We start from the raw sequence: 49,429 nt of genomic DNA on the forward strand, positions 1-49,429 counted from the left end.
GCGGGCCGCGGGGCGTCGCCCCCACGGCCGCGACCGGCGTCCGGCGGCCGGGACCCCGTGGTGAGCGGGCCGCGACCACGGAACCCGCCCCGGACGGGGAACCGGGAAGCTCCGGACACCCCCTACCCACGGGTAGACCCATCTGGCAGGCTGCCGCCCATGAACTCCCCAGCCGCCGACCGGGCCCGATACGACCGGGCCACCGCGCACCTCGACGCCCCGCTCGCCCTCGTGGATCTCGACGCGTTCGACGCCAACGCCGACGATCTCGTGCGGCGCGCCGGCGGGAAGCCGGTCCGGGTGGCCAGCAAGTCCGTCCGGTGTCGCGTGCTGCTCGAACGGGTCCTCGCCCGGCCCGGGTTCGCCGGGATCATGTCGTACACCCTCGGCGAGTCGATCTGGCTGGCCCGCTCCGGTTTCGAGGACGTGCTGCTCGCCTACCCGTCGGCCGACCGGGCCGGCTTCGCCGAGCTGGCCGGCGACCCGAAGCTGGCCGGCGCGGTGACCGTGATGGTCGACGACGTCGCGCAGCTGGAGCTGATCGACCGGGCCCGTGACGGGGGCGCCCAGGAGATCCGGATCTGCCTGGAACTGGACACCGCCCTGCACCTCTTCGGCGGGAAGGTCCGCGTCGGCGCCCGCCGCTCCCCGCTGCGCGAGCCGGCCGAGCTGGCCGAGCTGGCCCGTGCGGTGGCCTCCCGGCCGGGCTTCCGCGTCGTCGGACTGATGGGCTACGAGGGTCATGTGGCCGGGGTCGGCGACTCGCTCGCCGGGCGTCCGCTGAGGTCGCGGGTGATCCGGCTGATGCAGGGCGCGGCCCGCAAGGAGCTGGCCGCCCGCCGGGCCGAGGCCGTACGGGCCGTGCGCGCGGTGGTGCCGGATCTGGAGTTCGTCAACGGCGGTGGCACCGGCAGCGTCCAGCAGACGGCCGCCGAGGACGCGGTCACGGAGATCGCCGCCGGTTCGGGGCTGTACGTGCCGCGGCTCTTCGACAACTACACCTCGTTCAGCGGCCGTCCCGCTGCGCTGTTCGCCCAGCCGGTGGTGCGCCGGCCCGGTGTCGGGGTGGTCACGGTGCTCGGCGGCGGGTATCCGGCCTCCGGCGCGCCCGGCCCGGACCGGCTGCCGGTTCCGTACCTCCCCCAGGGCCTGCGCTACGACCCGCAGGAGGGGGCCGGCGAGGTGCAGACCCCGCTGCTCGGCAGCCCGGCCGACGATCTGCTGATCGGCGACCGGGTCTGGTTCCGGCACGCGAAGGCCGGCGAACTGTGCGAGCGCTTCGACGAGTTGCACCTCGTCGAGGGCGACCGGGTGACGGCCACCGCCCCGACCTACCGGGGCGAGGGCCGCACCTTCCTCTGAGGGGTGGCGGGGGTTACTGGACCAGCGGGGGTTACTGGAACACGGAGTCCGTCTGGTCGGGGATGACGCTGGTGTCACCCCGCAGGACGGGCCCCGGGGTGCCGTCGCGGCCGGTGAAGCCGGTGGTCGCGCACGGGTACGGAGCGGCCTTCTGCTTCTTCGGCTGGATGAACATCGGGTTCACCATCCACTTGCCGTCGCTGTCGTCGTAGGCGCGGCACATCAGCTCGTTCTTGTTGCGGTTGACGACGAGCCGCAGGGCGGTCGCGTCCCGCAGGAAGGTGACGTCGGTGTCGGAGTCGCCCGCGGCGAACACCTGGCGGCGGGCGGCCGGCTGGATCTTCTCGGCCGCGGCGCCGCGGACCCCGAAGACCTCCTTGTTGATCCAGCAGCGCTTGCCGTCGATGTACGTGATCATCGTGTCGGCGCCGTCCTGGACGGATCCGCAGCCCTGGAGGTGGGGGGTGAGGACGCCGCCCCGCGTGGTGGTGTTGCGGATGCCGATGACGTGCGACGCGTCGATGCCCACGCCCTGGGCCCACACCTCGACGACCGGCTGCGGCGAGGCCGAGCTGATCCAGACGTCGAAGCCGGCCTTCTGCAGGTTTTTGACGAGGTCCTTCTGCTGGTCGTAGTAGCGCACCCAGCCGGTGGCGGTCGCGCTGCCGACCTGCTGCTCGGCGTCGACGGGCGCGGCCAGGTTCTCGGCCTTCGCGGCGGCCGCGAAGGCGCGGATCTCGCGGGCGGTCCAGCCCTGCATGAGCTGCGGCAGCCAGGCGTAGGCGGGCTCGATCGTCCGGTGGTCCCAGCCGGCGAAGGCGGGGGCGGCCGCGCGGGTCGCGCCGGTGCCGTAGACGGCGTTCAGCTCGTCGGCGCAGCCGATGCCCTCGGGGGTGCCGGTGGGCAGCGGGGCGCCCGGCTTCGCGAGGGCGCCGCAGGCGTCGGCCAGGGCCCTGGCCGCGGCCGGGGTCAGGTAGCGGCTGGTGGTGGTCCAGTCGCCGCCGGACGGCTGGCGGATCTTGCCGTTGCGCAGCAGCCAGAACATCTGTGCGTCGCCCACGTCGTTCTTGACGACGGTGTTGTCCCAGTCGAAGACGGCGACGGGCTTGCTGCGGCTGGGCCGGTACGGGTTGCACGTGCCGTAGGTGTCGATGAGCTGCTGGAGGCGGGCCTGGTTGTCGCCGTACCAGCCGCCGGCGAGCTTCGCGGTGGTGCAGTGGGCGCCCGGGCGGGCCGCCTGGGCGGCGGGAGCGGCGGCCACGAGGGTTCCGGCGGCCATCGCCACGGCGGCGGCGACGGCCGGGAGCCGCCGAACGGAGGGGGATCGGGTCACTGGGGTGAACTCTCCTGATTCTTCTGCAAGATCGTCCGGGACGGTAGAGCACGACAGCCGGGCGTCGTGCGACGCCCGGCTGTCGTGGAGGTGCAGTACGGGTGAACCCTTGGCTTCGGGTCGTTGCGCGGCCTACAGGGGGGTGACGTACGCCCCGGAGATGCCGCCGTCGACCAGGAAGTCGGTGGCGTTGATGAAGGAGGAGTCGTCGCTGGCGAGGAAGGCGACGGCGGCGGCGATCTCGGTGGGCTCGGCGAACCGGCCCAGCGGGATGTGCACGAGCCGGCGGGCGGCGCGCTCCGGGTCCTTGGCGAAGAGCTCCTGCAGGAGCGGGGTGTTGACGGGGCCCGGGCACAGCGCGTTGACGCGGATGCCCTCCCGGGCGAACTGCACGCCGAGCTCGCGGGACATGGCGAGCACGCCGCCCTTGGAGGCGGTGTACGAGATCTGCGAGGTGGCGGCGCCCATGACGGCCACGAAGGAGGCGGTGTTGATGATGGAGCCGCGGCCCTGGCGCTGCATGTAGGGCAGGGCGGCCTTGCAGCACAGGTAGACGGAGGTGAGGTTGACGTCCTGGACCCGCTTCCAGGCTTCCAGGCCGGTGGTGAGGATCGAGTCGTCGTCCGGCGGCGAGATGCCGGCGTTGTTGAAGGCGATGTCCACGGAACCGTAGGTGTCGAAGGCCGTCCTGAAGAGGGCCTCGACCTCCTCCGGGCTGGTGACGTCGACCTTCACGAAGGTGCCGCCGACCTCTTCGGCCGCGGCCTTGCCGGCGGTCTCGTCGATGTCTCCGCAGACGATGTGGGCGCCTTCGGAGGCCAGGCGGCGGGCGGTGGCCAGGCCGATGCCGCTGCCGGCTCCGGTGATGACGGCGGTACGGCCGACCAGGCGGCGGCAGACGATCTCTGCGGCGGCCTCGGTGGACTCGGTGGACTCGGTGGACTCGGTGGACTCGGTGGACATGTTCTCAGGCCTCCGTGCTGATGAAGACGTTCTTGGTCTCGGTGAAAGCGGCGAGGGAGTCGGGTCCGAGCTCGCGGCCGAGCCCGGACTGCTTGTAGCCGCCGAAGGGGGTCCAGTAGCGGACGCTGCTGTGGGAGTTGACCGACAGGTTGCCCGCGGCGACGGCGCGCGAGACGCGCAGCGCGCGGCCCACGTCGCGGGTCCACAGGGAGCCGGCGAGGCCGTACTCGGTGGCGTTGGCCAGGCGCACGGCGTCCTCCTCGTCCTCGAAGGGCAGGACGACGGCGACGGGTCCGAACACCTCCTCGGCGGCCACGGGCGCGCCCGGGTCCACGCCGGTGACGAGGGTCGGCGGGTACCAGAAGCCGGGGCCCTCGGGGGCGGCGCCGCGGACGACCGTCAGGTCGTCGGTGACGTAGGACCGTACGCGGTCCAGTTGCACCCGGGAGATGAGCGGACCCATCTGCGTCTTCTCGTCGTCCGGGTCCCCGACGACCACGCTCTCGACCGCGGGGACGAGCAGTTCCATGAACCGGTCGTAGGCGGACCGCTGGACGAGGATCCGGGTGCGGGCGCAGCAGTCCTGCCCGGTGTTGTCGAGGAAGGACATCGGCGCGGCGGCCGCGGCGGCCTCCAGGTCGGCGTCGGCGAAGACGATGTTGGGGTTCTTGCCGCCGAGTTCGAGGGTGACCCGCTTCACCTGGCCGGCGCACGTGGCCATGATCTGCTTGCCGACCCGGGTGGAGCCCGTGAAGACGATCTTGGCCACGCCGGGGTGCCGGACGAGGGCGTCGCCCGCGACCTCCCCGCGGCCGGGCAGCACCTGGAGCAGGTGTGCGGGGAGCCCGGCCTCCAGGGCGAGTTCGGCCAGGCGCAGCGCCGTGAGCGGGGTGGTCTCGGCGGGCTTGAGGATGACCGCGTTGCCTGCGGCGAGCGCGGGGGCCAGGCCCCAGGCGGCGATCGGCATGGGGAAGTTCCACGGGGCGATCACGCCGATGACGCCGAGGGGTTCGAGGAAGGTGACGTCGATGCCCCCGGCGACGGGGATCTGGCGGCCGGAGAGCCGCTCGACTCCCCCGGCGGCGAAGTCGAGCACGTCGCGCACGTTGCCGGCTTCCCAGCGGGCGTTGCCGATGGTGTGGCCCGCCTCGCGGACCTCCAGCTGCGCCAGTTCCTCGATGTGCCCGTCGACCACGGCGGCGAACCGGCGCAGCAGTCGGGCGCGATCGGCGGGCGCGGCGGCCGCCCAGGTCCGCTGGGCCGCGGCGGCCCGTACGACGGCGGCGTCGACATCGTCCCGTGTGGCGGCCGGGACGATGGCGACGACTTCCTCGGTGGCCGGATTCAAGACTTCCAGCGCATCGGACACGTGGTGGCCTTTCAGACGTTCGGGTGCGGTGGGTGCGGTGGGTGCGGTATGCGGTGGGTGCGGTGACGCGGAGAGTGCGGCGCTGCCGGTCATCCGGTGCGCGGTGCGGTGCGGTGCGGTGATGCGGTCGCGGTTCTACAGGCGTTCGAAGGAGCGGCGCAGTTCCCAGTCGGTGACCGCGGAGTCGTACGCGTCCAGTTCCACGCGGGCCATGTTCCGGTAGTGGGCGACGACCTCGGGGCCGAAGGCGGCCTTCGCGATCTCGCTGTTCTCCCAGAGCTCGGCGGCCTCGCGCAAGGTCGTGGGGACGTGCGCGAAGTCGGCCGTGTAGGCGTTGCCGGCGCAGGGCTCGGGCAGTTCCAGCTGGTGCTCGATGCCGTAGAGGCCGGCCGCGACCAGGCCTGCCACGGCGAGGTGCGGGTTGACGTCGCCGCCGGGGAGCCGGTTCTCGAAGCGCATGGAGCGGCCGTGGCCGACGACGCGCAGGGCGCAGGTCCGGTTGTCCACGCCCCAGGCGACGGCGGTCGGCGCGAAGGATCCGGGCCGGAAACGCTTGTACGAGTTGATGTTGGGGGCGTAGAGAAGGGAGAAGTCGCGCAGCGCGGCGAGCTGGCCGGCCAGGAAGTGGCGCATCACGGGTGACATACCGCCGTGCGCGTGCGCGTCCGGGCCGTCCCCGGCCATCGCGCTGCGTCCGTCGGCGTCGGTGAGCGAGAGGTGGATGTGACAGGAGTTGCCCTCGCGCTCGTCGTACTTGGCCATGAAGGTGAGCGAGACCCCTTCCTGGGCCGCGATCTCCTTCGCCCCCGTCTTGTACAGGGCATGCTGGTCGCAGGTCTTCAGCGCCTCGTCGTAGCGGAAGACGATCTCGTGCTGGCCGAGGTTGCACTCGCCCTTGGCCGACTCCACGACCAGGCCGGCGGCCTGCATCTCGTTGCGGATGCGGCGCAGCAGGGGTTCGACGCGGCCGGTCCCGAGGACGGAGTAGTCGATGTTGTACTGGTTGGCGGGGGTCAGGCCTCGGTAGCCGGAGTCCCAGGCCTGCTCGTAGGTGTCCCGGAAGACCATGAACTCCAGCTCGGTGCCCACCATCGCGGTGTAGCCGAGTTCGGCGAGGCGCTCCAGCTGGCGGCGCAGGATCTGCCGGGGCGCGGCGACGACGGGCGAGCCGTCGTTCCAGGCGAGGTCGGCGAGGACGAAGGCGCTGCCCGGGTTCCACGGGATCCGGCGCAGGGTGGCGAGGTCGGGGTGCATGGCGAAGTCGCCGTAGCCCCGGTCCCAGGAGGACATCTCGTACCCGTCGACGGTGTTCATGTCCGTGTCGACGGCGAGGAGGTAGTTGCAGCCCTCGGTGCCGTGAGCGAGGACCTCGTCGAGGAAGAACGGTGCGGCGAACCGCTTGCCCTGGAGGCGCCCCTGCATGTCGGGGAAGGCCAGGACCACTGTGTCGATCTCACCGCTGGCCACGAGAGCGCGGAGCTCCTCGGGCGAAAGCGGCGGCTTGCGGTCTACCACGGGAATCTCTCCTTCGGTGAGCCGAGGGGGCCTAAGGTATTGAACAGAACCATTGCTTGGGAAGGGGAGGAGCCGAGATGACCGGTACGGCGAGCGAAGGGGACGCGATCACGCGGCTCAATCCGGTGCTGCGGCAGGTGCGGGCGGGCAACGGTTTCGAGGAGGCGCTGGAGCAGATCCTCCAGGTGGTCCGGCTCGGCCTGGTCCCGGGCGGGGAGCGGCTGCCGGCCGAGCGCGAGCTGGCCGAGCGGATGGGGATCAGCCGGGTGACGCTGCGCGAGGTGCTGAAGGTACTCCAGGACCAGGGCCTCGTGGAGGCCCGGCGCGGGCGGTACGGCGGAACGTTTGTACTGGCCCGCCCCGACACCCCGGCCGGGGGCGCCGAGGAGGAGCTGCGCCGGCGGGTCGCGGGCGTGGACATCGAGGACGCCCTGCGCTTCCGCGAGGTCCTGGAGGTGGGTGCGGCCGGCCTGTGCGCCTCCCAGGGGCTGTCGGAGCAGGACGGGGACCGGCTGCTCGGCGCGCTGGCCGCCACCCACGACGCCCCGCTGTCCGCATACCGCCGCCAGGACACGCTCTTCCACCTCACCCTGTGCGAGCTCGCCGGATCCGCCACGCTGACGGCCCAGTACGCGGCCGTCCGGGCCACCGTGAACGACCTGCTGGACTGCATCCCGCTCCTGGTGCGCAACCTCGAGCACTCGCAGCAGCAGCACAGCGCGATGGTGGAGGCGGTGCTGGAGCGGGACGCCGACGCGGCGCGCGAGGTGATGCGCGAGCACTGCTGCGGCACGGCGGCGCTGCTGCGGGGGTTCCTGGCCTGAGCGAGGCCGGCGGGGGGCCGGTGCGGCCGGAGGGGAGCAGGAGGGGGGCCGGGGTGGCCGGCGGGGCGCCGCGGCGGAGGGGCTGGAGGAGGGCCGCCCGGGCGTCCGGGAGCTTTTCGTAACCTCCGTTTAACGCACGGGTCTTGCGCCCGCCGCTCCGGAAGGGCAAAGGTACGCCCCACAACCATTGCCCTAGGCAGGAGCGCACATGGCCGACGACACCGGCGCACGGCTGGCAGCCGTGCCCGAACCCACCACGTCCCCCGAGAGCGGCGGCGACGGCTACCTGGAACGCCGTACCCTGCGCCGCGGCAGCGCCGGCTGGCTGCTGCTGACCGGTCTGGGCGTCGCGTACGTCGTGTCCGGCGACTTCTCCGGCTGGAACGTCGGCCTCGCCCAGGGCGGTTTCGGCGGCCTGGCCGTCGCCACCGTCCTGATGGGCGCGATGTACGCGTGCCTCGTCTTCTCCCTCGCCGAGCTGTCGGCGATCCTGCCCACCGCGGGCGGCGGCTACGGCTTCGCGCGCCGGGCCCTGGGGACCTGGGGCGGCTTCCTCACCGGCACCGCGATCCTGATCGAGTACATCCTCGCCCCCGCCGCCATCGCCATCTTCATCGGCGACTACGTCCAGTCCCTGAAGCTCTTCGGCCTCACCTCCGGCTGGCCGGTCTACCTCGCCTGCTTCGCGGTCTTCATCGGCATCCACCTGTGGGGCGTCGGCGAGGCCCTGAGCTTCTCCCTCGTCGTCACCGCCATCGCCGTGATCGCGCTGATCGTCTTCGCCGTCGGCGCGTTCACCCAGTTCGACGCCTCCCGCCTCGACGACATCGCCGTCGACACCACGGCCGCCGGCGCGAGTTCGTGGCTGCCGCTGGGCTTCCTCGGCATCTGGGCCGCCTTCCCCTTCGGCATGTGGTTCTTCCTGGGCGTCGAGGGCGTGCCGCTGGCCGCCGAGGAGGCCAAGGACCCGGTCCGCTCCGTGCCGCGCGCCCTGTCGATCTCCATGGGCATCCTGGTCCTGCTCGCGCTGGTCACCTTCCTCGCCTCGACCGGGGCGCGCGGAGCCGACGCCGTCAAGGACGCGGGCAACCCGCTGGTCGTCGCCCTCGAGGGCGACTCCGGGCTCTCCTGGCTCAAGACCTTCGTCAACTACGCGGGCCTCGCGGGCCTGGTGGCCTCCTTCTTCTCCCTCATCTACGCCGGCTCGCGCCAGTTGTTCGCCCTCTCGCGGGCCGGATACCTGCCGCGCTTCCTGTCCCTGACCTCGAAGCGCAAGGCCCCGTACCTCGGCCTGCTCATCCCCGGAGCCATCGGCTTCGCGCTGGCCGCCGCCACCGGGAACGGCCCGCGCATGCTGAACATGGCGGTGTTCGGAGCGACCATCTCGTACGCCCTGATGGCCCTTTCCCACATGGTGCTGCGGCGCCGCGAGCCGGGCCTGGAGCGCCCGTACCGCACCCCCGGCGGCGTCGCCACCTCCTCGGTGGCCTTCGTGCTCGCCCTCTCGGCCCTGGTCGCCACCTTCCTGGTGGACAAGGACGCGGCGTTCATCGCGCTGGCCGTGTACGCCGTCGCCCTCGCCTACTTCGCGTTCTACAGTCGGCACCACCTGGTGGCGTCCGCGCCGGAGGAGGAGTTCGCGGCGCTGGCCGCGGCCGAGGCCGAACTGTCCCGCGACTGACCACCCGAACCCCGTCCCCTGGAGGTAACCACCGTGCCCAGGCCGCTCATCGGCATCACCACCTACATCGAGGCCGTCACCCGCTACGGCGTGTGGAACGTCCCGACGGCCCTCGTCCCCACCGGGTACTACGAACTCGTCCAGGCCTCGGGCGGCACGGCCGTGCTGCTGCCGCCGGACGACCCGGAGGCGGCGGCGGAGGTGCTGAGCCGGCTGGACGGCCTGGTCGTCGCGGGCGGCCCCGACGTGGACCCGGTCCGCTACGGGGCCGCCCGGGACCCCCGTACGGGCGCGGCGGCGACACAGCGGGACGCCTGGGAGCTCGCGCTCATCGCCGCGGCGCTCGCCTCCCGGACGCCCGTGCTCGGGATCTGCCGGGGCATGCAGGCGCTGAACGTGGCCCTCGGCGGGACGCTGGTCCAGCACATCGACGGGCACTTCGAGACGGAGGGCGTCGTCGCCTGGCACCCGGTCCGCCCGGTCCCCGGCACCCTGTACGCGGCCCTGGTCCCCGAGGAGGCGCAGGTCCCGACCTACCACCACCAGGCCGTCGACCGCCTGGGCCGCGGCCTGGTCGCCTCGTCACACGCGGTGGACGGCACGGTGGAGTCGGTCGAACTCGCCGACCCCTCCCACTGGGTCCTGGGCGTCCAGTGGCACCCGGAGCGCGACGAGGACACCCGCGTGATGTCCGCCCTCGTCGCGGCGGCGACCACCGCGGCGCTCTGCACCACTCCCGCCTGACCGGCCGCCACCGGGCCCCCGGGCCCCGTCCGGCCCCCAGGGCCGCGGGCACCACCCTCCCGGAGCGCCCCCGCACCACGTACGCGGCCCCGCACATCACCACGGCCGCGGTCCGGCCCCTGGTGGAGCAGCTGCGCCGTGCGTGCCCCCGGGCCGTCGTCGCCGAGACCGAGTACCGCATGCGCCATTACGTCGACATCGAGCGGGGCATGTCCCCGGGCTGAGCGCGGCCCCTCAGGGCAGCCTGAGGCGGCCCGGGGCCCGTCGCCGCGGACGGCGGCGCCGCCCGGGGGTGCTGCGAAGAAGGCTCAGTGCCGCGTGAGCGACAACAGGTCCCGCGCCGGGCCCGCCGGACGGGAGCCCACGGGCCAGACCGCGCGCAGCGCCCGGTCGAGCGGGGTGTCGAGGACCGGGACGGACACGAGGCGGCGGGCCGCCAGTTCGTCCCCGACCGCCAGCTCCGACAACACGCACGGCCCGGCTCCGCTCAGCGCCGCGGCCTTCACCGCCGTGGTGGAGGCCAGTTCGAGCAGCGGCTCCGCCAGGCCGCCCATGCCGGCCAGAGCCGCGTCCAGGACCTGCCGGGTGCCCGAGCCCCGCTCCCGCAGGATCAGCGGCGTCCCCGCCAGCTCCGCGGCTTCCACTCCCCGCGACCGCCGGGCCCACGGGTGTCCCGGGGCCACCGCCACCACGAGGCGGTCCTGCGCGATCACCACCGCGTCGAGCCCCTCGGGCACGCTGAGGCCCTCGACGAAGCCGAGGTCGGCCTCGTGCGCGAGGACCCGCTCGGCGACGGTGGCCGAGTTCCCCGCGTGCAGCGACACCGCCGTGCCGGGGCGCTGCCCGCGCAGCGCGATGAGCCAGCCGGGCAGCAGGTACTCGGCGATGGTCATGCTGGCCGCGACCCGCAGCCGGGAGTCGCGACGGCCCCGTAGCGCCTGCGCGCCCGCGTCGAACGCCTCGGCCGCCTCCACCACCCGGCGCGCCCAGTCCGTGACCAGGGCGCCCTCCCGGGTCAGCGTCGAGCCCCGCGGGGACCGGTCCACGAGGGCCACGCCGAGCCGGGTCTCCATCGCCCGGATCCGGCTGCTGGCGGCGGGCTGGGTGATCCCGAGCCGCCGGGCGGCCCCGCTCAGGCTCCCCACCCGGGCGACGGCGAGCAGCAGCTCCATGGCGCCCAGGTCCGGAACCCTGTGCGCCAGCGGTACCTGCGGTTCAGCCCAGTCCTCGATGCCCATAACTTCAGTTTATGCCCTCATAGGAACAAGGCCTCTGCCGTCCGGGACGGCCCGACGGGACGCTGGACCCATGGCCACCACCCTCGTACGCCCCCGTCCCACCACCCCCGGGACCCTGCGGATCCACAAGGTCCCCTCGCTGCGCCACCTCGGCCCCAACTGGTACGCCTCGGTCATGGGCACGGCGATCATCGCCAATGCCGGCGCCGCCCTCCCCTACCAGGTCCCGGGCCAGCGCGTGGCCTGCCAGATCTTCTGGGTCCTGTCCGCCGCCGCCCTCGCCGTGCTGCTGACCGCCCGCGCCGGCCACTGGATCCACCACCGTGACCAGGCCCGGGCCCACCTGCTCGACCCGGCCGTGGCCCCGTTCTACGGCTGTCTCGCGATGGCCCTGCTGGCCGTGGGCGGGGGCACCCTCATCGTCGGCAAGGACCTCATCGGCGTTCCCGCCGCCGTCGCCGTGGACACGGTCCTCTTCACCGCCGGCACCGCGATCGGCCTGCTCGCGGCCGTCGCCGTGCCCTACCTGATGGTGGTCCGCCACAAGGTCGAGGCCCACCAGGCCACCCCCGTGTGGCTGCTCCCCGTGGTGGCCCCGATGGTCTCCGCCGCGCTGGGCCCCCTGCTGATCCCCCACCTGCCCGCCGGCCAGGGCCGCGAGGCCATGCTGCTCGCGTGCTACGCCATGTTCGGGATCAGCCTGCTCGCCACCCTGCTGATGCTCCCCCTGGTGTTCGGCCGGCTGATCGTGAGCGGCCCCCTCCCCCTGGCGCTCACCCCGACCCTGTTCCTGGTCCTCGGCCCCCTCGGCCAGTCCACCACCGCGGTGAACTCCCTCGCCGACATGGCCCCCCAGTCGATATCCGCCGCGTACTCCGGCGCCTTCGCGGCCTTCGCCGTGGTCTACGGGGTGCCCGTGATGGGATTCGCCCTCCTCTGGCTGGCGCTGGCCTCGGCGATGCTGCTGCGGGCGGCCCGCGACGGCATGGGGTTCGCCATGACCTGGTGGGCGCTGACCTTCCCCATCGGCACCTGCGTCACCGGCGCCGCCGGACTCGCCCGCCACACCGGCCTCACCGCCTTCTCCTGGCTGGCCGCGGCCCTGTTCCTGGCCCTGCTGACCGCCTGGCTGCTGGCCGCCGCGAACACCCTGCGCGGCCTGCTGACCGGCCGCCTGCTCGCCGCGCCCCGCTAGCTGGTGCCGTGACCGGGCCGTCCCTTCCGGATCTCGCACGGGCCCGCGCCCGGAGGGGCCGTCGGGTCCGCCCTTCACGGCGGCCGGCCTTCCCGCACCGCGCGGACGCACGCCCTACCGCACCGCCGCGCGCAGGGCTCGCGCCAGCACCTCCGGCGCCTCGGCCAGGGAGGGCCCGTACCAGGTCAGGTGCCGTCCGCTGACGAGCGCGGCCGGGATCCGCGGGAAGGCCTCGGGTCCGTCGCCGGCGGTGAACCGGTACGGCTCGTCCGGGAGGACGACGAGGTCGCAGCCCGCCGCGGCCAGCTCGGCCGCCGGGATCCGGGGATAGCGCTCCGCGTGAGCGGCGTAGGCGTTGTGCACGCCGAGGCGGGCCAGCAGGTCCCCCGCGAAGGTGTCCCGGCCGAGCACCATCCACGGCCGCCGCCAGATCGGTACGAAGGCCAGGGCAGGCGGGAGCGGCTCCGTCCGGGCCCACGCGGCCTCGGCGTCCGCCAGCCACCCGGGCCGCTCCAGACCCAGCGCCCCCACCAGCACCCGCTCCAGCTCGCTCAGCGCCTGCGGGAGGTCCCGTACCTCGGTGACCAGCACCTCCAGCCCCGCCGCTCGCAACGCGTCCAGGTCCGGGGCCCGGTTCTCCTCCTCGTTGGCGAGGACCAGGTCCGGGCGCAGCTCCGCGATGGCGCGGACGTCGGGGTTCTTGGTGCCCCCGACGCGCACCGCGTCCCCGAGGCCGGCGGGATGCGTGCACCAGTCGGTCACCCCGACCAGCGCGCCGGGCGCGCTCACGGCCACCGCCTCGGTCAGGGACGGCACGAGCGAGACGACCCGCTTCGGTGTCGGCACCGGGCGGCTCAGTGGCCCGGCGAGGGCGGCTCGGACGTGGCGTGGATGTGGTCGCCGACCGCGACGATCAGGATCCGGGTGTCCTCGGTGACGGCCCGCCACCGGTGGCGCACCCCGCCGGACAGGAACAGGGCGTCGCCGTTCTCCAGCCGGTAGGCCCGCCCCTCGGCCTCCACCTGGCAGGCGCCCGAGATCACGTACATCAGTTCGTCGTTGCGGTGCTGGTACTCGCGGCCGGCGTCCTGGTCCCCGGTGAACTCCAGCGCGTGCAGCTGGTGGTGCCCGCGCACGAGGGGCCGTACGCCCGGGACGAGGGTGAGCCCCGCGCCGTCGCCGGCCCGTACGAGGTCCACGGTGCGCGCGGTGTCCGAGGCGGCCAGCAGCTCCACGGCGGTGGTCTCCAGCGCGTCGGCGACCCGCTCCAGGGACCGCATGCTGGGCCGCGCCCGTTCGTTCTCTATCTGGCTCAGGAACGGGACCGACAGGCCGCTGCGCGCCGATACCGCGGCGAGGGTGAGGTGCAGTGCCCGGCGTCTCTTGCGCACGGCCACGCCCACCCGGAGCGGTTCCTTGGCGTCCTTGTCCTTGTCCCGTTCCTTGTCGTCCGTGCCGCTCGATGCGCGCGCGGCGCTCCTGCCGTCCGTGCCGTCGGTGCCGTCCCTGTCGTCCATGGTGGGGCTGCCCTCCCCTTGTCCTGGTCCGTCGCACATCACACGTCGCACATCGGCGTGCTGCAAGCACCTTACGCAGCAACCGGCCCACGTTTCGCGCTCAAGAGCCGAGGAGGGCCGCCCTCAGGTACTTTCCACCGGGCCTCAAGGCATCATCGTGAACGTGACGACGACACGACGCCTGATGCTCCTGGACACCGCCTCCCTCTACTACCGCGCGTACTTCGGCGTGCCGGATTCGGTGAAGGCCCCCGACGGCACCCCGGTCAACGCCGTGCGCGGCCTGCTCGACTTCATCGGCCGCCTCGTGCAGGACCACCGGCCCGACGATCTGGTGGCCTGCATGGACGCCGACTGGCGGCCGCACTGGCGGGTGGAGCTGATCCCCTCCTACAAGGCCCACCGGGTCGCGGAGGAGTCCGCGAGCGGCCCGGACCTCGAGGAGACCCCGGACACCCTGGCCCCGCAGGTGCCGATCATCGAGGCCGCCCTGGACGCCTTCGGGATCGCCCGGGTGGGCGTCGCGGGGTACGAGGCGGACGACGTGATCGGCACGCTCACCACGCGCGCCACCGGCCCCGTGGACATCGTGACGGGCGACCGGGACCTGTACCAGCTGGTCGACGACGCGAAGCGACGGCGCGTGCTGTACCCGCTGAAGGGGGTCGGCAGCCTGCAGGTGACGGACGAGGCGTGGCTGCGCGAGAAGTACGGCGTGGACGGCCCGGGCTACGCGGAGCTGGCGCTGCTGCGCGGCGACCCGAGCGACGGTCTGCCGGGCGTACCGGGCGTGGGCGAGAAGACGGCGGCGAAGCTGCTGGACGCCTACGGGGACCTGGCCGGAATCATCGCCGCGATCGACGACCCGAAGTCGAAGCTGACCCCCGTGCAGCGCAAGCGGCTGGACGAGTCCCGGCCCTATCTGGCGGTGGCCCCGAAGGTCGTCCAGGTCGCCGCGGACGTCCCCCTTCCGGCCTTCGATCCCGCGCTCCCGGCCGTCCCCGCCCAGCCGGACCTGGTCGCCGCACTGGCCCACCGGTGGGGCCTGGGAGGAGCAGTGGAACGCCTGAGCAGCGCACTGCGCACCTGAGGTGATAACTTAGGTAATCCTAAGCTTCACGGATGTCAGGGTCGGAAGGTCAGGGGAACGTCGTGGCAGAAGGACGCGTCCGCACGGTCGGCACCGCAGTCGTCGTGCGCACCGAGCGGTTGAGCCCGCACATGGTGCGGGTGGTGCTGGGCGGTGACGGGCTGGCCGGATTCGGCGCGGGCGCGTACACCGACCACTACGTGAAGATCCTGTTCCCTGCGGAGGGCGTCACCTACGCCACCCCGTGGGACCTGGACCAGATCCGGGCGGCCCATCCGCGCGCGCAATGGCCGCGGCAGCGGGCGTACACGGTGCGCTCCTGGGACCCCGCCCGCCGGGAGCTGGCCCTCGACTTCGTGGTGCACGGCGACGAGGGCCTGGCCGGCCCCTGGGCGGCCCGCGTCCAGCCCGGTGAACTCGTACGGTTCCTCGGGCCGGGCGGGGCCTACGCCCCGGACCCGGCGGCGGGCTGGCACCTGCTCGTCGGCGACGAGAGCGCCCTGCCGGCGATCGGCGCCGCGATGGAGCGCATGCCGGCCGGGGCCGTGGTCCACGCGCTGGTGGAGGTCGAGGGCCCGGCCGACGAGCTGAAGATCACCACCCCGGACGGGGTCGCCCCCCTCTGGATCCACCGTGGCTCGCGCCCGATCGGTGAGGCCCTGACGGAGGCCGTCCGGGCCCTGCCCTTCCCCTCCCCGGACGTCCACGCCTTCGTGCACGGCGAGGCGGGCTTCGTCAAGACGCTGCGCCGTCACCTGCGCCTGGAGCGCGGCATTCCCCGCGAACGCCTGTCGATCTCGGGCTACTGGCGCCTGGGCGAGACGGACGAGGGCTGGCGCTCGATCAAGCGCGACTGGAACGCCGCGGTCGAGGCGGAGCAGGAACACCTCGCGGCCGCTCGCTGAGCCGGCGCGGAGGGGGCCCCGTAGGTGCGGGCCCCTCGCGGCCCGTAGGTGCGCCCCTCGCGGCCCGTAGGCGCGGGCCCCCTCGCGCGCGGCTCCGGGTCGCCCGCGGAGCGCGTTCCCCCGGCCGGCGGGTCGGCGGCCGGGTGCGCCCGCCGCGCGTGCCGGCGGCAGCCGGCGTCCGGATCCCCCTGGAGCCGGCGTCGCCATGGCCAATTCCGAGCCCCCTCGCGTAAGCTCCCCTTCGCAGGAATACCTATTACATCCAGGGGGGCGGACGGCCATGGGGGACACCGGGACCAGCGAGCTCGTGCGGATGTGGATCGACGGCTGGGTCGTCTCCCGCGGCAGCTCGGACCCGATCGACGAGCCGTGGGGGTGGACGATCGACGTCGGGCAGGCCCGGCACGTCGCCCGGCACGTGCTGCCGGAGCCCTCCGAGGCCGATGTCCGCAAGATCGTCGCCACGACGAGCGCGCCCGGGACGTGGCTGAAGCTGTTCGCCGAGGACCAGGAGGTCCTGCCCTGGGTCGGGCCGGGCTGGCGGCTGGACGTCCCCGGTTTCCTGATGACCTGCCCTCTCGCACCGGAGCACACCGCCGCGCCCGCCGGCTACACGCTCACCCGCTGGACCCGGGGCGGCGTCAGCCGGGTGCTGGTCCGTACGGGCGCCGGGCACTTCGCCGCCCGTGGACAGATCGCCCGGGCGGGCACCCATGCCGTGGTCGACCAGGTGGAGACCGCCCCCGAGCACCGGCGCAAGGGACTCGGCGGCCTGGTGATGCGCGCACTGCAGAGCACCGCCTACGAGGCCGGCGCACGGACCGGCCTCCTGGTCGGCACGCCCGAGGGCCACGCGCTCTACTCCTCACTGGGCTGGACCACCCACTCCCCGATGGCGAGCCTCTGGTACGAGCCGTCGGACCCCGCCCGGTGAGCTGAACTCGCGGGAGCCCCCGGCCGCATAGCCTGTACCCCGATGAAACGCAGATCCCACATCCCCGACCCGCCCCTGCCCCAGATCGACGGCATCGACCCGGTCCGCATGCGGCTGCCCCCGGACCCGCAGGGCACGTGGCCGGATCTCGGCTCCTACCTCGCGGCGCGCTACGAGGGCACCCGCGGCGAGGAGTCCATGGCCCGGCTGCTCCGGGACGGCCGGGTCCTGGGGGTCGGCGGACGGGTCCTGGGACCCGGGGACCCGTACGAGCCGGGGGCCTTCCTGTGGTTCCACCGGGACATGCCGCCCGAGCCGGTGGTGCCCTTCCCGATCGGGGTCGTGTACCGGGACGAGCACCTGCTGGTCGCCGACAAGCCGCACTTCCTGGCCACCACCCCGCGCGGAAGCCACGTCTTCCAGACGGCCCTGGCCCGCCTCCGGGTGGAGCTCGGCCTGCCCGCGCTCAGCCCGGCACACCGCCTGGACCGGATGACCGCCGGACTGGTGCTGTTCAGCATCCGCCCCGAGGACCGGGGCGCCTACCAACTGCTCTTCCAGGAGCGGCGGATCCGCAAGGAGTACGAGGCGCTCGCGCCCCACGACCCGGCGGTCGAGTTCCCCCGGACCCTGCGCAGCCACATCGAGAAGGTCCGCGGGGTGATGGCGGCCGTGGAGGTCGAGGGCGCGGAGCCGAACGCCGAGACCCTGGCCGAACTCATCGGCGTCAGGGGCGACCTGGGCCGCTACCGGCTGACTCCGCACACCGGGCGCACCCACCAGCTGCGGGTGCACATGAACAGCCTCGGCCTGCCGATCCTGGGCGATCCGGTCTATCCGGCGGTCCGCGATCCGGCGCCGGACGACTACCGTCGGCCGCTGCAACTCCTCGCCCGCACGCTGGAGTTCACCGATCCCGTCACCGGGACCGCGCACCGGATCGAGAGCGGCCTCACCCTGCGCGCCTGGGAGGACCGGGCCGGCTGGGAAGGCGAGGACGGGACGGACGCCGGTACCGGTACCGGAACCGGGACGGGGGCCGGGCGGGGCCCCCACTAGCCGGCGATGCCCGCGATCCGCAGCGCCGCGTCGGCGGTGGCCTCCGCGAAGGCGGACACGGGACGCGCCGGATCGGCGCGGTGGACGAGCATGACGCCTTCGATGAGGCCGAAGACGAGGTCGCCCCGGAGCACCAGCGCGGCCCGGTCCGCGGCCGGTTCGGACGCGGCGCAAGCCCGGTCGAGCAACTCCTGGTAGGCGTCCTTGAGTTCCAGGCGCATCCGCAGGAAGCGGGTGAACCGCGCCCCGCCCACCTCGGGCAGCAGGTAGAGCGCGCCGAGATTGTAGGGCCCGCCGCACAGCAGCAGCACGTCCGAACGACACAGCTCCCACAGCCGGCGGCCGGCCGGCCGGTCCGGTTCGCCGAGCAGCCGGCGGGCCAGGGCCAGCGAGGGCGAGACCGTGGACTCCAGGAGTTCGGCGAGGAGTTCCTCCTTGCCGCCGAAGTAGTGGTACATCGTGGCCTGGCGCATTCCGGCCCGCTCGGCCACCGCCCGCGTGGTGGTGGCCGCGTACCCCCTGACCGTGAACAGCTCGGCCGCCGCGTAGAGGAGTTCCTCGCGCGGCGGCCGGCCACTGTCCGGCCGCACCTGGTCGGCGCGCGGCCGACCGACCCGTCTCGGGCCCTCTCCCGTTCCCCCAGTCATGGCCCGATCGTCGCACAGGACACGCCGAATCGATCTTGGCAAGAGGTCAGATCCGGCCATGCCTACGTGTGGAGGAAGCGACAAGCCCTCTCAGCCCACCGAGCTGTAGGCCACCACACCCCGCAGCAGCGCGTCCACGGCCTTGCGCGCATTGCGCGCCACCGTGCTGCCGCCCTGCGAGGACGGCGGGGCCGTGGAGGACGGCGCGGCGGCCGCGACCTGCCCCAGCACGTCGATGACCTGCTTGCACCAGCGCACGAAGTCACCGGCCGGCATCTCGGCCTCGCGCAGCACCTCGTCCAGGCCCTTGTCCGAAGCCCACTGGTACACGGCCCACGCGAAACCGAGGTCGGGCTCGCGCTGGCCCACGCCCTCCGTCTGGTTGATGCCGTGCTCCTCCTCCAGCGCGTCGAGCCGGCCCCAGATGCGGACCATCTCGCCCAGCGCCGCCTTCGCCGCGCCGCCCGGCACCTTCGGCGCGACCGCGTCGTCGGACTGCCGCGCCTCGAAGACCAGCGCCGAGACGCAGGCGGCCAGTTCGGCCGGGCTCAGCCCTTCCCAGATGCCCGCCCGCAGGCATTCCGACGCCAGCAGGTCGAGCTCACCGTAGAGCCGGGCGAGCCGCCGGCCGTGCGGAGTGACCTCGTCCTCGCGCAGATAGTCCAGATCGGTCAACAGCGCGTGGATCCGGTCGAAGGTACGGGCGATGGTGTTCGTCCGGCCCTCGATGCGCCGCTCCAGTTGCCGCGTGTCCCGCTGCAGCCGGTGGTAGCGCTCCGCCCAGCGCGCGTGGTCCTCGCGCTCGTCACACCCGTGGCACGCGTGCGCGCGCAACTCGGTGCGCAGCCGCGCGATCTCCCGGTCGTCGGCCGCCGCCGCCCGGCCGCGGCTGTGCCGCTCCACCGGGATGTGCCCGGCCTTGACGCGCAGCTGCGACGCCAGGTCCCGGCGCGAGTGCGGGGACTTCGCGTTGAAGGTCTTGGGGATCCGCATCCGCTCGATGGGCTCCACCGGGACCGGGAAGTCGATCGCGGCGAGCCGCTTGACCTGCCGCTCCGCCGTCAGCACCAGCGGACGCGGGCCCTCGGTGTACTCGTGCCCGCGGTGCCCGTTGGACCGGCCGGGCGGCACGCCCGGCTCCAGCACCAGGGCCAGCCCGGCGAACTTGCCCGTCGGCACGTGGATGATGTCGCCCGGCTTCAGCTTCTCCAGCGAACCGGCCGCCTGCACCCGGCGCTGCGCCGCACCCTGCTTGGCCAGGTCCGTCTCGCGGTCCTTGAGGTCGCGACGCAGCCGCGCGTACTCCTCGAAGTCTCCGAGGTGACAGGTCATGCCCTCCCGGTAGCCCTCCAGGCCCTCCTCGTTGCGCTGCACCTGCCGGGAGATCCCGACGACCGAGCGGTCCGCCTGGAACTGCGCGAAGGAGGTCTCCAGCAGTTCGCGCGAGCGGTGCCGCCCGAACTGCTGGACCAGGTTGACGGCCATGTTGTACGAGGGCCTGAAGCTGGAACGCAGCGGATACGTACGGGTACCGGCGAGCCCCGCCAGGGCCGCCGGGTCCATGCCCCGCTGCCACAGCACCACCGCGTGACCCTCGACGTCGATCCCGCGCCGCCCGGCCCGGCCGGTGAGCTGCGTGTACTCGCCGGGGGTGATGTCGGCGTGCTGCTCGCCGTTCCACTTGACCAGCTTCTCCAGGATCACCGTGCGCGCGGGCATGTTGATGCCCAGCGCCAGGGTCTCGGTGGCGAAGACGGCCTTCACCAGGCCCCGTACGAACAGTTCCTCGACGACCTCCTTGAACGTGGGCAGCATGCCCGCGTGGTGCGCGGCGATGCCCCGCTCCAGGCCTTCGAGCCATTCGTAGTACCCGAGGACGTGGAGGTCCTCGGCGGGGATCGCCGCGGTGCGCTCCTCGACGATCTCGCGGACCTTGACCCGCGCGGCGTCGTCGTTGAGCCGCAGCCCCGCGTACAGGCACTGCTGCACGGCGGCCTCGCAACCGGCCCGGCTGAAGATGAAGTTGATGGCGGGCAGCAGCCCGTCGCCGTCCAGGCGGGCGATGACCTCGGGGCGCGAGGGGGTCCAGATCCGGCCGCGGGAGCGCCGCTCGCGCTCGCGGTCGGCCTCGCGGACCATCTTTCCGCGCCGCCGGTCCTTGGGGTTGTACCGGCTGGTGTTCTCCTCGCGCGCCATCCGCAGGAGATCGGGGTTGACCTCGCGGCGCGCGGAGCCGCGGCCACCGTGATCGGACTCCTCCTCGAAGAGGTCGTAGATCCGGCGGCCTGCCATGACGTGCTGCCACAGCGGTACCGGCCGCTCCTCGGAGACGATCACCTCGGTGTCGCCGCGCACGGTGTCGAGCCAGTCGCCGAACTCCTCGGCGTTGGAGACGGTCGCGGAGAGGGAGACCAGGGTCACCGACTCGGGGAGGTGGATGATCACTTCCTCCCAGACGGCCCCGCGGAACCGGTCGGAGAGGTAGTGGACCTCGTCCATCACGACGTAGCCCAGCCCGGTCAGCGACTGCGAGCCCGCGTACAGCATGTTGCGGAGCACCTCGGTGGTCATGACGACCACGGGAGCCTCGGAGTTGACGCTGTTGTCACCGGTGAGCAGGCCGACCTTGTCGGCGCCGTAGCGCCGGGCGAGGTCGGCGTACTTCTGGTTCGACAGGGCCTTGATGGGCGTCGTGTAGAAGCACTTGCGGCCCTGTCGGAGGGCGAGGTGCACGGCGAACTCGCCGACGATCGTCTTGCCCGAGCCGGTCGGGGCGGCGACGAGGACGCCCTTGCCGGCCTCCAGTGCCTTGCAGGCCTCGATCTGGTACGGATCCAGGTCGAATTCGTACATCTCGCGGAAGGGCGCCAGAGCGGTGGCCTCTTCGGCGGCACGGATCCGGGCAGCGGCGTACCGCTCGGCGGGTGAGAGTTCTTCGGTCATCTTGTCATCGAGCCTACCCGCCACCCCTGACAACAGTCGCGATCTTTATGAGGAGCCCGGAGCGTGCGCGGCCGGGCCCCGGCCCCTGCGCGGCTACCCCAGCAGACGCAGGGCGGAGGGGACGCACACGGCGGTCACGGGCAGGGCGCCGAGCGGCTCGCCGTCCGCGTAGGCGGTGCTGCCGGCCGCCTCCAGGGTCACCTTCGCCGCCCGGTGGACGGTGACCTTCGGGTGGGACAGGTGCGTTCCCCGGTACACGCGCGGGAACACCTTCAGCAGGGTCGTGCGGCTGCAGTCGCCGACCACGGTGACGTCGAAGAGCCCGTCGTCCGGCTGGGCGTCCGCGCAGATGCGCATGCCGCCGCCGTAGGAGGAACCGTTGCCCACGGCCACCAGCGTGGCCTCGGTCTCGAAGGCCGGTCCGTCGTCGAGGGCGATCCGGTAGCGGAAGGGGCGGAAGGCGGCCAGCTCCGCGATCATCGCCAGGTCGTACTTGAACCGGCCGGCCGGCAGCCGCATCCGGTTGCCCCGGTCGTTGACCCGCGAGTCGAAGCCGGAGCACAGCACGGTCCCGTACCAGGTGCCCCCGTCGACCCGGCCGAGGTCGAGGTCCCGGATCCGGCCCCCCTTGAGGGCCTCGGCGGCCAGCCGCCCCGCCCGCGCGGGATCCCTCACGGGCAGACCCGTAGCCCGCGCGAAGTCGTTCCCGGTGCCCACCGCGACCACCCCGAGCGGGACCGGGGTGCCCGCCACGGCCTGGAGCGCGAGGGAGACCATGCCGTCTCCGCCGACCGCGACGACGGCGCCGGTGCCCTCGCGGACGGCGTCGCGCAGGCGGGCCAGCGCGTCCGCGGCGTCGGCCCCCACGACGGTCCGCACGGAGAATCCTGCGTCCCGGAGCGCGGAAGCGGCCGGCTGCGCGGCGTGCGCGCCCCGGCCGCGTCCGGCGGTGGGATTGACGAAGAGGGTGATCTCAGCACTCACGTGCGGGAATGTACCTGCCGGGATCCGCGTGCGTCGATCAGGTGGCGTCGTCGTAGCCGTTGATCCGTCGGCGTCCGCCGTCGGTCTGCTCGGGCAGCGAGCCTGCGGCCGGCACGGACTCGATCTCGCCGAGCTCCGCGGGCGTCAGGTCCAGCTCGGAGGCCTCGTCGTCGTCCAGAGCCGCGTCGGGGTCGTTCCGCGCGCGCCTGCGGTCGTTGAGGAAGCAGACGAGGAGCGCGACGAAGTACAGGGCGACGATCGGCGCGGCCAGCGACAGCATGGTCAGCGGGTCGCCGGTGGGCGTCGCGAAGGCGGAGAAGATCGTGATGCCCAGCACCATGGCGCGCCACCAGCTCGCGAGCCGCTTCGCGGTCAGCACGCCGGTGACGTTGAGCAGGATCAGCAGCAGCGGCAGCTCGAAGGCCAGGCCGAAGACGACGACCATCCGCGTGATCAGGTCGAGGTAGTCGTCGACCGGCAGCAGGTTGCGCGCGTTCTCGGGGGTGAAGTCGAGCAGGATCACGGCGGTCTGCGGCAGGACCTTGTACGCGAGGACCGCGCCCGCGCCGAACAGCGGAGCGCCGACCGCCACGAAGCCCACGGCGTACTTCTTCTCGTGGTTGTGCAGCCCCGGGGCCACGAAGCCCCACAGCTGGTAGAGCCACACCGGGGCGGCGAGCACCACGCCCGCGGTCAGGGAGACCTTCAGGGCGATGGAGAACGGCGCGATGAGGCCGTTGACCGTCATGTCGGCGCAGGGACGCCCGTTGGGCAGCTTGACGACGCCGTTGGTGCAGCCGACCGAGTCCAGGATCGGCTTCATGACGAAGTCGATGAGGTCCTTGTAGAAGAACGCGGCCACGATGGTGATCACGAGGATCGCAAGGACCGACTTCAGCAGCCGGTTTCTCAGCTCACGCAGGTGCTCGACGAGAGGCATCCGCCCTGCGGCGTCCTTTGCCTTCTGGCCCTTGTTCTCCTGCTTGCGGGCAGACTTGAGCAACCCACGTCCCTTGTCTCGTTGCAGATGACTGGCGCGACCGCGACCGGCGGGAGTCAGCCCTGAGTGGTGTGGTTGGGCTCGTTCACGGGCCGGGCGCTGGTCACGTCACCGGGCGAGGCCTGGATCGTGCGCGGGGCCGCGGCCTGCTGCTGGCCGGCCTGGTCGGCGACGGAAGCGGCGGTGGAAGCGTCCTCCGCCTCTCCCTCCTTCTTCATCGCCTTCGCCTCGCTCTTGAGGATGCGGGCGGACTTGCCGAGCGAGCGGGCCATGTCGGGAAGCTTCTTGGCACCGAACAGCAGGAAGATCACGGCGACGATCAGGAGGATCTCGAGGGGCTTCAAATTGCCGATCATGTGTGTCTTCCTTCTCACCGAAACGGCTGGTTGTGGTGGCCAGACGGCCCGGACCGAAATCCGTCGACCGCTCTGACATGGATCGTAACCCCCGGGGGTAAACGCCGGGCAATCCCCCGGGGTACGACCGCTTGCGTGGTCAGACAGTACGACGGTTGTCCCACCATGGCTATGGCCGTACGACCCGTCCGGCCCGGGCCAGGTCGGACGCCGCCCGCTCCAGGTCGCCCGAGGCGTCCGCGATCCGGCGTCCGGCGTCCGCCACCTGACCCGAGAGCCTGCGCACCTCCACGAAGACGCGCACCGCGAGGACGGCGAGGACGGCGAGCCCGAGGAAGCCCAGAGCGATTGCGATCATCGGCCACAGCATGGGAAGAGCCTAGGCCACCGCACGCGTCAGACGCTGCGCAGGGTGCTCACGCCGCCACCGGTCAGCAGCTCCACGATGCGCTCACCGGCCGGCTTGCGGACCTGGATCCCGCACTCCGGGCAGGTGAAGGAGTAGAAGGTGGTGCGCCGGCTGCCCCCGATGGCCAGCCGCAGGTCCCCCGCGTCCAGCTCGAAGCGGGCACGGCACTCGGGACAGGCCGCCTTGAAGGCGACCGGAGCGTCGGAGACGTCCGGAGCACCGGAAACGACCGCAACATCCCGCACACCCGGCACGTCCGGCGAGCCCGGCGCACCCGGGCCGCCCCGTGCGTCCGGCGAGCCCGGCCCCCCTCGCTCCGGCACCTGCGGCGACCCCGGCCCTGACATCGGCGACATCGCTCGGAGCCCCCTCAGACCCGTTCCCCGGCGGCGCGGTCCTCGTACGCGGCGAGCGCCTCACGGGCGGCCCGCCGCGCACTGTCCGCGAGTTCCACGGGGGCCACGATCCGCCCCTCCCGGCCCAGCCGCAGCGCGAGCCGGCGCAGCGAGGCCGGATCAGGGCTGCGCAGGGTGATCCGCAAGCCCCCGTCGGCCAGCTCCTCGGCGCTGTCGTGCGGGTAGTACTCGGCGACCCAGCGCCCGCCCGGACCCACCTCGACCACCACTTCCGGGTCCTCGGCGGCCGGCTGGACCAGGCCCTCCGACAGGTCCCGGGGCTCGATGGCCGGCGGGTCCGCCCGCTCGTCGAGCAGACGGATCTCGGCCACCCGGTCCAGGCGGAAGGTGCGCCGCGCCTCCGAGAGGTGGCACCACCCCTCCATATAGGTGTGCCCCACGGCGAAGAGCCGGATCGGGTCCACCTCGCGCTCGGTGAGCTCGTCGCGCGCGGGCGAGTAGTAGCGCAGCCACAGCCGCCGCCGCTCGGCGATGGCCCGGTCCACGTCGGCGAAGACCCCGCCCTCGGACTCGAACGTCACCGAGAGCCGCGCACTGGCCCCGGCCGCCTCACCGGCGGCCGCCTCCAGCTTGGCGGTGGCCCGCAGCAGGGCGTCCCGGTCGCTCTCGCGCAGCCCGGGCAGCGTGGCCACCGCGCGCGCGGCGACCAGAAGCGCGGTCGCCTCGTCGGCCGCCAGCCGCAGCGGCTCCGCGGTGGACTCCCCCGAGGCGTCGGGATTGCGCCACCAGATCCGCTCCCCGTCGGTGTCGATGTCGAGCAGGTCCCCGCCGCGGAAACTGGTCCCGCACATGGGAAGCACGTCGAGGTCCGAGATCAGCTCGTCCTCGGTGATCCCGAACGCGCGGGCGACGTCCGCGATGTGAGCGCCGGGGCGCTCGCGCAAGTACGTCACCAGCGAAAGCATCCGGCGCGTCTGGTCGATGGCGTTGGCAGCCATGCTGGTACGTCTCCCCCTCAGGGCACGTTCTACGGGAATGGACCGTCTACGGGAACGGACGGGGCCGGTCAGCCCTGGGCGACGGCACGCAGCCGGTCGACCACGTCGGCCCGCAGATCGGCGGGCTCCATCACGACCACGTCGGGGCCGAACTCCACCAGCCAGGCGTCGAGCCCGTGCCCGTACGGGATCTCCAGCTCGTCCCAGCCCTCCCCGCCCGCGCTCTCGCGCAGGGCGGTGGCCTTGGCCCGCAGCGGATAGCCCGCCCCGGCCCGCAGCCGGATCAGCGCGGAGCGCTTCGCGCCCTCCCCGGCCCAGCTCGCCACGGTCTCCCGTACGGTCACCACGTCCGGGACCTCGGCGGTGTACGCGGCCGCGCGCGAACGGACCTTCCCCGTGATGCGCGAGAGCCGGAACACCCGCTCCGCCCCGCGGTCGCGGTCGAACCCGGCCAGGTACCAGTGGCCCCGCCAGCACTCCAGGGCCCAGGGCTCGACCTGACGGCTCTCGGGCCGGGCCGCATTGGACCTGCGGTAGTCGAAGACGACCGGGCGGCGGTCGCGGCAGGCCAGCATCAGCGGTTCGAAAGCCGCCTCGTGGACCGGGATCCGCGGTTCGATGGCACTGTGCTGGCCCTCGTAGGGATCCCCGGCCTCCGGCATGCCCCCGGCGCGCAGCTTCTGCAGGGCGCCGCTCGCGGCCCCGGCCAGGCGGGCCTGCTGCCATACCTTCGCGGCGAGCCCGAGGGCCGCGGCCTCCTCCGCGTCCAGGGCGACGGGCGGGAGCCTGTTGCTGTCACGGCGGGCCAGGTAGCCGGTGTCGCCCTCGAGGTTCTCGACGGTCTCGATGACGAGGCCGAGCTCCCGGAGGTCGTCCTTGTCCCGCTCGAACATCCGGTTGAAGGACTCGTCGTTCCCGGCTTCCATGTACGCCTCGATGGAACCCCGCAGTTCGCGCTTGCTCAGCGGCCGACGGGTCCCCAGCAGACACAGCGCCAGATTCATCAGCCGCTCGGCCTTGGCAATCGCCATCGACGCCCATCCGCCCTTCTCGCCCCCGCACGCACGTACCGCGACGCGCCCGCGTGCACCCGCGTGCACCCTCGTGACCGTGACCGTACCGCCCCACGGGTCCAGGGCAAAAGCGAGGGCCCCCGCCTTCCGGCGGGGGCCCAACGGCTTCACGGCGCGGCGATCAGGCGTTGACCAGGTCGCACACGAAGATCAGCGTCTCGCCCGGCTTGATGGCGCCGCCGGCGCCACGGTCGCCGTACGCGAGGTGGGCCGGGATCGTCAGCTTGCGACGGCCGCCGACCTTCATGCCCTGGACGCCCTGGTCCCAGCCGGAGATGACCTGGCCGACACCGAGCTTGAACTGCAGCGGGGCGCCGCGGTTCCAGGACGCGTCGAATTCCTCACCGGTGGAGAAGGCCACGCCCACGTAGTGGACGGAGACGAGGGAACCGGCCTTGGCCTCGGCGCCCTCACCCTCCCAGATGTCCTCGATGACGAGGTCGGCGGGGACCGGGCCGTCGGGGAAATCGATCTCGGGCTTCTCGAGCTTGTCGCTCACGGTACTGCTCCTCAAACGTACGAACAGGGGGACAACCGGGACAGTCTTACATCACCGCGAGGATGTCGAGGCTGAAGACCAGCGTCGAGTTCGCCGGGATGGTGCCCTGCTCCTTGTCGCCGAAGCCCATGTCCGGCGGGATGACCAGCAGGACGCGGCTGCCGGCCTTCTTGCCGACCAGGCCTTCCTTCAGGCCCTTGACCGAAAGCTGCTCCATCGGCCACGTCACCGACTGGTCGGTGGCGTACGTGCTCTCGAAGGTCTTGTCGTCCTTCCACGTCTTGCCGTTGAACTTGACCACGACGTTGTCGGTGTCCTTGACGACCGCGCCGTCACCCTCGAGCACGTAGTTCGAGACGAGCTTGGCCGGAGGCGTGACGTCCTTCGGGACGGTCACGGCCACTTCCTTGCCGTCCGTGTTCGTACCGACCTTGGGGAGGTCCTTGTTGTCCTGCGCGACCTCCTTGCCCGTGGCCGACGGCGGGATGGAGGTGCCCTTGACGATGTCCACGACGAAGACCAGCGTGGCGTTCGGCTTGATCTTCTCGCCCGAGCCCTGCTCGCCGTAGCCCAGGTCCGGCGGGATCACCAGCTCCAGACGACTGCCGACCTTCTTGCCCTCGAGGCCCTGGTCCCAGCCCTTGATGACCTGGCCCGCGCCGATGGTCACGTCGAACGGCTTGCCCTTGCCGAAGCTCTGGTCGAACGGCTCCTTGCCGTCCCAGACCTGACCGACGTAGTTGACCTGGGCGACGTCGCCCTTCTTCAGCACCGGGCCGTCGCCCTCGCTGATGGTCACCACCTTCAGTTCCTTCGGCGGGGTACCCGACCCCTTCGCCAGGGTGGGAGTCTCTCCGAACTTGGCACCCTTCGTGATCGCGGGCGCCCCGTTCTTCATCTCGGAGCCGCTGTCACCACAAGCCGCTGTCGAAAGCAGCAGAAGGGGTACGACAAGCAGGCCGGCAAGTCGGCGCACGTGTTCCTCAGATCTCAGACGGCACATAGGTCGCCGCCACTCTAAGGCGTGCACAGGGCCCCGTACGAGATTCGTACGGGGCCCTGTCTCAGATCAGTGCCACGTCACACACCGCGACGGCGGGCGAAGGCGGCTCCTACATCCCCGCGATCAGCTTCTCCACCCGGTCGTCCACCGACCGGAACGGGTCCTTGCACAGCACCGTCCGCTGCGCCTGGTCATTGAGCTTCAGATGCACCCAGTCGACCGTGAAGTCCCGGCGCTGCTCCTGCGCACGGCGGATGAAGTCACCGCGCAGCCGCGCCCTCGTCGTCTGCGGGGGCACCGACTTGCCCTCGAAGATCTTGAGGTCGTTGCAGATCCGCGCCGCCTGCCCCTTGCGCTCCAGCAGGTAGTACAGCCCGCGCCGGCGATGGATGTCGTGGTAGGCGAGGTCTATCTGAGCCACCCGCGGATTCGACATGGTCATGTTGTGCTTGGCCCGGTACCGCTCGATCAGCTGGTACTTCATGACCCAGTCGATCTCGGTGCCGATCCGGTCCAGGTCCTCCGCGTCGATCGCGTCGAGGGTGCGGCCCCACAGTTCCAGCACCTGGTCGACCACACCGGTACGGATGCCCCGGCGCTCGGCGAAGTCCACCGCCTTGTCGTAGTACTCCCGCTGGATCTCCAGCGCGGAGGCCTCCCGGCCGCTCGCCAGCCGCACCTTGCGCTGACCGGTGATGTCGTGACTGACCTCACGGATCGCCCGGATCGGGTTCTCCAGCGTCAGGTCCCGCATCACCGTGCCCGCCTCGATCATGCGCAGCACCAGATCGGTCGCCCCGACCTTGAGCAGCATGGTCGTCTCGGACATGTTCGAGTCGCCCACGATCACGTGCAGACGGCGGTAGCGCTCGGCGTCGGCGTGCGGTTCGTCACGCGTGTTGATGATCGGCCGCGAGCGGGTCGTGGCCGAGCTGACGCCCTCCCAGATGTGCTCGGCCCGCTGGCTCACGCAGTAGACCGCGCCCCGGGGCGTCTGCAGCACCTTGCCCGCACCGCAGATCAGCTGACGCGTGACGAGGAACGGGATGAGAATGTCCGCGAGCCGCGAGAATTCCCCGTGCCGGGCCACCAGATAGTTCTCGTGGCATCCGTACGAGTTGCCCGCCGAGTCGGTGTTGTTCTTGAACAGATAGACGTCGCCCGCGATCCCCTCCTCGTGCAGGCGGCGTTCGGCGTCGACGAGCAGGCCTTCGAGAATGCGCTCGCCGGCCTTGTCGTGGGTGACCAGTTCGATCAGGTTGTCGCATTCGGGAGTTGCATACTCCGGATGCGAACCCACGTCGAGGTAGAGGCGGGCGCCGTTCCGCAGGAAGACATTGCTGCTGCGGCCCCATGACACAACACGGCGGAAGAGGTAGCGCGCCACTTCGTCAGGAGACAGTCGGCGCTGTCCCCTGAACGTGCACGTGACGCCGTACTCGTTCTCCAGCCCGAAAATGCGGCGGTCCATGACTGAACATTACGCCTTCTGCTCTGTTCTGAAACCGAGTTCGCGAGCGTCGTTCCGATCATTTTCCGGGGAACCCGCCACCGCACCGCCCGCGGCCGGACGCCCCAGCACCCGCTGAGTGGCCGTCAGGACCACCAGCGCGGCGAACCCGGCCACCCCCGCCACCGCGAAACCGGCCGCCGTACCGCCCGCCTCCACCGACGGACCGGCCGCCGCCGTACCGATCGCCGCCCCCACGCCGAAGAACGTCACCAGCCACGAGAACGCCTCCGTCACCGTCCCCGCCGGAGCGTGCCGGTCCACCACGATGAACGCGCACGCGATCGCCGGCGCCAGGAACACCCCCGCCAGCGCCGTCAGCGCCGTCATCGCCACCGGGCCCGGCACCAGCACCAGCGGCAGGTAACAGACCGCCAGCAGCCCCACGAGCAGCCGCAGCCGCCGCTCGGCCGCCCCCGGCCACTGCCGGGACCCGTAGAACACGCCGCCCACCAGCGCGCCCAGGCCGAGCGCCGCCATCAGCCAGCCGTAGACCGCCTGGCCCCCGTGCCCGTCGGCGTACGCCACACCCGCCACCGTGATCGACCCCAGGGCCGTCCCCACGAAGAAGAAGGCGGCCAGGAGCGCCAGCAGCCCCCGCGACCGCAGGGCCCCCAGCCAGTGGGCCTCGCGCGGCGCCGAACGCCACGCACGGGAGGGCTCGGACACCACCACCGACAGCGCCCCGAGCACCCCGATCGCGTTGATGGCCAGCAGCGCGGCCGCCGGATCCCACAGCGCCACGAACAGGGTCACCAGCAGCGGCCCCACCGTGAACATGACCTCCTGCGCCACCGCGTCCATCGCGTACGCGGTGTGCACCCGCTCCTCCTTGCCGCCGAGCACGCTCGGCCACAAGGCGCGCAGCCCGCCCTCCAGCGGCGGCGTGAACAGCCCCGCGACCACGACCGCCCCGTACGCCGCGACCGCCGACCCGGTCCCCGCGAACGCCAGCCACACCATGCCCAGCGCCGAGAGGACCGCGGCCGGCAGCTGCACCCGCGGCTGCCCGTACAGGTCCACCGCCCGCCCCAGCAGCGGCTGGCCCACGGCGTTGGCCACCCCGTACACCGCCGCCAGCGCGCCCGCCAGGCTGTAACTGCCCCCCTCGGCCCGGGTGAACAGCACGATCGCGATCGGCCCCGTGCCGTTCGGCAGCCGGCCTATGAGCGTGCCCACCAGCAGCCTCGCGGCGTGCCGGGTCCTGAGCAGCTCCGCGTAACCCGCGGCCATGTCCGCCCCCTTCTGCCCGGTTCCGACCGGGGTAATACGTATAACGCGACGGGTCATACGTACCATGGCCCCATCCCGGCGGTCCACACCGCACCACCCCGCCGGACCCCCCGCACCCCCCTGACCTCGCACTCCGGGAGCATCGTGTGACGAGACCCACCAGCCGCGACGTGGCCACCGCCGCCGGGGTCTCCCAGGCCACCGTCTCCCTCGTCCTCGGCGACAAATGGCGCGGCCGCGTCTCCGAGCGCACCGCCGACACCGTCCGCCGGACCGCCACCGACCTCGGCTACCGCCCCAACCTCGCCGCCCGCAACCTCCGCCTCGGCTCCACGCGCACCGCCCTCCTCGTCGTCCCCGCCCTCACCAACGAGTTCTTCGCCCGCGTCTACACCGGCGCCGCCCGCGTCGCCGCACGACACGGCTTCGGCGTCGTCCTCTACCCCTCCCCCGACGGCACCGGCCCCGCCCGCGACCCCTTCGCCTCCGCCCGCGCCGCCCTCGACGGAGTCATCGCCTCCTCCATGGCCGCCGGCGCCCTCGAAGCCCTCGGCGGCGACGGGCTCCCCCTCGTCATGCTCGACAGCGACCCCACCGCCGGCACCGCAGCCGCCCACGTCAACCTCGCCATCGCCGACGGCATGCGCCAGGTCACCGCACACCTCCTCGCCCACGGCCACCGCCGCTTCCTCCACCTCGCCTCCGCCGTCGACTCCTGGACCTTCGACGTCCGCGCCGGAGCCCTGAGCGCCCTCCTCGGCCCCTCCACCGAGCTGCGCACCGTACGGTCCCCCCTCACCGTGGACGGCGCCCGTACGGCCGCCGAGGCCGCCCTGACCACCCCCGGGGCCCGCCCGACCGCCATCGTCTGCGACGACGACATCCTGGCCGCCGGAGCCTGCAAGGCCGCCCGCCGCCTCGGCCTGCGCGTCCCCGAGGACCTCTCCGTCACCGGCTTCGACGACCTCGCCCTCGCCACCGCCGTCGAACCCGAACTCACCACCGTCCGGCTCCCCGCCGAGCGCATCGGCGAGCAGGGCATGACCGCCCTCCTCGCCGTCCTCGAGGGCTCCCCCTGGACCGCCGCCGACCTCCCCGTCGAACTCGTCGTCCGCGACTCCTCGGGCCCGGCACCGACCACCTGAGCCCCCGGACACGCGAAAGCGCCCCCGGCCCGAAGGCCAGGGGCGCTCCCACGCACGACGAACCTCTGCCCGGCTACTCGGCTTCCTCTTCGGGAGCCTCGTCGTTGGACACGGCGTCCGCCTGGGCCGCCGCCGGAACGTCCGCCTCCAGCAGCCGCGCCAGCTGCCGGCCGCGGATCCGCTTGAACTTGCGCTGCTGATCCCGCGTTCGGTCCAGCACGGCCACCTCCAGCCGCTCCGCCGGAATCGACTTGTCCGTACCGTTCGCCTGGCTCGACAGGGCCTGGACGGCCAGCTTCAACGCCTCGGACAGGGTCATCCCGTCCTGGTGCCGCTGGTCGAGGTAGGTACTGATCTGCTCGGCGTTCCCGCCGACCGCCACCGAACCGTGCTCGTCCACGATCGACCCGTCGTGCGGCAGCCGGTAGATCTGGTCGCCCGCGGCCGTGGCACCGACCTCGGCCACCACCAGCTCCACCTCGTACGGCTTCTCGCCGGCGCTGGAGAAGATCGTGCCCAGCGTCTGCGCGTAGACGTTCGCCAGCCCACGGGCCGTCACATCGTCACGGTCGTAGGTGTATCCGCGCAGATCGGCGTAGCGCACGCCGCCGATCCGCAGGTTCTCGTACTCGTTGTACTTGCCGGCGGCCGCGAAGCCGATCCGGTCGTAGATCTCGCTGAACTTGTGCAGTGCGCGAGAGGGGTTCTCACCGACGAACACGATGCCGTCGGCGTACTGGATCACGACGAGGCTGCGACCGCGCGCGATGCCCTTGCGGGCGTATTCCGCCCGGTCGGCCATGGCCTGCTGGGGTGACACGTAGAACGGAGTCGACACCGGCTTTCCGTCCCTTTCTTCTGGACGACGAGGAGGTCAGAGGTCAGAGCAGGGCGGCGCGCGGACCGTCGGGCTGCTCCAGCCGGCGGTTCGTGATCTTGCGGGCCAGCTCCGAGGACTGCTCGTCGGTCAGCCTGCGGAATCCCTCGTCCGTCATGACGGTGACGATGGGGTAGATGTGGCGGTAGAGGTCCGGGCCGCCGGTGGCCGAGTCGTCGTCCGCGGCGTCGTACAGCGCCTGCACGACGAGCGTCGTGGCCTCCTCCTCCGTCAGCTTGGAGTGGTACAGCTTCTTCATCGAGCCCCGGGCGAAGATCGATCCCGAACCGGTCGCGGCGAAGCCGTGCTCCTCGGAGCGGCCGCCGGTCACGTCGTAGGAGAAGATCCGGCCCCGCTCCTTGGCCTCGTCGTACCCCGCGAAGAGAGGGACCACGGCCAGACCCTGCATCGCCATGCCCAGGTTGCTCCGGATCATGGTGGACAGCCGGTTCGCCTTGCCTTCGAGGGAGAGGGTCGCCCCCTCCACCTTCTCGAAGTGCTCCAGCTCCAGCTGGAACAGCTTCACCATCTCCACGGCCAGACCGGCGGTGCCGGCGATGCCGACGGCGGAGAACTCGTCCGCCGGGAACACCTTCTCGATGTCCCGCTGCGCGATCATGTTCCCCATGGTCGCCCGCCGGTCACCGGCGAGGACCACGCCGCCGGGGAAGGTGGCGGCCACGATGGTCGTCCCGTGCGGCGCCTCGATGACGCCGTCGGGCAGCTTCCGGTTGCCCGGGAGCATCTCGGGCTGGTGAGCCCCGAGGAAGTCCATGAAGGACGACGACCCCGGCGTCAGGAAGGCTGCCGGTAGACGCCCTGTGCTACGAGTGTTGGGTTCCACAGGTTTCCTTCCAGATATGAGACGACCCTGCGGGCTGTGTCGGGATCGTCTCCCAACTTGCCGATGGCCGTGTTGCAGTTGAAGCAAAGTACGCCCCGGACCTTACCCGTGGTGTGGCAGTGATCCACATGTATCGCCGGACGCTTTTTGTAGATCAAACAGATTCCGCCCTGCTCCGCGACCATCTCGTCACGGTCGGCCTCGGTCATGCCGTACGAGCGCTTGAGATGGTGCGCTCGGCTCTCGACCGCCCGACACGGCTTGCAACGAGTCGACAACCCGCCCGAGGCCCGCTTGTTCCGGTCCCATTCCGAGTGCGGCTTGATCTCCTTGCAGCGACGGCAGCATTTGTGCCCCACCGGGGCTTCGACCCGGGGACGCACATTCTTCCCCTTAGCTATTTGCCGCTGCTGGTGATACTCGGCTGCGCACGGCCTGCAGTAGCACTGCAGGCCGTCGCGCATCGCACGGTTAGAAGCGAATGCATCGAGCGGCTTGATCAGTTCACACCGAGCACACCGCTTGCCAACCTCCGACACTCACCCTCCCCGAAGAGCGTCACCTTCGATTTGAAGGTGAAATCACTCTCCACCCTTCTGAACGAAGGACCGCACGAAGTCCTCGGCGTTCTCCTCGAGCACATCATCGATTTCATCGAGCACCGAGTCGACGTCGTCGGAGAGCTTTTCCTGTCGCTCCTTGAGGTCGGTCGATTCTTCGACCGCAGCCTCCTCGACCTCCTCGGTCGAGCGCTGCGCCTTCTGCTGTCCGCCGCCGGTGTCCTTGGTCGCCATGTCTAGCTCACCCCGCTCGGTTCGCACGCTCACGTCGAAAGACCCCGCGAATTCGGGATCCCTCAAGATCAGACTCTACGTCGGACCCTACAAGGAGGGCCCGACATCCGTCCCGGTACTTTCATAACGTCCGGATGTGTTCATGATTCCCGGGCCGAGGACCTTTCAGCCCCCGCGCCGGGTACCGGAAAGGCCTCAGCGCCCCGAGAGCACCCGCACCAGGTCCTGCGCCGTCCGGCACCGGTCCAGGAGCTCCTTCACGTGGGCCCTCGTCCCCCGGAGCGGTTCCAGCGTCGGGACCCGCTGGAGCGAGTCGTGGCCGGGCAGGTCGAAGATCACCGAGTCCCAGGAGGCCGCGGCCACGTCGTCCGCGTACTGCTCCAGGCAGCGGCCCCGGAAGTACGCCCGGGTGTCCTCCGGGGGTTTGCCCTGCGCCCGTTCCACCGCGGCCTCGTCCAGCAGCCGCTTCATCTTGCCCCGGGCCACCAGACGGTTGTACAGCCCCTTGTCCGGCCGCACGTCCGCGTACTGCAGGTCCACCAGGTGCAGCCGCGCCGCGTCCCAGCCCAGTCCGTCCCGGCGCCGGTAGCCCTCCAGGATCTCCCGCTTCGCGATCCAGTCGAGCTCCCCGGACAGGCCCATCGGGTCGGTCTCCAGCCGGCCCAGCACGTCCTCCCAGCGGGCCAGTACGTCCTTGGTCTGCTCGTCCGCGTCGGAGCCGAAACGCTCCTCCACGTACTTCCTGGCCAGCTCGAAGTACTCCATCTGGAGTTGTACGGCGGTCAGCGTGCGGCCGCTGCGCAGCGTGATCAGGTGGTGCAGGTCGGGGTCGTGCGAGACCTGGTGCAGGGTGCGCACGGGCTGGTCCACGGCGAGGTCGACGTTGATGTAGCCGTCCTCGATCATGGACAGGACGAGTGCGGTCGTGCCGAGCTTGAGGTAGGTGGAGATCTCGGAGAGGTTGGCGTCGCCGATGATCACGTGGAGCCGGCGGTACTTCTCGGCGTCCGAGTGGGGTTCGTCGCGGGTGTTGATGATGGGGCGCTTGAGGGTGGTCTCGAGGCCGACCTCGACTTCGAAGTAGTCGGCGCGCTGGCTGATCTGGAAGCCGTGTTCGCGGCCGTCCTGGCCGATGCCGACGCGGCCGGCTCCGGTGAAGACGATGCGCGAGACGAAGAAGGGGGTGAGGTGGCGCACGATGTCCGAGAAGGGGGTCTCCCGCTTCATCAGGTAGTTCTCGTGCGTGCCGTAGGAGGCGCCCTTGTTGTCGGTGTTGTTCTTGTAGAGGTGGATGGGCTGGGCCCCGGGCAGCTGGGCGGCCCTGACGGCCGCCTCCGCCATGATCCGCTCGCCGGCCTTGTCCCAGAGGACGGCGTCGAGCGGGTTGGTGATCTCCGGCGAGCTGTATTCGGGGTGGGCGTGGTCCACGTAGAGGCGTGCGCCGTTGGTGAGGATGACGTTGGCGAGGCCGATGTCCTCGTCGGTGAGCTGGCTGTTGTCGGCGGCCTCGCGGGCGAGGTCGAAGCCGCGGGCGTCCCGCAGCGGGTTCTCCTCCTCGAAGTCCCAGCGGGCGCGTCGCGCCCGGTGCATCGCCGCCGCGTAGGCGTTGACGATCTGGGACGAGGTGAGCATGGCATTGGCGTTCGGGTGCCCCGGGACGGAGATCCCGTACTCCGTCTCGATCCCCATTACTCGCCGTACGGTCATGCGGCCCTCCTTGCCCGGCGGCGCTCCCGTGCGGGAGCGGCGCTCAAGTACCGCTGGTGCTCCGATGCGTCGTGTGCGGTGCCCGTCCCCGCACTGCGCGACCTGCGGTACGGAAGAGCCTAGAACCACTCCGCGCTGGTGGGGAGATCATTTCGGTCATTGAATTCGACCGGTCACCGGCTGAAAAGAGCAGTCGGTAAAACAGCCGGCTGCGGGTGCCCTGGCGGGCTCCCGCAGCCGGCCCGCTTCGTTAGAGGTACTGGCCGGTGTTGGCCACCGTGTCGATGGAGCGTCCGGTGTCCGCGCCTTGCTTTCCGGTGACGAGTGTGCGGATGAATACGATCCGCTCGCCCTTCTTTCCGGAGATTCGGGCCCAGTCGTCGGGGTTGGTGGTGTTGGGGAGGTCCTCGTTCTCCTTGAACTCGTCCACGCAGGCCTGGAGGAGGTGGGCGACGCGAAGGCCCCGCTGCTTGTGCTCGAGGAAGGCCTTGATGGCCATCTTCTTCGCACGGTCCACGATGTTCTGGATCATCGCGCCCGAGTTGAAGTCCTTGAAGTAGAGGACTTCCTTGTCGCCGTTGGCGTACGTGACCTCGAGGAAGCGGTTCTCCTCGGTTTCGGCGTACATCTGCTCGACGACGGTCTGGATCATGCTGTGGACGGTGTCGGCCGTGGAGCCCTGGTGCTCGGACAGGTCGTCCGAGTGGAGGGGCAGCGTGGCCTTGAGGTACTTCGCGAAGATGTCCTTCGCCGCCTCGGCACCCGGACGCTCGATCTTGATCTTCACGTCGAGCCGGCCGGGACGCAGGATGGCCGGGTCGATCATGTCCTCACGGTTGGAGGCGCCGATGACGATGACGTTCTCCAGGCCTTCCACGCCGTCGATCTCGGCGAGCAGCTGAGGGACGATGGTGTTCTCCACGTCCGAGCTGACGCCTGATCCGCGGGTGCGGAAGAGGGATTCCATCTCGTCGAAGAAGACGATGACGGGGGTGCCCTCGCTCGCCTTCTCCCGGGCACGCTGGAAGACGAGGCGGATGTGCCGCTCGGTCTCGCCGACGTACTTGTTGAGGAGCTCGGGGCCCTTGATGTTCAGGAAGTAGGACTTGCCGGTGGGGCGGCCGGTGACCTCGGCGACCTTCTTGGCAAGGGAGTTGGCCACGGCCTTGGCGATGAGCGTCTTGCCGCAGCCGGGGGGGCCGTAGAGCAGGATGCCCTTCGGGGGCCGCAGTTCGTGTTCCTTGAAGAGGTCCGGGTAGAGGTAGGGGAGCTCGACGGCGTCGCGGATCAGTTCGATCTGGTCGCCCAGGCCGCCGATCTTGTCGTAGTCGATGTCCGGGACCTCTTCGAGGACGAGGTCTTCGACTTCGCTCTTGGGGACGATCTCGTAGACGTAGCCGGAGCGGGGTTCGAGCAGCAGGGAGTCGCCGGGGCGGATGGTGACGTCCAGGAGCGGCTCGGCGAGCCTCACCACCCTTTCCTCGTCGGTGTGCCCGACCACCAGGGCGCGCTCGCCGTCCTCGAGGATCTCCTTGAGGGTGACGATGTCCCCGGCCCGCTCGTACGCCATGGCCTCGACCACGTTGAGGGCTTCGTTGAGCATGACCTCCTGGCCGCGCCGGAGGTCTTCCGGTTCGACGCTGGGGCTCACGTTCACTCGGAGCTTGCGGCCGCCGGTGAAGATGTCGACGGTTCCGTCTTCGTTGGACTGCAGGAAGACTCCGAAGCCGGCCGGCGGCTGTGCGAGCCGGTCGACTTCTTCCTTGAGGGCCACGATCTGGTCGCGGGCCTCGCGCAGGGTATTCGCCAGACGCTCGTTCTGGGCGGATACGCCTGCCAGGTTTGTCTGGAGCTCGACGATCCGCTCTTCGAGAATCCTCGTGTGTCGCGGAGAGTCGGCGAGCTTACGTCGCAGGACGGCGATTTCCTGCTCGAGATAGGCAACCTGGCCGGCGGGGTCCTCAGACCCTCGCCCGGGCCGGATGCCGCGGTTGATGTCGTCGTCGTGGGCTGCCACGGTCCTCACCTCCTCCAAGGGGAGCTGGACGCTTTCTGACCCTACCTGGGCTGGTGGTGATTGAAACCCCTAGATCACAAAGACGGTAGGGGTGTGTCCGATCTTCACCCTTGCGTACTCCCTCACCCCAAGGAAATACCCACCCATCAACATCGGAAAGCAGCCGGTTGTAAGGTCGAAGTGTTCAACACCCGTCAGAGCTCGTGCGACTTGTCGCGAGTTGTGTCCGGGATGGATCACTCACCGCAGGGAACGGCAGGAGATATGACCGTGCAGCAGGGGGCACCCAGCGACCGGACCGTGGGCTCGGGCGAGGCCGGAGAACCACTCGAGGTCTGGATCGACCAGGACCTCTGTACGGGCGACGGGATCTGCGTTCAGTACGCCCCAGAGGTCTTCGAGCTGGACATCGACGGTCTGGCGTACGTGAAGAGCCCCGCGGACGAGCTGCTCGTGGAGGCGGGGGCGACGACTCCGGTTCCGCTGGTCCTGCTCCAGGACGTGGTGGATTCCGCGAAGGAATGTCCCGGTGACTGCATCCACGTGAGGCGGGTTTCGGACAGGGTGGAAGTCTTCGGTCCCGACGCGCAGTGAAGGTTCAAACACCTGTGGCGGACGAGTCCGTAAGCTCCTGGCGGAATTTTCCGCCGGTCCAGCGCCACTTGGCGAGCTGCTTGGTGTCGGGGCTGTAGCGGGGCACTTCGGGTGAGGAGTACCCGAGGAGCGTCGCGGTGACGAGTCCGCCGCGCACGGTGACGTCGGTGGCGGTCTGCTTGCGGCCCGCTTCGAGCAGGGTGGCGACGACGCGGGGCTTCGCGTCCTTCGCGGTGTCCTGGGCGAGTACGTAGAGCGCGTGCGGCGGGGTTCCGGAGCCGGCGTCGCAGCGGACGGCGGCCACGGTCTCGGGGCGGCCGTCGCCGTCGAGGTCGCCTTCGGCGGTGGCCGTGACGGCCTGCGGGGCCCCTTTGCAGTCCAGGGGGTACGCGATCGCGTGCGCGTCGGGAGCGGCCGCCTGGGGGCCGTTCGCGGGCCGGGGGGAGGGCGTGGCCGACGCGGGGCCCGCCGGCCCGGCCCCGGCTTCGGTGGCCTGGCTCGGCTGGAGGAGTCCCGCGCCGGCGATGACGGCGGCCAGGGCCGAGGCGGTGGCGAGCCAGTGGACGGGCCGGGCCCGGTGGTGCGCCGGGGTGTGCGGTGTCGGCGCCGACTCGGCGGTGCTGTGCGGCACGCGGGGTGTCTCCTGTGCGAAGGGTGACGGGGAGCCAGCATCGTGCCACACCTCACATCGGAGTGGAACGGGCGGGTCCGGGCCGGCCGAGCCGGTATCGGGGCAACGAAAAGACGCCGTGGCGCAGTTCCCGGATCGTACGGGGAACTGCGCCACGGCGTCCGTGTGTTGGGTGGCCCGTGCGGGCCGGTCGCCCGGTGGTTCAGTCGCGGTCGCCGGCCGCGGGGGCCGCGGGTTCGGCGGGGGCCGCGGACTTGGAGCCGGAGCCGCTGCCGGGGCCGTCGTAGTCCTCGCCGTAGGCACCCTTGGAGGGGCGGCGGCGGCGCATGGGCGGCTCGACGCCGTCCGCGAGGCGGCGTGCGGTGACGAGGAAGCCGGTGTGGCCGATCATCCGGTGGTCCGGGCGGACGGCGAGGCCCTCGACGTGCCAGTTGCGGATCATCGATTCCCAGGGCTGCGGTTCGGCGTAGCAGCCGAACTCGCGGATGGATTCGACGGTCCGGGAGAGCTGGGTGGTGGTGGCCACGTAGCAGCAGAGGATGCCGCCGGGGACCAGCGCCTTGGAGACGGCCTCCAGGCACTCCCAGGGGGCGAGCATGTCGAGGATCACGCGGTCGACGTCCGTGTCGGACAGGTTGTCCTGGAGGTCGCCCACGGTCAGCTGCCACGCGGGGTGCGGGCCGCCGAAGTAGCGCTCGACGTTGGCCGTGGCGATCTCGGCGAAGTCCGGGCGGCGCTCGTAGCTGTGGAGCATGCCCTGGTCGCCGATGGCGCGCAGCAGGAAGCTGCTCAGGGAGCCGGAGCCCACACCTGCTTCCACGACGCGGGCGCCGGGGAAGATGTCGGCGAAGGCCAGGATCTGGCCCGCGTCCTTGGGGTAGACCACGGCGGCGCCGCGGGGCATGGACAGGACATAGTCGGGGAGCAGGGGACGCAGCGCGAGGTAGGCGACGTTGCCCGTGGTACGGACAACGCTGCCCTCGGGAGAGCCGATCAGCTCGTCGTGCGGGAAGGAACCCTTGTGGGTGTGGAAATTCTTCCCGGCTTCGAGCGTGAACGTGTAGTGGCGGCCCTTGGGGTCGGTGAGCTGAACCTGGTCCCCGACCTCGAAGGGCCCGCGTCGGCGGGCGGCACCGGTCGGTTCGGACATGTGACCAGTGTATTGGCTTCAGGACTGGGGCCGCGCCATGGCCTTCACGAAGGCCTTCTCGACGTCCTGGGTGGAGAGCACTCCGTAGATCTCGCCGCCGGGTTCGAGGACGAGGTATTCGGTGGCGGGGGTGGTGCGCAGGTGGTCGAGGAGTTCTTCGCCGGTGAGGTCCGCGGAAACCTTCATGCCGTCGGTGAGGTCCTGGGAGAGGGTGCTGACGGCGATCCAGGGGCGGCGGTGTTCGGGGACGGAGGCGATGGCGGTCTCGCGGACGATGCCGGTGGGGTCGCCGAGTCCGTCGACGACGACGAGGGCGCGGGCGCCGGCTTCGTTGGCGCGGCGCAGGGCTTCGGAGAGGGGGGTGGCGTTCTCCACGGGGATGGCGCGGCGGGTGAGCCTGCGGGCGTGGAGTTCCGGGAGGTGTTCGCGCAGGCGGGCCATGCGCAGGCTGTTGCCGGCGCCGGTCCAGATGATGGCGGCGAGGATCGCGGCGAGCAGGGCGTCCATGACGGTGTCCATGCCGCCGATCTCCTGGACGGGGCTGCCGAGGACTCCGGTGTGCGTGAGGAGCGGCAGGCCGAGGAGGACGGTGACGGCGAGGCCGCGGCCGACCCAGGCGGCGGCGATGGTGCCGGCCATGGGTTTGCCGGTGATGCCCCAGATGACGGCGCGGAGCATGCGGCCGCCGTCGAGGGGCAGTCCGGGGAGGAGGTTGAAGGCGGCGACGAGGAGGTTGGAGATCATCAGGCCGCCGAGGAGGACGCCCGGGACGCTGGCGGGTTCGACGGCGTTCATGCCGAGGTAGAAGGCGCCGGCGAGGAGGAGGGAGAGCAGGGGGCCGACGAAGGCGAGGACGAATTCGCGGCCGGGGGTCTCGGATTCCTTCTCGATCTCGGAGACGCCGCCGAAGAACTGGAGCTGGATGCGGCGCACGGGGAGTTTGAAGCGCAGGGCGGCGACGGTGTGGGCGAGTTCGTGGACGAGTACCGAGGCGTAGAAGGCGACGGCGAAGAAGAGGGCGACCAGGTAGCGGGCGGGGCCGAGGTCGGGGAGGATCCGGTCGAGCTGGTCGCCGAAGACCCAGGTGATGAGGGCGGCGACGAGGAACCAGCTGGGCGAGACGTAGACGGGCACGCCGAAGGGGCGGCCCATGAGGAGTCCGCCGCCCGGTCCGGAGCGCCGGCCCGCGCGCTCGCCGGTTTCGTCGGTGTCTGCCACGGTTGTCCTTCGTTCGCTGCTGTCCGGCGCAGTGGGGGCGTCGGCGGTTCTTCCTGCTTCTTCCCATTGTGGTGCGGGGGCGCCGTAGCGCGGTGTGATGCTCTGATCATGCAGTGCGAGGGTGCTCGGAGTCGATGGTATGCGCGTGCTGTCGGTGGCGGGTCGTAGGGTTTTGCGTATGACGACGAGCCCAGGCAGCGGTCCGGACGGCGCGGCGCCCGATGCCGTGCCCAGCAGTGTGCCCACTTCCGCGCCGCCCAGCCCTGTCCCGGTCTCCGCACCGGGCGAGGCGGCGGGCGGTGCGGCGGGCGGTGCGGCGGCGGGCGCGGGCGAGCCCGCGGCCGGCCCGGGGGGCGTGGCCGTGGCGCCGACGTCGCTGTCCCCGTCCCGGGCGAGCGATTTCATGCGGTGTCCGCTGCTGTACCGGTTCCGGGTGATCGACAAGCTGCCGGAGAAGCCCAGTGCGGCGGCGACCCGGGGCACGCTGGTGCACGCGGTGCTGGAGCGGCTCTTCGACCATCCGGCGCAGGAGCGGACGGCGCCGCGGGCCAAGGCGCTGATCCCGGGGCAGTGGGACCGGCTGCTGGAGTCGAAGCCGGAGCTGACGGAGCTGTTCCCGGCGGGTGACGAGGGGGCGGGGCTGGCGCGGTGGCTGACGGAGGCCGAGGCGCTGGTGGACCGGTGGTTCACGCTGGAGGACCCGACGCGGCTGGAGCCGGTGGAGCGGGAGTTCTTCGTGGAGACCGAGCTGGAGTCGGGGCTGCGGCTGCGCGGGATCATCGACCGGGTGGACGTGGCGCCGACGGGCGAGGTGCGGATCGTCGACTACAAGACGGGCAAGGCGCCGCGGCCGGAGTACGCCGAGGGCGCGCTGTTCCAGATGAAGTTCTACGCGCTGGTGGTCTGGCGGCTGAAGCAGGTGCTGCCGCGGCGGCTCCAGCTGGTGTACCTGGGCAGTGGGGACGTGGTGACGTACGACCCGGTGGTCGAGGACCTGGAGCGGATGGAGCGCAAGCTGCTGGCGCTGTGGGACGCGATCCGGGAGGCGACGCGGACGGGTGTCTGGCGGCCGCGGGCGACGAAGCTGTGCGGCTGGTGTGATCATCAGGCGGTGTGTCCCGAGTTCGGGGGGACTCCCCCGGTCTATCCGCTGACCATCGCGCCGCGTGCCGCGCCCGGGGGTTCCGCGCTGCCGTAGGCCGTCCGCCCGTCGCGGATCTTGCCGGACCCGAGCCGTCCGGGGGTCCGGGTCAGGGCAGAATGGGCGGCGTCCCCCGACGGCGTCCGACGAATACGAGGTAGACCCCGTGGCGATCCGCGTACTGCTGGTCGACGACCAGCCGCTCCTGCGCACCGGTTTCCGGATGATCCTGGAGGCCGAAGAGGACCTCGCGGTGGTCGGCGAGGCCGGGGACGGTCTGCAGGCGCTGGACCAGGTGCGGGCGCTGCAGCCCGATGTGGTGCTGATGGACATCCGGATGCCGCGGATGGACGGGGTGGAGGCGACCCGGCAGATCACGGGTCCGGGCCGGGACGGTCCGGCGCGGGTGCTCGTGCTGACGACCTTCGACTTGGACGAGTACGTCGTGGAGGCGTTGCGGGCGGGGGCGAGCGGGTTCCTGCTGAAGGACGCGCCCGCCGTCGAGCTGGTGCAGGCGATCCGGGTGGTGGCGGGCGGCGAGGCGATGCTGGCGCCGAGCATCACGCGGCGGCTGCTGGACAAGTACGCGGGTCATCTGCCGTCGGGCGAGGACAGTGTTCCGCACGCGCTGGGAACGCTGACCGAGCGCGAGGTGGAGGTGCTGAAGCTGGTGGCCCGGGGGCTGTCCAACGCGGAGATCGCGGCGGACCTGTTCGTGTCGGAGACGACGGTGAAGACGCACGTGGGCCATGTGCTGACGAAGCTGGGCCTGCGGGACCGGGTGCAGGCCGCGGTGTACGCGTACGAGAGCGGTCTGGTGCGGCCGGGCGCCGGTCAGTAGCGGCGGGCGTCCCGGGCGCGGCCCTGCCGGGGCGCCGGGCCACCGCGCCGCCGCCGCGCCGTCACGGCGTCACGGCGTTACGGCAAGGGCCCGTCTCCGCGGTTCGCGGAGGCGGGCCCTTGTCCGTGGGTGCCGGTCAGCCCTTGCTGATCTCCCAGAAGCGGAAGACGGTCGAGGGGTCCAGGGACCACTGCAGGCCGGTCACGTTCCGGCGGGTGACGGCGTACTGCTTGCTCTGCCAGAGCGGGAGGATCGGGACCTCGTCGGCGACGATGTCCTGCAGGCGGCCGTAGTCGGTGGCGGCGGCGCTGCGGTCGGCCTTCGCGGAGGTCGCCGGGATGATCGTCCCGGTGATCTCCTTGTTGTCGTAGTTGTTGTGCAGGACGTTGTCCGGGCCGAAGAACGGCTGGGTGAAGTTGTCGGCGTCCGGGTAGTCGGGCACCCAGCCCTTCACGTAGACGCCGTACTTGCCGTCGGCGACGTCCTTCTCGTACTGCTCGGACTCGACGGACTTGACGTCGGCCTCGAAGAGGCCGCTGTCGTTGAGCTGCTTGGCGATCAGCTGGAATTCCTGCTCCGTGGACGGGCCGAAGCGCGAGGGCGTCGAGTACAAGGTGATCTTGACCTTGTCCTTGATGCCGGCGGCGTGCAGGACGGCCTTGGCCTTCGCGGGCTGGGGGCTGCCGCCGTAGCGGTCGAAGAAGGCGGTGGTGTGCGAGGCGATGCCGGCCGGGACGATCGAGTAGAGCGAGGTGGCCGTGCCGTCGTAGACCTCCTTGACGAGGGCTTCGCGGTCGACGAGGTAGGCGATGGCCTTGCGGACGGGGAGCTTCCCGACGACCGGGTCGTTCATGTTGAAGACGAGGTGTTCGACTTCGGCGCCGGAGCCCTGGACGACCTCGACCTTCTGGTCGCCGGTCTTGGAGGCGAGGCCGGCGATGTCCTTGGCGGCGAGGCCCCGGAAGGCGAAGTCGACGTCGCCGCTTTCGAGGACCTTCCTGAGGGCGGCCTGGTCGTGGTCGAAGAACTTCATGGTGACGCCGCTGTTCTTCGGCTTCGCCTTGCCGTTGTAGGACTCGTTGACGGAGAAGCCGGCGCTCTTCTCGTTGATGGAGTCCAGCTTGTAGATGCCCGAGCCGATGGCCTTGCCGTCCGTGCGGAGCTTGTCCGCGGGGTACTCGCTGTGGTCGACGATGGAGCCGGCGCCCGAAGCGATCTTGCTCGGGAACGTCGCGTCGGAGTACTTGAGGTGGAAGATGACCGTCTTGTCGTCGGGGGCCTCGATGGAGCCGATCGACGCGAGCATGACGGCGGGGCCGTTCTCGTCGTTGATCTTCAGGGTCCGCTCGAAGGAGTACTTGACGTCCTTCGAGGTGAGGCTGTTGCCGTTGCTGAACTTCAGGCCGTCGCGCAGGGTGCACTTGAACACCTTGCTGTCCGCGCCCTCGAAGCCGCAGGACTGCGCGGCGTCGGGCTCGGGCGTGGTGCCGCCCTTGGGGAAGCCGAGCAGGGACTGGAAGACGTTGTTGAAGAGCAGCCACGAGCCGGAGTCGTAGCCCGAGGCGGGGTCCGTGGCCTTCACCTTGTCGGATATGCCCATGATGACGCCCTTGCCGCTGCCGGCGTTCGAGCCATCCGTCGACCCGCAACCGCTGAGCAGCGCGGCGGCGGTGGCCGCGCCGAGCGGGGCTGCCAACCACTGGTTACGTCTCATCACGCGAACGTCCTTCACAGTCTCACTGGCTCGTTTGGTTTCTGGTTCCGGCCCACGGTGTCCGCTGCCGGCCGCCGTGCTGGTCAGCCGCTGACGCCGCGGCCGAGTTCCCACAGCTGGAGGTCGGAGATGGCATTGACGGACCACTCCACCCCGGTGATGCCGTCGCGGGCGGCGACGTACTGCTTGCCCTGCCACAGGGGCAGGACGGGGACGTCGTCGGCGACGATGTCCTGCATCTCCGTGATCGCGGGGACGGCGACGCCGCGGTCGACGGCCCGGCGGGATTCGGGGATGAGCCTGGTGCGCACCGCGGTGTTGGCGTAGGGCGTGCCCAGGAAGTTGTCCTGCTCCAGGAACGGGGCGAGGAAGTTGTCGGCGTCGGGGTAGTCGGGGAACCAGCCGAGCCCGTAGGCGGCGTAGTCGCCCTTCTTCTGCGCGGGCCGGAAGTCGGCCCAGTCGGCGCCCTGGACGGTGATGTCGAAGAGCTGGGTGGAGTTCAGCTGGGCCTTGAGGGCTTCGAACTCGGCCGCGGTGCCGTCGCCGTAGTGGTCGTTGGTGTAGTTGAGGGTCAGCTTGACGGGGGTCTTGATCCCGGCGTTCTTCAGGAGTTCGGCGGCCTTGGCGGTGTTGGCCTCGCCGTACTTGTTGAAGAAGGAGTTGACGTGGCCGGTCAGGGTGGTGGGGACCAGCGAGTACAGGGGCTGCGCGGACTTTCCGTAGACCTTGGCGATGACGGCGTTGCGGTCGACGGCTGCCGCGAGGGCCTGGCGGACGGCCTTGTCCTTGACGGTGGGGGCGTCCGTGTTGAAGGCGAGGTAGCGGATCTCCAGGCCGGGCATCGGGAAGAGCTTGACGCCCTTGGGGGGCTTGGCGGAGAGCTCGGCGATCCGGGCGGGCGACAGGGTGCGGGAGACGACGTGGACGGTGCCGCTCTCCAGGGCCTTGGCCATGGCGTCGGAGTCCTCGAAGGCGCGCAGTTCGGCCTTGTCGTTCTGCAGCTTCAGATCGCCCTTGTAGTGGGGGTTCTTGCTGAAGACGGCGCGGACGAGCCGGTTGTCCTTGACCTCGGCCTTCATGGTGTACGGGCCCGAGCCGTCGACGGAGAATCCGGCGCGGAGCTTCTTGGCGTCGTACTTCTTGGCGCTGACGATGCCGGCCGCGGGGGTGGAGAGCTTGTGCGGGAACGTGGCGTCGGGGGTCTTGAGGTGGAAGACGACGGTGTCGGGGCTCTTGACCTCGACGGTGTCGATGGTGGAGAGCAGCGAGGAGGGGCCGTTCTCGTCCTTGATGGCCCGGACCCGGTCGATGGAGAACTTGACGTCCTGCGCGGTGAGCGGGTCCCCGTCGGCGAACGTGAGGCCGGGGCGCAGGGTGCAGCGGTAGCTCTCGTTGCCGGTGTCGGTGAAGCGGCAGTCGGAGGCCGCTTCGGGGACGGGCTGGCCGCCGCCGCGGGGGGTGTGCATCAGCGTCTGGACGGTCTGGCGGAGGATGTTCCAGCTGCCGGCGTCGTAGGCGTAGGCGGGGTCGAGCGGGGCGGGGGCGTAGTCGGCTGCCTCGAACCGGTCAGTGGTTCCGACGACGATCGCCCCGGTTCCCGCTGCTCCGCCGCTGGTGCTGCCGCAAGCGGTCAGCGCGGGGGTGAGCAGTGCGGCGGCGGCCGTCAGCACCATGGTCTTGCGGTTCATGCTGGAAGTACTCCCTCGACCCGGCACTTGTTCAAAGCGGCGTGGAGGGCATGTGCGACGGTCGCCCGTTCTGGGCGGAACGATCGGGCCGGTGATGTGACGATCGGTCCACGCGGTTCCGGATCAGGGGTGTGTGTCCGGGACGGCTGAGGTGCGGCGCTATGCCCGGACCGACATTAGTGGCCTGCGGAGGGTTGGCTTGAACCGGTCGGAGCGGGGGCGTCATCGCACCGTGATGGGAGCGGACGGGGGGTGAGCGCCGGGCCGTTCGCAGATCGGTCAGGTGCTGATCAATGCGGACACAAGGGGTGGTCGGCGGGGGGCCGGAGTGGTGCGAAGGGGACCTTGCGGGTGACAAAGCTCACCCGGGACAACTCCCCCCTGGAGGGATGGAATTTCGGCCTCCGGGGAATCACGCGAAAGATCCGTCCGTGGGACCCGGGTCCCACGGACGGATCGTCCGGTACGGAGCGTGCGCGGTCAGTTCAGCGGAGTGATGAGGGAGCGCAGGAACGGCAGGTCCACGTCCTCGAGGGAGCGCACGACGGTCCGGCCGGGGGCGGGCTCGATGTGGCCGACCGAGGGGATCGCGACCACGCGGCAGCCGGCCGCCTCGGCGGCGGCCACGCCGGTGGCGGTGTCCTCGATGACGGCGCAGCGGGAGGGGTGCGCGCCGAGGGTGCGGGCGGCCAGGAGGTAGGGGTCGGGGTGCGGCTTGGTCCGGGGGACGTCGTCGCCGGCGACCGTGAGGTGGAAGCGGTGGCCGAGGGTGAGCAGCACCTGGTCGATGATGCGCCGGTGGGAGGCGGAGACGAGGGCGGTGGGGACGTTGTGCCGGGCCAGCTCGGCGAGCAGCCGTTCGGCGCCGGGCATGAGGGGTACGCGGTCCGCGATGCGGGCCTCGAAGCGTTCGTTGAGCAGGACGCTGAGTTCGGCGAGGCCGATGGCGGCACCGGTGGAGGCGATGAGGAATCCGGCGCTGCGGGTCATGGGGCCGCCGACGACGACGTCCCGCCAGGCTTCGTCGAGGCGGTGGCCGAGTGCGGCGAAGACGTCGACCTCGATCTCCCACCAGAATCCCTCGGTGTCGACGAGGGTGCCGTCCATGTCGAGCAGCACCGCCTGCAGGGCGTGTCCGTCGGCCGTACGGGCGACGGGGGCGGGGACTGTGCTCGTCATGCGCGCACCTCTCTGGTGGTCCCGGGGGGACGAGAAGGCCGGTCACCTCTCCTCCGGGGGCGTGCCCGGGGGAACAGGTGACCGGCCTGTATGGGACCGACTAGTGTACGCCGGTCCGTCTCATCGTGCGTTGAAATACTTCGCTTCGGGGTGGTGGATGACGATGGCGTCGGTGGACTGCTCGGGGTGGAGCTGGAACTCCTCGGAGAGGTGGACGCCGATGCGCTCGGGCTGGAGGAGGTCGGCGATCTTGGCGCGGTCCTCCAGGTCGGGGCAGGCGCCGTAGCCCAGGGAGAAGCGGGCGCCGCGGTACTTGAGGTCGAACATGTCCTCGACCTTGGAGGGGTCCTCGCCGCCGAATCCGAGTTCGGCGCGGACCCGGGCGTGCCAGTACTCGGCCAGGGCCTCGGCGAGCTGGACGGACAGGCCGTGCAGTTCGAGGTAGTCGCGGTAGGAGTCGGAGGCGAAGAGCTTGGCCGTGGCCTCGCCGATCTTCGAGCCGACGGTGACGACCTGGAGGCCGACGACGTCGGTCTCGCCGGACTCCTCGGGGCGGAAGAAGTCGGCGAGGCACAGGCGGCGGCCGCGGCGCTGGCGGGGGAAGGTGAAGCGGGTCCGCTCGTTGCCGGCGTCGTCGAGGATGATCAGGTCCTCGCCCTTGGACACGCAGGGGAAGTAGCCGTAGACCACGGCGGCTTCGAGGAGGTTGTCGGTGTGGAGCTTGTCGAGGAGGCCGCGCAGGCGGGGCCGGCCCTCGGACTCCACGAGTTCCTCGTACGTCGCTCCGCCGGCGCGGGCCTGCTTGAGGCCCCACTGGCCCTTGAACAGCGCGCCCTCGTCCAGCCAGGAGGCGTAGTCCTTGAGCGGGATGCCCTTGACGACGCGTGTGCCCCAGAACGGCGGGGTGGGGACGGGGTTGTCGACGGAGGTGTCGGAGCGGCCGCCGGGCTCCTGCGGCTCCTCCACCTGGAGGACGGGGTTGTCCCGCTTGGCCACGCGGCGCTGCTTGAGCTCGGGGAGGCTGGCTCCGGGGACCCCGCGCTTGACGGCGATGAGGGCGTCCATGAGGCGCAGGCCTTCGAAGGCGTCGCGGGCGTAGCGGACTTCGCCCTCGTAGATCTCGTGGAGGTCCTGTTCGACGTAGGCGCG

The 49,429-nt window shown here is 71.3% G+C and carries 46 protein-coding genes; 13 read left to right on the top strand and 33 right to left on the bottom strand.

Annotated features, from left to right (window positions below; translation table 11 throughout):
• Nucleotides 1–159: 159 nt before the first annotated feature.
• Complete coding sequence (locus tag ABZY44_RS24300; protein ID WP_356657199.1) at nucleotides 160–1,362, top strand: amino acid deaminase/aldolase; 1,203 nt, start codon at nucleotides 160–162, stop codon at nucleotides 1,360–1,362.
• Between the two features lie 31 nt (nucleotides 1,363–1,393).
• Here ABZY44_RS24300 and ABZY44_RS24305 read toward each other — a convergent pair whose 3' ends face one another.
• The 4 genes from ABZY44_RS24305 to ABZY44_RS24320 form a co-directional block, all read right to left on the bottom strand.
• Entirely contained in the window at nucleotides 1,394–2,695 is a 1,302-nt protein-coding gene (locus ABZY44_RS24305) for a haloacid dehalogenase-like hydrolase (protein ID WP_356657201.1), read from the bottom strand.
• A gap of 132 nt (nucleotides 2,696–2,827) precedes the next feature.
• Nucleotides 2,828–3,658: a 3-oxoacyl-ACP reductase gene (locus tag ABZY44_RS24310; RefSeq protein ID WP_356657203.1), complete on the bottom strand. Its 831-nt coding sequence runs from the start codon at nucleotides 3,656–3,658 to the stop codon at nucleotides 2,828–2,830.
• Between the two features lie 4 nt (nucleotides 3,659–3,662).
• Nucleotides 3,663–5,027 (bottom strand): aldehyde dehydrogenase family protein, encoded by a 1,365-nt coding sequence (locus ABZY44_RS24315; protein ID WP_356657205.1) that lies wholly within the window; start codon nucleotides 5,025–5,027, stop codon nucleotides 3,663–3,665.
• A 135-nt stretch (nucleotides 5,028–5,162) separates the two neighbouring features.
• Nucleotides 5,163–6,542 (bottom strand): glutamine synthetase family protein, encoded by a 1,380-nt coding sequence (locus tag ABZY44_RS24320; protein ID WP_356657207.1) that lies wholly within the window; start codon nucleotides 6,540–6,542, stop codon nucleotides 5,163–5,165.
• 77 nt (nucleotides 6,543–6,619) lie between these two features.
• Here ABZY44_RS24320 and ABZY44_RS24325 point away from each other — a divergent pair, with 77 nt between their 5' ends.
• The 3 genes from ABZY44_RS24325 (at nucleotide 6,620) to ABZY44_RS24335 (ending at nucleotide 9,791) form a co-directional block, all read left to right on the top strand.
• Nucleotides 6,620–7,366 (top strand): FCD domain-containing protein, encoded by a 747-nt coding sequence (locus tag ABZY44_RS24325; RefSeq protein ID WP_356657209.1) that lies wholly within the window; start codon nucleotides 6,620–6,622, stop codon nucleotides 7,364–7,366.
• A gap of 208 nt (nucleotides 7,367–7,574) precedes the next feature.
• On the top strand, nucleotides 7,575–9,047 hold the full coding sequence (gene eat, locus ABZY44_RS24330; RefSeq protein ID WP_356657211.1) for an ethanolamine permease: 1,473 nt from the start codon (nucleotides 7,575–7,577) through the stop codon (nucleotides 9,045–9,047).
• 33 nt (nucleotides 9,048–9,080) lie between these two features.
• The gene (locus ABZY44_RS24335; RefSeq protein ID WP_356657213.1) at nucleotides 9,081–9,791 is read left to right on the top strand and encodes a gamma-glutamyl-gamma-aminobutyrate hydrolase family protein; all 711 of its coding nucleotides are present in this window, start codon (nucleotides 9,081–9,083) and stop codon (nucleotides 9,789–9,791) included.
• Nucleotides 9,792–10,099: 308 nt separating this feature from the next.
• On the opposite strand, the gene ABZY44_RS24340 is transcribed toward ABZY44_RS24335, so the two are convergent.
• Entirely contained in the window at nucleotides 10,100–11,029 is a 930-nt protein-coding gene (locus tag ABZY44_RS24340; protein WP_356657215.1) for a LysR family transcriptional regulator, read from the bottom strand.
• 70 nt (nucleotides 11,030–11,099) lie between these two features.
• On the opposite strand from ABZY44_RS24340, the gene ABZY44_RS24345 reads away from it, so the two are divergent.
• Entirely contained in the window at nucleotides 11,100–12,224 is a 1,125-nt protein-coding gene (locus ABZY44_RS24345; RefSeq protein ID WP_356657217.1) for a TDT family transporter, read from the top strand.
• A gap of 114 nt (nucleotides 12,225–12,338) precedes the next feature.
• On the opposite strand, the gene ABZY44_RS24350 is transcribed toward ABZY44_RS24345, so the two are convergent.
• Together ABZY44_RS24350 and ABZY44_RS24355 are read right to left on the bottom strand one after the other, a co-directional pair.
• A complete protein-coding gene (locus ABZY44_RS24350; protein ID WP_356657219.1) occupies nucleotides 12,339–13,070 on the bottom strand; it encodes a helical backbone metal receptor in 732 nt (243 codons plus the stop codon).
• A gap of 8 nt (nucleotides 13,071–13,078) precedes the next feature.
• On the bottom strand, nucleotides 13,079–13,627 hold the full coding sequence (locus ABZY44_RS24355) for an XRE family transcriptional regulator (protein WP_356657279.1): 549 nt from the start codon (nucleotides 13,625–13,627) through the stop codon (nucleotides 13,079–13,081).
• 298 nt (nucleotides 13,628–13,925) lie between these two features.
• Here ABZY44_RS24355 and ABZY44_RS24360 point away from each other — a divergent pair, with 298 nt between their 5' ends.
• The 4 genes from ABZY44_RS24360 to ABZY44_RS24375 all read left to right on the top strand — a co-directional run bounded on the left by ABZY44_RS24360 (nucleotide 13,926) and on the right by ABZY44_RS24375 (nucleotide 17,729).
• Nucleotides 13,926–14,831, top strand: coding sequence for a 5'-3' exonuclease (locus tag ABZY44_RS24360; protein ID WP_356657281.1), 906 nt, complete (start codon nucleotides 13,926–13,928; stop codon nucleotides 14,829–14,831).
• Nucleotides 14,832–14,893: 62 nt separating this feature from the next.
• Nucleotides 14,894–15,736, top strand: coding sequence for a siderophore-interacting protein (locus tag ABZY44_RS24365; protein ID WP_356657221.1), 843 nt, complete (start codon nucleotides 14,894–14,896; stop codon nucleotides 15,734–15,736).
• A 280-nt stretch (nucleotides 15,737–16,016) separates the two neighbouring features.
• Complete coding sequence (locus ABZY44_RS24370) at nucleotides 16,017–16,670, top strand: GNAT family N-acetyltransferase (protein ID WP_356657223.1); 654 nt, start codon at nucleotides 16,017–16,019, stop codon at nucleotides 16,668–16,670.
• Between the two features lie 42 nt (nucleotides 16,671–16,712).
• Nucleotides 16,713–17,729 carry an RluA family pseudouridine synthase gene (locus tag ABZY44_RS24375; protein ID WP_356657225.1) on the top strand — a complete coding sequence of 339 codons (1,017 nt, stop codon included), beginning with the start codon at nucleotides 16,713–16,715 and terminating at the stop codon, nucleotides 17,727–17,729.
• Here the strand turns inward: ABZY44_RS24375 and ABZY44_RS24380 are convergent.
• From ABZY44_RS24380 to ABZY44_RS24440, 13 genes are all read right to left on the bottom strand, one after another.
• Nucleotides 17,726–18,376: a helix-turn-helix domain-containing protein gene (locus tag ABZY44_RS24380; RefSeq protein ID WP_356657227.1), complete on the bottom strand. Its 651-nt coding sequence runs from the start codon at nucleotides 18,374–18,376 to the stop codon at nucleotides 17,726–17,728. The two genes, ABZY44_RS24375 and ABZY44_RS24380, sit on opposite strands and share 4 nt — an antisense overlap.
• 90 nt (nucleotides 18,377–18,466) lie before the next feature.
• The gene (locus ABZY44_RS24385) at nucleotides 18,467–21,319 is read right to left on the bottom strand and encodes a DEAD/DEAH box helicase (protein WP_356657229.1); all 2,853 of its coding nucleotides are present in this window, start codon (nucleotides 21,317–21,319) and stop codon (nucleotides 18,467–18,469) included.
• Between the two features lie 93 nt (nucleotides 21,320–21,412).
• The gene (locus tag ABZY44_RS24390) at nucleotides 21,413–22,303 is read right to left on the bottom strand and encodes a diacylglycerol kinase (RefSeq protein WP_356657231.1); all 891 of its coding nucleotides are present in this window, start codon (nucleotides 22,301–22,303) and stop codon (nucleotides 21,413–21,415) included.
• 37 nt (nucleotides 22,304–22,340) lie between these two features.
• The gene (gene tatC, locus ABZY44_RS24395) at nucleotides 22,341–23,306 is read right to left on the bottom strand and encodes a twin-arginine translocase subunit TatC (protein WP_356657233.1); all 966 of its coding nucleotides are present in this window, start codon (nucleotides 23,304–23,306) and stop codon (nucleotides 22,341–22,343) included.
• A 53-nt stretch (nucleotides 23,307–23,359) separates the two neighbouring features.
• On the bottom strand, nucleotides 23,360–23,659 hold the full coding sequence (gene tatA, locus ABZY44_RS24400; protein WP_356657235.1) for a Sec-independent protein translocase subunit TatA: 300 nt from the start codon (nucleotides 23,657–23,659) through the stop codon (nucleotides 23,360–23,362).
• A 169-nt stretch (nucleotides 23,660–23,828) separates the two neighbouring features.
• On the bottom strand, nucleotides 23,829–24,029 hold the full coding sequence (locus tag ABZY44_RS24405) for a hypothetical protein (RefSeq protein WP_356657237.1): 201 nt from the start codon (nucleotides 24,027–24,029) through the stop codon (nucleotides 23,829–23,831).
• Nucleotides 24,030–24,055: 26 nt separating this feature from the next.
• Nucleotides 24,056–24,313 carry a hypothetical protein gene (locus tag ABZY44_RS24410; RefSeq protein WP_356657239.1) on the bottom strand — a complete coding sequence of 86 codons (258 nt, stop codon included), beginning with the start codon at nucleotides 24,311–24,313 and terminating at the stop codon, nucleotides 24,056–24,058.
• Between the two features lie 125 nt (nucleotides 24,314–24,438).
• Nucleotides 24,439–25,422: a WYL domain-containing protein gene (locus tag ABZY44_RS24415; protein ID WP_356657241.1), complete on the bottom strand. Its 984-nt coding sequence runs from the start codon at nucleotides 25,420–25,422 to the stop codon at nucleotides 24,439–24,441.
• Between the two features lie 68 nt (nucleotides 25,423–25,490).
• Nucleotides 25,491–26,453, bottom strand: a complete 963-nt coding sequence (locus tag ABZY44_RS24420; protein WP_356657243.1) for a WYL domain-containing protein — start codon at nucleotides 26,451–26,453, stop codon at nucleotides 25,491–25,493.
• 163 nt (nucleotides 26,454–26,616) lie between these two features.
• A complete protein-coding gene (locus ABZY44_RS24425; RefSeq protein ID WP_356657245.1) occupies nucleotides 26,617–26,994 on the bottom strand; it encodes an FKBP-type peptidyl-prolyl cis-trans isomerase in 378 nt (125 codons plus the stop codon).
• A 46-nt stretch (nucleotides 26,995–27,040) separates the two neighbouring features.
• A complete protein-coding gene (locus ABZY44_RS24430; protein ID WP_356657247.1) occupies nucleotides 27,041–27,970 on the bottom strand; it encodes an FKBP-type peptidyl-prolyl cis-trans isomerase in 930 nt (309 codons plus the stop codon).
• A gap of 136 nt (nucleotides 27,971–28,106) precedes the next feature.
• Entirely contained in the window at nucleotides 28,107–29,468 is a 1,362-nt protein-coding gene (gene pafA / locus ABZY44_RS24435; protein WP_053678744.1) for a Pup--protein ligase, read from the bottom strand.
• Between the two features lie 9 nt (nucleotides 29,469–29,477).
• Nucleotides 29,478–30,740, bottom strand: coding sequence for an MFS transporter (locus ABZY44_RS24440; RefSeq protein ID WP_356657249.1), 1,263 nt, complete (start codon nucleotides 30,738–30,740; stop codon nucleotides 29,478–29,480).
• A 146-nt stretch (nucleotides 30,741–30,886) separates the two neighbouring features.
• Here ABZY44_RS24440 and ABZY44_RS24445 point away from each other — a divergent pair, with 146 nt between their 5' ends.
• Nucleotides 30,887–31,885 (top strand): LacI family DNA-binding transcriptional regulator, encoded by a 999-nt coding sequence (locus ABZY44_RS24445; RefSeq protein ID WP_356657251.1) that lies wholly within the window; start codon nucleotides 30,887–30,889, stop codon nucleotides 31,883–31,885.
• Nucleotides 31,886–31,958: 73 nt separating this feature from the next.
• Here ABZY44_RS24445 and prcA read toward each other — a convergent pair whose 3' ends face one another.
• The 6 genes from prcA to arc form a co-directional block, all read right to left on the bottom strand.
• Nucleotides 31,959–32,723 (bottom strand): proteasome subunit alpha, encoded by a 765-nt coding sequence (prcA, locus tag ABZY44_RS24450; RefSeq protein WP_356657253.1) that lies wholly within the window; start codon nucleotides 32,721–32,723, stop codon nucleotides 31,959–31,961.
• A 43-nt stretch (nucleotides 32,724–32,766) separates the two neighbouring features.
• Complete coding sequence (gene prcB, locus ABZY44_RS24455; protein ID WP_356657255.1) at nucleotides 32,767–33,606, bottom strand: proteasome subunit beta; 840 nt, start codon at nucleotides 33,604–33,606, stop codon at nucleotides 32,767–32,769.
• Nucleotides 33,558–34,070: an endonuclease VII domain-containing protein gene (locus tag ABZY44_RS24460; protein WP_356657283.1), complete on the bottom strand. Its 513-nt coding sequence runs from the start codon at nucleotides 34,068–34,070 to the stop codon at nucleotides 33,558–33,560. The genes prcB and ABZY44_RS24460 overlap by 49 nt, the downstream gene beginning before the upstream one ends.
• A 117-nt stretch (nucleotides 34,071–34,187) precedes the next feature.
• Nucleotides 34,188–34,400, bottom strand: coding sequence for a ubiquitin-like protein Pup (locus ABZY44_RS24465; RefSeq protein WP_030294332.1), 213 nt, complete (start codon nucleotides 34,398–34,400; stop codon nucleotides 34,188–34,190).
• A gap of 195 nt (nucleotides 34,401–34,595) precedes the next feature.
• Complete coding sequence (gene dop, locus ABZY44_RS24470; protein ID WP_356657257.1) at nucleotides 34,596–36,107, bottom strand: depupylase/deamidase Dop; 1,512 nt, start codon at nucleotides 36,105–36,107, stop codon at nucleotides 34,596–34,598.
• Between the two features lie 250 nt (nucleotides 36,108–36,357).
• Nucleotides 36,358–38,124: a proteasome ATPase gene (arc, locus tag ABZY44_RS24475; protein WP_356657259.1), complete on the bottom strand. Its 1,767-nt coding sequence runs from the start codon at nucleotides 38,122–38,124 to the stop codon at nucleotides 36,358–36,360.
• 264 nt (nucleotides 38,125–38,388) lie between these two features.
• Between arc and ABZY44_RS24480 the strand changes: the two genes are divergently transcribed.
• The gene (locus ABZY44_RS24480; protein ID WP_356657261.1) at nucleotides 38,389–38,718 is read left to right on the top strand and encodes a ferredoxin; all 330 of its coding nucleotides are present in this window, start codon (nucleotides 38,389–38,391) and stop codon (nucleotides 38,716–38,718) included.
• Between the two features lie 4 nt (nucleotides 38,719–38,722).
• Here ABZY44_RS24480 and ABZY44_RS24485 read toward each other — a convergent pair whose 3' ends face one another.
• The 3 genes from ABZY44_RS24485 to ABZY44_RS24495 form a co-directional block, all read right to left on the bottom strand.
• Nucleotides 38,723–39,349 carry a hypothetical protein gene (locus ABZY44_RS24485; RefSeq protein ID WP_356657263.1) on the bottom strand — a complete coding sequence of 209 codons (627 nt, stop codon included), beginning with the start codon at nucleotides 39,347–39,349 and terminating at the stop codon, nucleotides 38,723–38,725.
• A gap of 202 nt (nucleotides 39,350–39,551) precedes the next feature.
• Complete coding sequence (locus ABZY44_RS24490) at nucleotides 39,552–40,499, bottom strand: tRNA (adenine-N1)-methyltransferase (protein ID WP_356657265.1); 948 nt, start codon at nucleotides 40,497–40,499, stop codon at nucleotides 39,552–39,554.
• Nucleotides 40,500–40,517: 18 nt separating this feature from the next.
• Nucleotides 40,518–41,717 carry a site-2 protease family protein gene (locus tag ABZY44_RS24495; RefSeq protein ID WP_356657267.1) on the bottom strand — a complete coding sequence of 400 codons (1,200 nt, stop codon included), beginning with the start codon at nucleotides 41,715–41,717 and terminating at the stop codon, nucleotides 40,518–40,520.
• A gap of 403 nt (nucleotides 41,718–42,120) precedes the next feature.
• Between ABZY44_RS24495 and ABZY44_RS24500 the strand changes: the two genes are divergently transcribed.
• Together ABZY44_RS24500 and ABZY44_RS24505 are read left to right on the top strand one after the other, a co-directional pair.
• Complete coding sequence (locus tag ABZY44_RS24500; RefSeq protein ID WP_356657285.1) at nucleotides 42,121–42,915, top strand: PD-(D/E)XK nuclease family protein; 795 nt, start codon at nucleotides 42,121–42,123, stop codon at nucleotides 42,913–42,915.
• Nucleotides 42,916–43,024: 109 nt separating this feature from the next.
• Nucleotides 43,025–43,699: a response regulator transcription factor gene (locus ABZY44_RS24505; RefSeq protein WP_356657269.1), complete on the top strand. Its 675-nt coding sequence runs from the start codon at nucleotides 43,025–43,027 to the stop codon at nucleotides 43,697–43,699.
• Between the two features lie 136 nt (nucleotides 43,700–43,835).
• Here the strand turns inward: ABZY44_RS24505 and ABZY44_RS24510 are convergent, their stop codons facing one another.
• From ABZY44_RS24510 to ABZY44_RS24525, 4 genes are all read right to left on the bottom strand, one after another.
• The gene (locus tag ABZY44_RS24510) at nucleotides 43,836–45,413 is read right to left on the bottom strand and encodes an ABC transporter substrate-binding protein (RefSeq protein WP_356657271.1); all 1,578 of its coding nucleotides are present in this window, start codon (nucleotides 45,411–45,413) and stop codon (nucleotides 43,836–43,838) included.
• Between the two features lie 83 nt (nucleotides 45,414–45,496).
• A complete protein-coding gene (locus ABZY44_RS24515) occupies nucleotides 45,497–47,101 on the bottom strand; it encodes an ABC transporter substrate-binding protein (RefSeq protein WP_356657273.1) in 1,605 nt (534 codons plus the stop codon).
• Between the two features lie 480 nt (nucleotides 47,102–47,581).
• Nucleotides 47,582–48,280 (bottom strand): HAD family phosphatase, encoded by a 699-nt coding sequence (locus ABZY44_RS24520; RefSeq protein WP_356657275.1) that lies wholly within the window; start codon nucleotides 48,278–48,280, stop codon nucleotides 47,582–47,584.
• Between the two features lie 120 nt (nucleotides 48,281–48,400).
• A partial coding sequence (locus ABZY44_RS24525) for a vitamin B12 dependent-methionine synthase activation domain-containing protein (protein WP_356657277.1) occupies nucleotides 48,401–49,429 on the bottom strand: 1,029 nt, incomplete at its 5' end.

Source organism: Streptomyces sp. NPDC006544 (assembly GCF_040611715.1).
Classification (GTDB): Bacteria; Actinomycetota; Actinomycetes; order Streptomycetales; family Streptomycetaceae; genus Streptomyces.

What these genes read in the sequence shown, in the direction of transcription:
- ABZY44_RS24360 (WP_356657281.1), top strand. Translation starts at nt 13,926, where the DNA reads ATGCTCCTGGACACCGCCTCCCTCTACTACCGCGCGTACTTCGGCGTG.
- ABZY44_RS24325 (WP_356657209.1), top strand. Translation starts at nt 6,620, where the DNA reads ATGACCGGTACGGCGAGCGAAGGGGACGCGATCACGCGGCTCAATCCG.
- ABZY44_RS24345 (WP_356657217.1), top strand. Translation starts at nt 11,100, where the DNA reads ATGGCCACCACCCTCGTACGCCCCCGTCCCACCACCCCCGGGACCCTG.
- ABZY44_RS24515 (WP_356657273.1), bottom strand. Translation starts at nt 47,101, where the DNA reads ATGAACCGCAAGACCATGGTGCTGACGGCCGCCGCCGCACTGCTCACC.
- ABZY44_RS24480 (WP_356657261.1), top strand. Translation starts at nt 38,389, where the DNA reads ATGACCGTGCAGCAGGGGGCACCCAGCGACCGGACCGTGGGCTCGGGC.
- ABZY44_RS24310 (WP_356657203.1), bottom strand. Translation starts at nt 3,658, where the DNA reads ATGTCCACCGAGTCCACCGAGTCCACCGAGTCCACCGAGTCCACCGAG.
- ABZY44_RS24460 (WP_356657283.1), bottom strand. Translation starts at nt 34,070, where the DNA reads ATGCGCGACGGCCTGCAGTGCTACTGCAGGCCGTGCGCAGCCGAGTAT.
- ABZY44_RS24415 (WP_356657241.1), bottom strand. Translation starts at nt 25,422, where the DNA reads ATGGCTGCCAACGCCATCGACCAGACGCGCCGGATGCTTTCGCTGGTG.
- ABZY44_RS24380 (WP_356657227.1), bottom strand. Translation starts at nt 18,376, where the DNA reads ATGACTGGGGGAACGGGAGAGGGCCCGAGACGGGTCGGTCGGCCGCGC.
- dop (WP_356657257.1), bottom strand. Translation starts at nt 36,107, where the DNA reads ATGACCGTACGGCGAGTAATGGGGATCGAGACGGAGTACGGGATCTCC.
- ABZY44_RS24405 (WP_356657237.1), bottom strand. Translation starts at nt 24,029, where the DNA reads ATGCTGTGGCCGATGATCGCAATCGCTCTGGGCTTCCTCGGGCTCGCC.
- eat (WP_356657211.1), top strand. Translation starts at nt 7,575, where the DNA reads ATGGCCGACGACACCGGCGCACGGCTGGCAGCCGTGCCCGAACCCACC.
- ABZY44_RS24500 (WP_356657285.1), top strand. Translation starts at nt 42,121, where the DNA reads ATGCGGTGTCCGCTGCTGTACCGGTTCCGGGTGATCGACAAGCTGCCG.
- tatA (WP_356657235.1), bottom strand. Translation starts at nt 23,659, where the DNA reads ATGATCGGCAATTTGAAGCCCCTCGAGATCCTCCTGATCGTCGCCGTG.
- ABZY44_RS24490 (WP_356657265.1), bottom strand. Translation starts at nt 40,499, where the DNA reads ATGTCCGAACCGACCGGTGCCGCCCGCCGACGCGGGCCCTTCGAGGTC.
- ABZY44_RS24370 (WP_356657223.1), top strand. Translation starts at nt 16,017, where the DNA reads ATGGGGGACACCGGGACCAGCGAGCTCGTGCGGATGTGGATCGACGGC.
- ABZY44_RS24300 (WP_356657199.1), top strand. Translation starts at nt 160, where the DNA reads ATGAACTCCCCAGCCGCCGACCGGGCCCGATACGACCGGGCCACCGCG.
- ABZY44_RS24420 (WP_356657243.1), bottom strand. Translation starts at nt 26,453, where the DNA reads ATGGCGATTGCCAAGGCCGAGCGGCTGATGAATCTGGCGCTGTGTCTG.
- ABZY44_RS24340 (WP_356657215.1), bottom strand. Translation starts at nt 11,029, where the DNA reads ATGGGCATCGAGGACTGGGCTGAACCGCAGGTACCGCTGGCGCACAGG.
- pafA (WP_053678744.1), bottom strand. Translation starts at nt 29,468, where the DNA reads ATGGACCGCCGCATTTTCGGGCTGGAGAACGAGTACGGCGTCACGTGC.
- ABZY44_RS24440 (WP_356657249.1), bottom strand. Translation starts at nt 30,740, where the DNA reads ATGGCCGCGGGTTACGCGGAGCTGCTCAGGACCCGGCACGCCGCGAGG.
- ABZY44_RS24510 (WP_356657271.1), bottom strand. Translation starts at nt 45,413, where the DNA reads ATGAGACGTAACCAGTGGTTGGCAGCCCCGCTCGGCGCGGCCACCGCC.
- ABZY44_RS24520 (WP_356657275.1), bottom strand. Translation starts at nt 48,280, where the DNA reads ATGACGAGCACAGTCCCCGCCCCCGTCGCCCGTACGGCCGACGGACAC.
- ABZY44_RS24465 (WP_030294332.1), bottom strand. Translation starts at nt 34,400, where the DNA reads ATGGCGACCAAGGACACCGGCGGCGGACAGCAGAAGGCGCAGCGCTCG.
- ABZY44_RS24385 (WP_356657229.1), bottom strand. Translation starts at nt 21,319, where the DNA reads ATGACCGAAGAACTCTCACCCGCCGAGCGGTACGCCGCTGCCCGGATC.
- ABZY44_RS24375 (WP_356657225.1), top strand. Translation starts at nt 16,713, where the DNA reads ATGAAACGCAGATCCCACATCCCCGACCCGCCCCTGCCCCAGATCGAC.